This is a genomic window from Sphingosinicella terrae (genome assembly GCF_003347635.1).
GTDB lineage: Bacteria > Pseudomonadota > Alphaproteobacteria > Sphingomonadales > Sphingomonadaceae > Allosphingosinicella > Allosphingosinicella terrae.
In genome coordinates this window covers 1-56,186 of record NZ_QDFY01000016.1, presented here as the reverse complement: position 1 = coordinate 56,186, position 56,186 = coordinate 1, and the positions used below count along the sequence as shown (strand labels likewise).

The following is a 56,186-nucleotide window of genomic DNA, read 5'->3' as shown; positions in this document are numbered from 1 at the left end:
CGATCGGTCGCGACCGAGGCCTGCCGACGCGCGGTCAACGGCCGCCAGTTCGTCGAGCGCGTCCGGCGCGAGACCGGCATCTGCCTCGACATCATCTCGCCCGAGGAGGAGGCCAGGCTGGCCATGCTCGGCTGCCATCGGCTGCTCGAGCCGGGCGACGGGCCCGCTCTGATCTTCGACATTGGCGGCGGATCGACCGAGCTGGTGCTGATCGACACGGACGGCGGCGAGCCCAGGATCAAATGCTGGTGGAGCGCGCCCTGGGGAGTCTATTCGCTGACCGAGAGCGAGGGCCGCGACTTTCCCAACCGCGAGGAGCGGCTCGCCGCCTATGTGCGCATGCGCGAGCGCGTCCGCCACGCCTTCCGCCGCTTTTCCGAGCTGCTCCCGGCGAGCAAGGAGGACATCAGGCTGATGGGGACGAGCGGCACCGTCACCACGCTTGCCAGCGTCTATCTCGCTCTGCCCAGCTACGACCGGCGCGCCGTCGACGGCCTGAGAATGCCCGCCGCCGCCATGCGCGAGATCAGCGAGATGCTCTCGGGCATGAGCCACGAGGAGCGCTCGCGCTTTCCCTGCATCGGTCACGAGCGCGCCGACCTGGTCGTCGCCGGCTGCGCCATCCTCGAGGCGATAATGGACATCTGGCCGGCGGAGATGCTCGGCGTCGCCGACCGCGGCATTCGCGAGGGGATATTGCGCTCGCTCATGGCGCGCGACGGCCATCCGATCTGAAGCGATGACTCGATCGGGATCAGGGCCGCGGACTCGGGTGCGCACGGCGAAGGGACGGCGGCTGAGCTCGACGCGCTGGCTCGAGCGGCAGCTCAACGACCCCTATGTGCGCCGGGCCAAGGCGGAGGGCTATCGATCGCGCGCCGCCTACAAGCTGATCGAGCTGGACGAGAGATTCGGCTTCCTCAAGGGGGTGAGGAAGGTGGTCGACCTCGGCATCGCGCCCGGCGGCTGGACCCAGGTGGTGCGCCACCAGGCGCCGCAGGCGTCGGTGGTGGGCATCGACCTGCTGCCGACCGATCCGATCGACGGCGCCGAGATCATGCAGTTGGACTTCATGGACGAGGCCGCGCCCGAGCGGCTCAAGGCCGCGCTCGGCGGGCCGGTCGACCTCGTCCTCTCGGACATGGCCGCCAACACCGTCGGCCATCCGCAGACCGATCATCTGCGGACGATGGGCCTGGTCGAGGCCGCGCTCGAATTCGCCGGCGAGGTGCTCCGGCCGGGCGGCGCCTTCGTCGCCAAGGTGCTCGCCGGCGGCGCGGATTCGACCCTGGTGGCCGAATTGAAGCGCCGCTTCGCCACGGTGAAGCATGCCAAGCCGCCGGCGAGCCGCAAGGGATCGTCGGAATGGTATGTGGTGGCGCAGGGATTCAAGGGGTGATTGGGGACTGGGGGCTGGGGGCTGGGGACTGGTAGAACAGGAACCTATCCCAGTCCCCAGTCCCCAGTCCCCAGTCCCCAGTCCCCAGTCCCCAGTCCCCAGTCCCTAGCTCTCCCGCGCGGCCTCCACCGCTTCCTTGAGCGCCTCGTAGCCGACCGCTCCCTGCAGCACCCGATCGCCGATGACGAAGGTGGGCGTGCCGCTGGCACCGATGGCCCGGCCGATCTCGAAATTGCGCTGGAGCTCGGCCCGCGCCTCGTCGGTGAGCTCGGCGCCGGCCACGCCCACGGCCTGGATGGCGGCGGCGATCGCCGGCTCGGTCGGGCGGCCGGCGGCGAAGAGTCGGTCGTGGAAGGGCTTGAACCGCCCGGCGCGGGCGGCGGCGAGGCTGGCAATGGCCGCCTGCTCGCTGGCCGGCCCGAGCACCGGATATTCCCGCCAGACCACCTTGAGCCGCGGATCCTCGCGCAGCAGCCGCTCGACGTCCGCATTGGAGGCGCGGCAGAAGCCGCAGGCATAATCGAAGAACTCGACGAGGACGACGTCGCCATCGGCCGCGCCGGCCCAGGCGCCGTGATAGGGCCGCTCGATCAGGGCACGGTTGCGGCCCACCGCCTCTGCGGCCTCGCGCGCCCGCAACCGCTCCATCGCCTCCGGCAGGATCTCCGGATTCTCGAGCAGGTAGCTGCGCACGAAATAGCCGTTGGCGAGCAGCATCGCGCCGGCGCCGATCAGGATCCCGACGAGGGCGCCGACGAGCGCGAGCTTCCACCCGCCCCGGGGCGGTGCCTGGTCATTGGCCATCAGCGGTTCCGACGCCTCTGCTCCTGGACCTGGCTGCGCGAAACCATCGCGATGTCCTGGGCGCGGATCCAGTCGGGACTATGGACCGGCAGGCCCATCAGAGCCTGCTCCGCGCTGGTGAGCGCGAGCTGGGGCTGGCCGGTGAGGTTGTAGCGCTCGGCGGTGGCGAGCGCGGCGCGGGCATGGTCGCCCTCGCGATCGTAGACGATGCCGAGCTGGTACCAGGCGAAGGGATTGTCGTTGTCGCGCTGGACGGCGACCCGGAGCACCCGCTTCGCCTCCTCGAAATTCTCCGGATCCTCGGTCGAGATCAAGGCATGGCCGAACAAGGCGGAGATCAGGGGCTGGTCCGGGACCCGGGTCGCCGCCTCGCGGAGCGATTGCAGCGCCTCCTCGGGATGGCCCGATTCGAGCAGGATCTGGCCCTTCAATTCGAGGAAATAGGGGTCTTGCGGGTGCGCCTGGAGCAGCGAATCCGCCTCGGCCAGGGCGCGGTCGGGATGGGCGGACCGGTGCCAGGCATAAGCCCGGGCATAGCGGGCCGGCACCGAGCGGTCGCTTTCCGGATAGAGCGTCATCACCCGGCGCGGATCCTCGACATAGCCGAGCAGCTTCGCCTTCACCCGCTGGAAGCGCTCCTCGAGCGACGGCGGCGTCGGCCGCTCCCAGGCCGGGTCGTTCTGATAGACGTTCGACAGGACGGCGATGCGCTCGCGGTTCAGCGGGTGGGTGCGCGCATAGCCATTGTCCTGCGGGATGTTCATGCGGAATTCGAGATTCTGCAGCCGCTCGAAGAAAGCGAGGCTGCCGCGTCCGCTGATCCCGGCGCGGCTTAGGTAGCTGGCGCCGGCGGCGTCGGCGGAGGATTCCTGGGTACGGCTGAAGGCGAGGAAGCGGCCCATCGCCGCCTGCTGGCCGGCGGCGAGCACGCCCATGCCCGCCTCGCCGGCGCCGGCGGCCATTGCGGCGGCGCCGAGGATCAGCGACAGGATCATGATCCCGGTCGCCTGCTGCACCCCCTCCTGCAGCCGGATGATATGGCCGCCGGTGACGTGGCCGAGCTCGTGGGCGATGACGCCCTGCACCTCGTTGGCATTGTCGGCCGAGGTGAACAGGCCGGAATGGATGTAGACGATCTGGCCGCCGGCGACGAAGGCGTTGATCTCCTGGTCGTGGATCAGGACGATGCGGACGTTGCCGGGCTCGAGCCCCGCCGCTTCGATCAGCGGCCGCGACATGTCGTTCAGCAAAGTCTCCGTCTCGGCATCGCGCAGGATCGACTGGGCGAGCGCGGGCCGGACGGCGGCGGTGAAGGACAGCGCCAGCAGCATCAGCAGCCGCGCCACGAGCCAGAGTGGCCGGCGCGGATTCCTGAAAGCTTCAGCCATGTCCGGCGCTATCCTTCCCGCCGCCTGAACCCGACCTGAAGTGGCCGGGCCCGGGCGGCCGCCCGTTCAGGCCCCAAAGGTCCGCTGCCACCAGCCGCGGCGCGGCGGACCGGCATCGCCCTCGGACTCGCCTTCGGCCGGCACCTGATCCGCCGATTCAGGCTCGGCGGCGGGCTCCGGCGCGGCCGGAGGCGCTTCGGGCTCGGCGGCAGCCGCGGCTGCCGTCTTGCGCGGACGACGCGTGCGCCGCGCCGGCGGCGCGGCATCGTTGGCCGCCTCCGGCGCGCGCGCCGGCTCGTCGGCAGCGGCTTCGGGCTCGGCCGGAGCGGGTGCGGCCGGCTCGGCCGGCGCGGGTTCCGCCGCCTCGGGCTCAGGCTCGGCCTTGCGGCGGCGGCTGCGCTTCGGCTTGGCCGGCGCGTCCGCAACGGGCTCGCTCGCCGCCGCTTCGGCGGGCATCGGCTCGGCCTCGGCGGGCGCGGCCACCGTCTCGGCAGGCTCGGTCACGGCCTCGGCGGCGTCGACCGCCGGCTCGCCGCGCTTGCGCGCGCGGGGACGGCGGCGGCCCTTGCGCGCCGGCTCGGCATCCTCGCCGCTAGCGGGCGGCTCGGCCTCGGCCTCGGTCTCCGGCTGCGCCTCGGGCTCGGCGGTCTCGACCTGGACGTCCTCGCCTTCGCTCTCGCGCTCGGCTTCGCCCTCGGGCTCGCCTTCCCGCTCGCGGCGGCGGCCGCCCCGGCGGCCGCGGCGGCGGCGGCGGCGGCGCCCTTCACGCTCCTCGCGGGCCTCGCGGCTTTCGCGGCTTTCGGGGCCGCGGGCGCGGGGCTCGGCCTCGTCCTCCTCCGCTTCCTCTTCCTCCTCGATCTCTTCTTCCTCGGGGAGATCCTCTTCCTCATCCTCTTCGGCGAGGGCTGCGACCGGCGCCGGACGCGGCCGCTCGGCCGGCGGCGGGCCGAGCGATTCGACGGCCATGCGGGCGCCTTCGAAGCTCTCCTCGATCAGCACCTCGATGGCGACGCCATAACGGTGCTCGACGTCGATGATCTCGTCGCGCTTGCGGTTGAGCAGGTAGATGGCGGCCTCCCGGCCGGCGCGCAGGACGATGCGGGAGCCGCGGCCGCGGGCGGCCTCGTCCTCGAGCATGCGCAGCGCCGACAGGCCCGCCGAGGAGGCGGTGCGCATGAGGCCGGTGCCCTCGCAATGGACGCACGGCCGGGTCGACGCCTCGAGCACGCCGGTGCGCAGCCGCTGCCGGCTCATCTCGAGCAGGCCGAAGGAGGAGATGCGGCCGACCTGGATGCGGGCGCGATCGTTCTTCAGCGCCTCCTTCATCGCTTTCTCGACCTTGCGGATGTGGCCGCTCGATTCCATGTCGATGAAGTCGATGACGACGAGCCCGGCCATGTCGCGCAAGCGCAGCTGACGGGCGATCTCGTGCGCCGCCTCGAGATTGGTCTGGAAGGCGGTCTGCTCGATATTGTGCTCGCGCGTCGAGCGGCCGGAATTGATGTCGATCGAGACGAGCGCCTCGGTCGGGTTGATGACGACGTAGCCGCCGGACTTCAGCTGGACGACCGGCTGGTACATGGCCGAGAGCTGGTCCTCGGCGCCGTAGCGCTGGAACAAAGGCACCGGATCGACATATTGCTTCACCCGCCGGACGTGGCTGGGCATGAGCAGCTTCATGAAGGAGCGGGCGTGGCGATAGCCCTCGTCGCCCTCGACGATGACCTCGTCGATGTCGCGATTGTAGAGATCGCGGATGGCGCGCTTGATGAGGTCGCTATCCTGGTAGATGAGCGCCGGCGCCGACGATCCGAGCGTCTTCTCCCGGATCTCGTCCCAGAGGCGGGCGAGATAGTCGAAGTCGCGCTTGATCTCGGGCTTGGTCCGCGAAAGCCCGGCAGTGCGCACGATCAGCCCCATCGTCGACGGGAGCTTGAGATCGGCCATGATCTGCTTCAGCCGCTTGCGATCCGATCCGTTCGAGATCTTCCGGCTGATGCCGCCGCCATGGCTGGTGTTCGGCATCAGCACGCAATAGCGGCCGGCCAGGCTGAGATAGGTGGTCAGCGCCGCGCCCTTGTTGCCGCGCTCCTCCTTGACGACCTGGACGAGCAGCACCTGGCGGCGGCGGATGACGTCCTGGATCTTGTAGCGGCGGCGCAGCGCCTGGCGCTTGCGGCGCAGCGTCTCGGCAGCGCTTTCCTCGGAGCCGGTCTCGGCCTCTTCCGCAGAGGCGCGCGGCGTATCCGAATCCTCCTCATCCTCCTCGGCGGACATCGGCTCGTCGTCGACCTCGACGACGCCGCCTTCGCCCTCCTCGTCGCGATCATATTCGGCCGCGCGCAGGCGCGCTTCCTCGGCCGCATGCTCCGCTTCCTCGCGCAGCAGCGCCTCGCGATCCTCCTTCGGGATCTGATAATAATCGGGATGGATTTCGGAGAAGGCCAGGAAGCCGTGGCGATTGCCGCCATAGTCGACGAAGGCCGCCTGCAAAGACGGCTCGACCCGCGTCACCTTGGCTAGATAGATATTCCCCTTGAGCTGCTTGTGCTCGGCGGATTCGAAGTCAAACTCCTCGATCCGGCTTCCCTTCAGCACGGCCACCCTGGTCTCTTCCGGGTGGCGCGCGTCGATCAACATGCGCATGGTCATCAATGTCACTCCACGCGCCGGCCGCTCGCCTTGGCCTGCGGCGACCCGCGCGTTCGAAAATGGACGGCCGCGCGGCGAAATCCGGCCGCGCGCCATGTGTCCGGGTTGAAAGATAAAGCGTCGCCTCTGCTGCCTGCGGCAGGCCGGTCGCCTGCGTCGCTCGCTGTGCCGGCCGCACGTCGAACGCGCTTCCACCAGGATGGTGGCGCGTCGTCGTGACGGAGGGATACCACATGCAGCGTCAACCTAATTGGCCGGGTCGGTAGCCGGCGAATTCGCATCGCGGCAGACAGGATTCCGGCGCGATAGAGTGCTGCTAGCACCGAGCGTGTCAGGCGGCAACCGCCGCGCCGCGGAAAAGGGCGCATTTTGCTGGACCCGGCGCGCGCCGCCACGGCAGGAAGGCGCATGACCTGGCTGCTCGTCATCCTCGCATCGCTGCTGCGCCTGCCGCTGCCCGTCATCGCGGACGGCGGGCCGGCCGGCGAGGCCGGTCCCGGCGGCGGCATCGTCATCCCGCTCTCTCCTTCCGCGGGCGGCGCCGAGGACGGGCCGCTGCCGTCGGTCACGCCCGCGCGCGGCGCCGATCCGCCGCTGGTCGTGATCGACCCCGGCCATGGCGGGCGCGACCCCGGAGCTTCGTCGCCCGTCGCCGATATCCGCGAGAAGGACGTCACCCTCGCGCTGGCCCGGGCGATGCGCGACGCGCTCGCCCGTTCGGGCCGGGTGCGGGTGGCGCTCACCCGCGACGAGGACGTCTATCTCGGGCTCCCCGATCGCTACGCGGTTGCGCGCCGGCTCGGCGCCGACCTGTTCATCTCGGTCCATGCCGACGCCGCGCCGGCCAACGACCAGGCCCGCGGCGCCACCATCTACACGCTGTCCGAGGTCGCTTCGGACCGCGAGGCGGCGGCGCTCGCCGCCCGCGAGAACGAGGCGGACCTGATCGGCGGCGCCCGCCTCAGTCCCGATCCGGACGTCAATCTCATCCTCATCGACCTGGCCCAGCGCGAGAGCATGGACGTGTCGGCGGAGTTCGCACGGCTGCTCCATCGCGAGGCATCGCCGGTCTTTCCGTTCCGGCCCGACTGGCACCGCTTCGCCGCCTTCATCGTCCTCAAGGCGCCGGACATCCCGTCGATCCTGTTCGAATCGGGCTATCTCACCAACGCCGTCGACGCCGAATATGTGCGCTCCGAGACGGGCCGGGAGCAGATCGCCGAGGGCATGCGCCGTGCGATCGAGGCGCATTTCGCCCGGCGCTTCCTGCCGGGGCGCTGACGCCGGCAGCCACGCCCCGCGCCACGATCCGCCGCACGGCGCTTCACGCGTGGCGCCCGTTCCGCTAGAGCCCCGCCAGATGACTGCGGAACAAGGTTCGGAGCGTATCACCCTGAGGCGCGACGCCGGCGGCTTCGGCGGCGCGCTCTCGTCGTTCCGCGACTTCGCGCGACGCGCCTGGCGGCGGCGCTGGGTAAAGGTGCTGGCGGTGCTGCTGGCGCTGCCGATCCTCGCTTATCTCATCCTCTGGCTGATCTTCGCGCGCGACCTGCCCTCGGCCGAATCGCTGCTCACCTACGAGCCGGTGCTGCCGACCTACGTCCGCGACATCGAAGGCGCGCCGGTGCAGAGCTTCGCGCGCGAGCGGCGCGTCCAGCTCGCCTATGAGGAATTTCCGACGCTGCTGATCAACGCCTTCCTGGCCGCCGAGGACCGGACGTTCTTCGAACATGAGGGTATCGACTATCCCGGCGTCGCCGGCGCGGTGATCGACTATGTCGCCAAGTCGGGCAGCGGCGAGCGCGCCCGCGGCGGATCGACGATCACCCAGCAGGTCGCGAAGATCTTCTTCACCGGCGACGAATATTCGGTCACGCGCAAGATCCGCGAGGCCTTCCTCGCCCGGCGGATCGAATCGGTTCTGTCGAAGGAGCAGATCCTCGAGCTCTATCTCAACCAGATCTTCCTCGGCCGGAACGCCTATGGCGTGCAGGCGGCGGCCCGCGCCTATTTCGGCAAGGATGTCCGCGACCTTACTTTGGCGGAAGCCGCCTATCTCGCCGTGCTTCCCAAGGCTCCGTCCAACTACGATCCGGTCCGTCGGCACGATCGCGCGCTCGAGCGGCGCAACTGGGTCCTGGGCGAGATGCTCCGCAACAATTTCGTCGAGCGGCCCCAATATGAGGAGGCGGTCCGCCAGCCGCTCGTCACCGTCCGCGGCGGCAGCGCAGACACCGTCAGCAATGTCGGCGGCTATTTCATGGAAGAGGTGCGCCGCAACCTGATCGAGCGCTACGGAGACACCGCCGACGACGGCCCCAACAGCATCTATGCCGGCGGACTGTGGGTGCGCACCTCCTACGACCCCGTCATGCAGCAGGCGGCGGAGACGGCGCTGCGCGACGGCCTCACCCGGTACGAGCGCGGCCGCGGCTGGCGCGATCCCGGTATTTCGATCGACATGTCGCGCGACTGGCGCTCGCAGCTGGCGATCGCCCAGTTCGGCGCCGGCTACGACGATTGGCGCGAAGCCGTGGTCATCTCCAAGGAAGGGAGCCAGGCGACGATCGGCTTCGCCGACGGCAGCACCGGCACCCTTCCGGCCTCGCTCGCCTCGATGCCGCGGCGCGGCACCGGCGAGCCCGCGTTCAGCGCGCTGCGGCCGGGCGCGATCATCGCCGTCGAGCGGGAGGGCAGCGACTGGGCGCTGCGGTCGATCCCGGAAGTGTCCGGCGGCATCGTCGTCGAGGAAGTGGCCTCCGGCCGGATACGGGCGATGCAGGGCGGCTTCGACCTTCGCCTGTCCGACTTCAACCGCGCGACCCAGGCGCAGCGCCAGCCGGGATCGACCTTCAAGCCGATCGTCTACGCCGCCGCGCTCGACAACGGCATGACCCCGGCAACCCTGATCCCGGATGCGCCCTTCTGCACCAACCAGGGCACGCCGACCGCGAAGTGCTTCCGCAACTTCTCGGGCGGCTATGCCGGGCCGCAGACGATGCGCTGGGGTCTCGAGCAGTCGCGCAACCTGATGACCGTCCGCACCGCCAACCAGATCGGCATGGACCAGGTCGTGCGCCAGGCGCGGGCGCTCGGCGTCGGCGACTATTCCCGAATCCCCTATCTGCCGGTCTCGCTCGGCGCCGGCGAGACCACCGTGATGGCGATGACCAACGCCTTCGCCACCTTCGCCAATCAGGGCCGGGCGCTGACTCCGACGCTGATCGATTATGTGCAGGACCGGCGGGGCCGGGTGATCTGGCGCGCGGACACCCGCCCCTGCGACGGCTGCAACGCGCCGGACTGGAACGGACGGCCGATGCCTCGCCCGCCGCTGCGCACCCGGCAGGTCGTCGATCCGCTCACCGCCTATCAGGTCGTCCACATGCTCGAGGGCGTCGTCCAGCGCGGCACGGCGACGAGCCTGAGGGAGCTCGAGCGGCCGCTGTTCGGCAAGACCGGAACGACCAGCGGCCCGACCGACGTCTGGTTCGTCGGCGGATCCCAGCAGATCGTCGCCGGCGTCTATATGGGCTTCGACCAGCCGCGTCCGATGGGCGGCTATGCGCAAGGGGGCACGCTCGCCGCGCCGATCTTCCGCCAGTTCGCCCGAATCGCCTTCGAAGGCATGCCGGTCATTCCGTTCCGCGCGCCGCAGGGGATCCGGATGGTCCGCATCGACCGCCGCTCCGGCCGGCGCGTCTATGGCGAATGGCCGGGCACCGACCCGCGCGCCGCGGTGATCTGGGAGGCGTTCAAGCCCGAGAGCGAGCCGCGGCGGACGGTCACCCGCGACGAGATCGACTATGCCGCCCAGGCCCGGGCGCGGCCGGCCGCGCGCCGGACGGAGCAGGCGCGCGACAGCGAATTCTTGCAAAGAGAGGGCGGGATTTACTAGCTTTGCCGCAGGCACGGCGTGTCCCGGCGAAAGCCGGGATCCAGCTCGACAGACAATCCCTGGGCCCCGGCCGTCGCCGGGGTGCAGGCTCTTGGAGACCCATTTTATGCGCGCCGAAGCGCAATCCTCGATCGACCAGATCAGGTCGGCCCTCGACCTGCTGCGCCGGTTCCTCGACTGGGACCGCGCGCTGCGCCGTCTCGACGAGCTCAACGCCCGGGTCGAGGATCCGACCCTGTGGGACGATCCCAAGGCCGCGCAGGAAGTGATGCGCGAGCGCCGCCGGCTGGACGAGGCCATCGGCAACACCCGCGCGATCGAGAAGGAGCTAGGCGACACGGTCGAGCTCATGGAGATGGCCGAGGCCGAGGGCGACGAGTCCCTGGTCGACGACGCCGTGGCGGCGCTGGCGGCGCTCGCCGAGCGCGCCGAGCGCGACAAGGTCGCGGCCCTGCTCGCCGGCGAGGCCGACGCCAACGACACCTATATCGAGGTCAATGCCGGCGCCGGGGGCACCGAGAGCCAGGATTGGGCCGAGATGCTCCAGCGCATGTACACGCGCTGGGCGGAGCGGCACGGCATGAAGGTCGAGCTGGTCGACTATCATGCCGGCGAGCAGGCCGGCATCAAGTCCGCCACGCTGCTGGTCAAGGGCGAGAATGCCTATGGCTATGCCAAGACCGAGAGCGGCGTCCATCGGCTGGTGCGGATCAGCCCCTACGATTCCAACGCCCGCCGCCACACCAGCTTCTCGAGCGTCTGGGTCTATCCGGTGATCGACGACGATATCGACATCGAGGTCAACGAGACCGACCTCAAGATCGACACCTACCGCTCGTCCGGCGCCGGCGGACAGCATGTCAACACGACCGACAGCGCCGTCCGCATCACCCACCTGCCGTCGGGGATCATCGTCGCCTGCCAGAACCAGCGCTCGCAGCACAAGAACCGGGCCGAGGCGATGAAGATGCTGAAGGCGCGGCTCTACGAGGCCGAGTTGCAGCGGCGCGAGGCCGAGGCGAGCGCTCAGCATGCCGCCAAGAGCGACATCGGCTGGGGCCACCAGATCCGCTCCTACGTGCTGCAGCCCTATCAGTTGGTGAAGGACCTCCGCACCGGAATCACCTCGACGGCACCGGCGGACGTGCTCGACGGCGATCTCGACCGCTTCATGGCCGCCGCCTTGTCGCAGCGCGTGACCGGCGAGAAGGTCGACGTGGAAGATGTCGACTGAGCCCGAAGCACCTTCGCCGGTGAGGACGCTTTCCCGCCGGAAGGCTTACGCGCCCCTGCGCCGCTTCCTCCTCCCCTGCCTGGTGCCGGTGCTCCTGCTCGGCGCCTGCCGGGAGCAGCCGGAGGCGCAGACGACCTTTCCGGATCCGCGCCGGCCGGTCGCGCCGATCGTCTCCTCGCGCTATCTCAACGAGGATGCGCGCGACAGCGTCGGCGAGTTCGAGACGGTGGTCCGTCTTGCCGACATCCGCCCCGGAATGTCGGTCGCCGACATCGGTGCGGGCGAAGGCTATTACACCGTCCGGCTGTCGCCGATGGTGGGCGAGGACGGCCGCGTGCTGGCCGAGGACATCGTCCCCGAGACGATCCAGGAGCTGGCGCGGCGAGTCCAGAACGAGCGGCTCGACAATGTCGCGCTGAAGCTCGGCTTGCCCAACGATCCGCAACTGCCCGATGCCTCGTTCGACCGGGTGCTGCTCATCCACATGTATCACGAGATCGCGCGGCCGAGCGAGTTCCTCTGGCACCTCCACGACGACCTCAAGCCCGGCGGATCGATCGTCGTCGTCGATGCCGACCGCCCGACCGACCGCCATGGCACGCCGCCGCGCCTGCTGGTTTGCGAGTTCAACGCCGTCGGCTACGAGCTCGAGCGTTTCGAGCGGCTGCCCGATTCCGAATCCTATTTCGCCTCGTTCAAGCCGATCGGGCCCAAGCCCGAGCCCGAGACGATTCCCCAATGCGGCGCCTGAGCCCGATAAGGGTGGAACGGCCTGCGCCGCCGGGCCATAAGCTCGCCTCATGCGCGCCTATCTCGACCTCCTCCGGCTGATCCTCGACGACGGCGTCCGCCAGCAGGACAGGACCGGTGTCGGCACGCTCAGCGTCTTCGGCCATCAGCTGCGATTCGACCTGGCGAAGGGCTTCCCGCTGCTCACCACCAAGAAGCTGCATATCCGCTCGATCATCGTCGAATTGCTCTGGTTCCTGCGCGGCGACACCAATGTGCGCTGGCTGCGGGACCGCAAGGTGAGCATCTGGGACGAATGGGCCGACGAGAATGGCGATCTCGGCCCCGTCTACGGCAAGCAGTGGCGCCGCTGGCAGGCGGCCGACGGGCGGGAGATCGACCAGATCGCCGAGCTGGTCGACCTGATCAAGCGGGATCCGGGATCGCGCCGCCAGATCGTCACCGCCTGGAACCCGGCCGAGATCGGCCAGATGGCACTCGCCCCCTGCCACTGCCTGTTCCAGACCCAGGTCGCCGGCGGGCGGCTCAACCTCCAGCTCTACCAGCGCAGCGCCGACGTCTTCCTGGGCGTGCCGTTCAACATCGCGAGCTATGCCCTGCTCACCCACATGCTGGCGCAGCAATGCGGGCTCGAGCCCGGCATCTTCGTCTGGACCGGGGGCGACTGCCACCTCTATCTCAACCATCTCGACCAGGCGCGCGAGCAACTGACCCGCGATCCGCGGCCGCTGCCGAAGCTCACCCTCCTTCGCCGACCCGGCGCGATCGACCAGTACGAGCCGGAGGATTTCGAGATCGGCGGCTACGAGCCCCATCCCCATATCAAGGCGCAAGTCGCCGTCTGACGCGACAGCGGCGTCAACCGACGGGAGACCGCGTCACGAAGCGCGCCAGGCCTCGCTCGAATATTCCATATAAGTCGCCGTCGCCGCCGCCGCGGCGACCCCGAAATAGCGGCTCACCACATGAAGCGCGAGGTCGATGCCGGAGGTCAGCCCGCCTGCGGTGGCGATACGGCCGCTGTCGATGAAGCGCGGTCCCCGGCGCAGGTCGAGACCGGGAAACTCCCGCGCAAAGCTGTCCCAGAAATCGTGGTGCGTGGTGACGGGATAGCCCTCGAGCAGTCCTGCCCTGGCGAGCTGGAAGGCACCGGTGCAGACCGACAAGGTGATGTCGGCGCCACGGCTCGCCTCCCGAAGCCAGGCGAGCGAGGCCTCCGATCCGCGATGCGCGGGAACGACGATGACATGGGGCTGCGGCGCCGCGGCGAAGCTGAAATGCGCCCGGGTATGGAATCCGCCCGTCATCCGCCGCTCCTCCAGGTCCGGCGCCACGGTGAACAGCTCGAACGGCATCCGCATCTCCGAACCCGAGCCGGCATGACTGTCCTGGAACACCTCCCAGGGCCCGGCCGTGTCGATCATGTTGGTGCCCTCGCCGAGCAGGAAGGCGACCCGCACCGTCTCCCGCGCCGGCAACGCGAACCGGTCCTGCACCAGTGCCAGAGCGCGCGAACCGGCCAGCGCCAGCGCGGCACCGCCCAGACTGCCCTTGATCAGATCCCGTCGGTTCATGATCCCTCTCCTTCCGAGCGAAGCTACGGCGGAGTTGGAATGTCCGGAATGACAAGGTGGAGGCAGATTCTGCCATCCTCCTTGACCGTCGCGAAAGGCGCGCCACTATCCCGGCGTGAGGCCCGAAGCGCAGAGCGACCGTCCCGGTTCCCCGCGGCACGTGGCGATGCTCGTCTATCGCGACGCGCAGATGCTCGACGTCGCCGGACCGCTCGAGATCTTCTCGCGCGCGTCGCGATTCGTCCACGAGCGCGGCGGCGGCACGCCTCCCTACCGTGTGGAGATCGTCGCCAAGCAGGCCGGGCCGGTGGCGATGTCCAGCGGGCTCGAGATGGTCGCCGCCCGCGCCATTGACGAGATCGACCGCGTCGACACCCTGCTGATCGCCGGTGGGATCGGGTTCGCCGAAGCGATGGCCGATGGCGAGCTGGTCCCGTGGGTGGCGCGGCAGGCGAAGATTGCGCGCCGCACTGCCGCCGTCTGCACGGGCAGCTTCCTGCTCGCCGCCGCCGGACTCCTCGAAAATCGCAAGGTGACGACGCACTGGGCCTATTGCGACCGGCTGGCGCGGGCCGAGCCGCGATGCGAGGTCGCGGCCGATGCCATCTTCGTCCGCGACGGCGCCCTCTATTCCTCGGCCGGGGTCACTGCCGGCATGGATCTCGCTTTGGCCCTCGTCGAGGAGGATCTCGGGCCGGCGCTCGCGCTGATGGTCGCCCAGGCGCTGGTCATGTATGTCCGCCGCCCAGGCGGCCAGACCCAGTTCAGCCGCCAGCTCGAGGCGCAGCAAAGGGACGATCGCTTCGGCCGCCTTCACTTGTGGATGATGGAGAATCTCGCCGCGACCCTGAGGGTCGAGGACCTCGCGCGCCAAGCCGGCATGAGCCCGCGCCACTTCGCCCGGTGCTTCAGCGACCGCATGGGCCGGACGCCGGCCGACTACCTGGCCCGGCTCCGCCTCGACCATGCCCGCCGTCGGATCGAAGATGGCGGCGGCAATCTCAAGGAGGTGGCCAGATCGAGCGGATTCGGGACGGAGCAGACGATGCGGCGGGCCTTCCTGCGCGAGCTGGGGATCGCCCCCGCCGACTATCGGGAGCGCTTCGTTAGATGACGGGCTTGCGTCGACCCGCGCGAGCGCCGATGGCGCCGGCATGAGCCGGTCCCCGGAAATCGTCTTCTATCTCGCCCGCGCGACCAATGGCGTCATCGGCAAGGACGGCCGGCTTCCCTGGCACCTGTCCGCGGACCTCAAGCGGTACAAGACGTTGACGATGGGCAAGCCGATGGTGATGGGCCGCCGCACCTTCGAGAGCTTCGGCGGCCCCCTGCCCGGCCGCCGCCATATCGTGCTGACGCGATCGCCGGACTGGCGGGCCGAGGGCGCCGAAACGGTCCATGACAGGGATGCCGCCATCGCTCTGGCGGGAGACGTCCCGGAAATCGCGATCGTCGGCGGAACCGAGATATTCCGCCTCTTCCTCGACGAAGCCGACCGCATCGAGCTGACCGAGGTTCATCTCGACGCCGAAGGCGACACATTCATGCCGGCTTTCGACCCGAAAGGATGGCGGGAAAGCTGGCGGGAGGACCATCCCGCCGAGGACGGGCGCCCGGCCTTCAGCTTTGTCCGGCTGGTGCGGCGAGACCCCCGGAGCGACGCTCCGCGATAGCCTGGGATTGGAGCACGCGCCCGTCCGAGCCAAGCCGGTGCAGATAGGCCTGACGCTCGGCGGTCCCCGGCGCGAACCCGCGCAGGACGCGCATCTGCGCCCGCGTCAGCCGGAAACGCTGATAGCCCCTCGCGGATAGGCAGGAATCGACCACTTCCTGCAGCTGCTCGACGACATCGACGCGCGCGGCGTGGCGGTACCCTTCCACATAGGTGGTCGAATAGATCGGGACGCGGCCCGGGGTCAGGCTGGTCCAGACGGCGGCCGGAATCACCGCGACGCCGGCGCCGACGCTTGCGGCCGCCGGCCCATAAGGCCGCATCGCCACTTCGACGCCATAAGCGCGGTTGCCGCACTCCAGCGCATCGGCGCGATATTGATCGAAGGATACCCCTTCGCGTCCCCAGCTTTCGTCGCTGCGCTTGCCGGCGGCAAGTGCCGGGTTCGCGACGAGGGAAAATAGAGCAAAGCCGACCACTGCGAGACGAGGATTCATGGCGCGTCCTCCGGTGATGCTCCTCTGGACATAGTCCAAAGCGCCCTTCCGCTCAATCTCGCGAGCCGCCGCCCCGGGCGTCCATTGTCGGCCGGACCGTCCTTTCCTATAGCCGGTGGCCATGGAGCGCCTGAACGGGGGCTCGGCGGTTCCGGCCCCGTATCGCGGCGGCATCGTCGCGCTCGGCAATTTCGACGGATTCCATCGCGGCCATCAAGCGGTGGTGGGCCGCGCCGTCAGCCGCGCCCGGCTCGAGGGCAAACCCGCTCTCGTCGCCACCTTCGATCCTCATCCGATGCGATTCTTCCGGCCGGACAGCCCGTGGTTCCGGCTGACGACGCTCGAGCAGCGCGAGCGGCTGCTGCTCGCCGCCGGCGTCGACGCGATGCTCGTTTTCCAGTTCGACGCCGATTTCGCCCAGGTGACGGCGCCGGATTTCGTCACCGAATGGCTGGCGCGCCGGCTCGGCGCCTCCGGGGTCGTCACCGGCGAGGACTTCACCTTCGGCCGGGCGCGGGGCGGCGACGTCACCTTGCTCAAGATGCTCGGCCAGGGACATCGCCTGTCGGTCGAGGCGGTGGCGCCGGTGCTCGACGAGGAGGAGCCCATCTCCTCGACCCGGATACGAGACGCGCTTCGCGACGGCGACTGCGAGACGGCGACGCGGCTGCTCACCCGCCCCTTCACCATCGAGGGCGTCGTCGAGCCCGGCGACCGGCGAGGCCGCGCGCTCGGCTATCCGACCGCGAACCTGTCGCTCGGCAATTACCTGCGGCCGCGATTCGGCATCTATGCGGTGCGCGGCCGGCTGATCGGGTCCGGGAAGGTGCTGGACGGGGTCGCCAATCTCGGCGTGCGACCGATGTTCGATCCGCCGCGCGAGCTGCTCGAGCCGCATTTCTTCGACTTTGACGGCGATCTCTATGGCCAGGAGATCGCGGTGGAGCTGATCTCCTTCATCCGCGACGAGCGCGTCTTCGACGGGACGGAGGCCCTGGTCGCCCAGATGGACCTGGACAGCCAGGAGGCGCGGCGGCGGCTGGCCGGGTGAGGGTCCGGTCGGTCGCGCTGGCGCTGGTGGCGGCCGCGGCCGTCGGCCTGTCGCTGGTCAACGCGTCCTGGATCGCACCGGCGCCGGAAGGACGGCTCACCCTCGTCGCCCATCGCGGCATCGCCCAGCCGCTCGAGCGGCCGCACGCGCCGGGATGCTCCGCGCGCCGCGTCGCCGATTTCGGGCACAATTATATCGAGAACACGCTCTTCTCGATGCAGGGCGCGATCGCCCATGGCGCGCGCGGCTTCCTGCTCGATGTCCGGACCAGCGCCGACGGTCATGCCGTCATCTTCCGCGATGAGACGCTCGAATGCCGCACCGACGGCGTCGGCCGTGTCCGCGACCGGATCCTCCCTTATCTGAAGACGCTGGACGTCGGCTTCGGCTACAGCAGCGACGGCCGCACCTTCCCGCTCCGCGGCCGCGGCGTCGGCGCGATGCCGGCCGCGGCCGAGCTGATCCGCGCATTTCCCCGCGAAACGCTCATCTTCACTCTCGGCGAGCCCGCGGATGCCGCCTCGATCGTGGCGGCGTTCCGAGCCGCGGGCGTCGCCATCGGTGCGCAGCACGGATTTGCCGGCCATCCGGCCGCCCTCGAGCGGCTGCGCCAGCTCACGCCCGGGGGATGGGTGCTCGACCGCGCCGCCAGCCAGGCATGCCTGTCCGACTATCGCCGCTCCGGCTGGACCAGCCTGGTGCCGGAAAGCTGCCGGGGCGCGACGCTGCTGCTGCCGCGCCGCGGCGGCCTCACCTTGTGGGGCTGGCCCTATCGCTTCCTCGATCGGATGGCCGGCGTCGACGCGCGGCTGCTCATCGCCGGCGACAGCCGTCGGGCCCTGGTCGGGCTCGACCGGCCGGAGCAGCTCGGCGAGGTGCCGCGCGACTATCGCGGGCTGCTGCTGGTCGAGGACATGTGGAATGTCGGCCGCGCGCTCGACTGACTCGGGTGTTTCCTTGCACCCCCTTCCCGGCTAAGTCCGCCGCCGATGTCCGACAAGCAAGACTATAGGGACACGGTCTTCCTGCCGAAGACCGACTTTCCCATGAAGGCCGGCCTCGCCCAAAAGGAGCCGGCGATCCTCGAGCGATGGGCCGAAACCGGGCTCTACGAGCAGCTGCGCCGGCTTCGCGCCGGCCGCGAGCGCTTCATCCTCCACGACGGCCCGCCTTACGCCAATGGCGACATCCACATGGGCCACGCGATGAACAAGATCCTCAAGGATCTCGTCGTCCGCTCCCAGTCCCTGCTCGGCAAGGACGCGCCCTACGTCCCCGGCTGGGACTGTCATGGCCTGCCGATCGAATGGAAGGTCGAGGAGCAATATCGCAAGAAGAAGCTCGATAAGGACGACGTGCCCAAGCCCCAGTTCCGCGCCGAATGCCGGGCCTATGCCGACCAGTGGGTGAAGGTGCAGTCGGAGCAGTTCCAGCGGCTCGGCGTGATGGGCGAGTGGGACGATCCCTATCTCACCATGAAGTACGAGGCCGAGGCGAAGATCGTCGAGGAGCTGCTGAAGTTCGCCGAGAGCGGCCAGCTCTACCGCGGCGCCAAGCCGGTCATGTGGAGCCCGGTCGAGAAGACGGCGCTCGCCGAGGCCGAGGTCGAATATGAGGAGATCGTCTCGACCCAGATCGACGTCGGGTTCGAGATAATCGAGAGCCCGATCCCCGAGCTGGTCGGCGCCCATGCGGTGGTGTGGACGACGACGCCGTGGACGATCCCGGTGAACCAGGCGATCGCGTATGGGCCGGAGATCACCTACACGATCGTGAACTTCAACGGCATGAAGCTGTTGGTTGCCTATGACCTCTATAAGGCCACACTGGCTCGTCTGGAGCCATTCAACGAATCGCCTTTTCAGGGGCCACCCGAAGGTCGTCAATCGACGCTATTCCTCGGATCGGCGCTGGCCGGCACCGTCGCCCGCCACCCGATGCACCACCTCGGCGGCTTCTTCGCGAAGCCGCGGCCGTTCCTGCCCGGCGACTTCGTCACCACCGACGCGGGCACCGGCCTCGTCCACATGGCGCCCGACCATGGCGAGGATGATTTCATCCTGTGCAAGGCGCACGGCATCGATCCGGTCTTCGCCGTCACCGACGACGGCCGCTATCGCGAGGACTGGCTCTGGCTCGGCGGCCAGGGCAGCGTCATCAACGCCAAGTTCAACGCGCCGGACGGCCCGATCAACAGCGACCTGCGCGAAGCCGGCGCCCTGCTCGCGGCGAGCGGCGACTTCCGTCATAGCTACCCGCACAGCTGGCGCTCGAAGGCCAAGATCATCTTCCGCTGCACGCCGCAATGGTTCATCCCGATGGACCGGAACCCTCTCTCCTTCAGGGGAGAGGGAGAGCCGCGCAGCGGCGAGGGAGAGGGGGAGGCTGCGGAGGCTTCCGAACTCCCCCTCTCCCAACCCTCTCCCCTGAAGGAGAGAGGGCTTACGCTGCGCCAGCGGGCGCTGAACGCCATCGACGACACGCGCTGGGTGCCGGAGAAGTCGAAGAACCGCATCCGCGCCATGGTCGAGGACCGTCCCGACTGGGTGATCAGCCGCCAGCGCGCCTGGGGCGTGCCGATCGCGCTCTACGTCCACCGCGCGACCGGCGACTATCTCAAGGATCCGGCGGTCAACAGCCGGATCATCCGCGCCTTCCACGAAGGCGGCGCCGACGCCTGGTTCCAGGCCGACCACCAGGCCCTGCTCGGAAACGGCTACAAGCTCGACGAGTATGAGCCGGTCATGGACATTCTCGACGTCTGGTTCGACAGCGGCTCGACCCACGCCTACGTCGTCGAGGCACGCTACGGCGAGGGCGTCCGCGCCGACCTCTATGTCGAGGGATCGGACCAGCATCGCGGCTGGTTCCAGTCGTCGCTGCTCGAGAGCTGCGGCACCCGCGGGCGCGCGCCTTATGAGGGCGTGCTGACCCACGGCTTCGCCCTCGACCAGCAGGGCCGCAAGATGTCGAAGAGCGTCGGCAACGTCATCGACCCGCTCGCCATCATGCGCGACAACGGCGCCGATATCCTCCGGCTGTGGGTCGCCTCGACCGACTATTTCGAGGACGTGCGGATCGGCAAGGAGGTGCTCGCCACCACCACCGACGCCTATCGCAAGCTCAGGAATACCTTCCGCTACCTGCTGGGCGCGCTCGAAGGCTATGGCGCCGACGAGGCGGTGGCGCCGGACCAGATGCCCGAGCTCGAGCGGTGGGTGCTGCATCGGCTGGCGATGCTCGACGCCGAGCTGCGCGAGGCGATCCACGGCTTCGAGTTCAACCCCTACATCCGCGCGATCATGGCCTTCGCCAATGACGATCTGTCGGCCTTCTTCTTCGACATCCGCAAGGACGCGCTCTATTGCGAGATCGGGCCGAAGCTGCCGCTCGGCAGCCTCAAGCGGCGCGCCTATCGCACGGTGCTCGATCATGTCTTCCAGGCGCTGGTGCGCTGGGCGAGCCCGGTGCTCTGCTTCACCGCCGAGGAAGTCTGGTCGACGCGCTACCCCGAGGGCGGATCGGTCCACCTGCTCGAATGGCCGACCGTCGATGCCAGCTGGCGCGACGATGCACTGGGGCGCAAATGGGAGCGCATTCTCGATTATCGGCGAGTGGTCACAAATGCGATAGAGCCCCTTCGGCGCGAGAAGAAGTTGGGATCCAGCCTCGAAGCATTCATATGGCTGGACGTCGATGGGGCCGATCAGGAGGAACTGCTTCGGTCCGTCGATTTCGCCGAAGTAGCGATCGTATCCGAGGTCACCATCACTTCGAACCAGCCACCTACGCCGACGTTCGAGGCCGACCCCCTCACGAAAGCGCATATCGAAGTTCGGCGAACTCAACATGCAAAGTGCGGTCGGTGTTGGCGACCCCTGCCCGAGGTCCCAGAGGATGGCGGCCTTTGCGGCCGCTGCGATGAGGTACTGAATGGCTGAGGGACCGAGTTCGGCCGCGACCGACCTGCGCCTCAGGCGCAACCGATCGGTCGCCTTCGTCATCGCCTTCCTGATCTTCGTCTTCGACCAGGCGACGAAGTGGGTGGTGACCTATCCGCTCAGCCTGATGGCGCAGCCGGACCGGGCGATCAAGATCACCTCCTTCTTCGATCTGCGCTGGGTCGAGAATCGCGGGGTCTCGCTCGGCCTGCTCAGCGCCGGCAGCGAGATGGGCCGCTGGCTGCTCGTCGGCATGACGGCGCTCATCGCCTCGCTGGTCGCCTTCTGGCTCTGGCGCGAGAAGAGCCGGGACGATTCGACGGCGCTCGCGCTCATCCTCGGCGGCGCGATCGGCAACATCGTCGATCGCGTGCGCTACGGCTATGTGGTCGACTTCGCCGACCTCCATATCGGCGAATGGCGGCCCTTTTTGGTCTTCAATGTCGCCGATGCTGCCATTACCATCGGCGTGCTGCTTTTGCTTGTCCGGGCGCTGCTGATGCGCGATGGCAAGGCAAAGAAGAAGGAAGTCTGAGAATGCGTCTGTCCCATCTCGTCCTGGCCGGCTCCGCGGCCCTGCTCCTCGCCGGTTGCGGGGGCGGCGGTCCGTTCGGCCGCGATCGTCCCGACGAGTTTGCGGTCGGCCGCAATGCCCCCCTGGTGGTTCCGCCCGATTTCGCTCTGATCCCGCCCCGTCCGGGCGAGGCCGATGCCGGCCCGGATCCGCGCGCGCAGGCCCTGCAGGCCCTGTTCGGCGGCCCCCAGCCGCGCAGCGCCGTCGAGCGCGACATGCTCCAGCAGGCCGGCGTCGACCGCGCCGTGATGGGTGCCCGCTCGGTGGCCGGCGACCCGGGGACGACGGTGGTCAATCGCGGCGCGCTCGTCCAGACGATCGTGCAGCTTCCCGAGGGCGACGGCCAGGAAGCCTCGGTCCAGATCCCCAACTGACGCGTTGCTCGCCGCCGGCGAGCGTCAGAAGCTCAATCCGAGCGTGGCGACGATCCCGGCATCCTGGCCGGGGCGGGACCGCAGATCGGTGTCGACGTAGCTGAGCCCGATCCTCGTGCCCGGGAGGCCCGCGACCTGGAGCTGATGCTCGACGCCGATCGACCAGGTCCAATAATCGCCGAAGCGGCCCCAATCCTGATGGCCGAGGGTGGCTGAGAAGCTCCAGGGGCGGAAGGGGATGCTGACGTCGACCTGGCCGAACAGATAGAGGCTGTCCTCGTCGCCGATCGCCTGCTGCGACGGCGCATATTTGGCGCCCGCGGTCGCCATGACCGGACCGATCAGATAGGAAAGCGACGCATAGGGCTCGACATAGTCGGTGGCCCCCTCGCCATCCACGAACGCATAATAGAGGAGACCGGCATCGGCCTCGAAGCCGCCGCCGAGACGGGCATTGTAGCCGGCATAGAGATCGAGCTGGACGTCTCCGAGATCGCCCAGGCCGGGGTCGCGGAGCCGGAAGGAATCGCGTCCCTTCAGCGTCGTCGCCCGCGCGCCGGCATAGAGCCCGCTGTCGTGGAACAGGTTGACGGTCGCCTGCACCGCCGGATCCTCGTCCGAGCGCGAGACCCCGCGAAAGCGATAGTCGCTCATCAGCTCGATCCCGGCGCTGACGTCGATGCCGGCGGAACCGGCGCCGAGGGGGGGCTCCTGGAACTCCGCGGCGATTTCCGGATCGTCCTGCGCGTGAGCGGAACCTGCGGCCAAGGACATGGCTGCGGCGACAGCGAATCGAACCATCCTCATCGCCGCCCCCTGCGCCACGCACCGGGCGGGTGCAACCCTGCAGCCGACTAGGCGCACGGCGCCGTGTTAGCGCTTCCTTAGAGTCCGCTCGCTAGCTTGCCGGCATGAGCCACCAGGCGCCCCTCTCGCCCGCCGCTTCCGGCGCGGATCCGGGCCGGCAGATTGCCCAGCTGCGCGAGGCGCTGCGCCTGGTCGAGCGGATCGCCGGCCGGCCGCCTGCGCCGCCGGAGGATTCCTTGCTCGACGAAGCGGCGCGCATCGGCGACGCTTATGATCGCGCGCTTCCCATCGTCCAGCGCCGGTTCGACGCGCTGGCCGGCGAGACGGCCGCCTGGGCCGCCGCCGGGGTGGAGGCGCTGCTCGCCGCCGCCGAGACGGCGGAGCCGCGGGCCGCGGCGGCCCGGCTCGCCGCCCAGCTCGAGCGGGCGCTCAGCGAGCTGATGAGCCTCCTTCGTCCGTGGACCGATCCGGCCATTCCTTGACGCGTACGTCTCGCTGCGGGAACGGCACCTGGATGCCGTTCTCGCGGAACAATTCCCAGAGCCGCCCCAGTATCTGGGAGCGCACGCTGCCGAGCCCGGCTTCGGGATCGCGGATCCAGACCCGGATCTCGTGCCCAAGCGCATTGTCGCCGAACGCGGTCATCCAGACGACCGGCTGCGGCGTGTCGAGCACGCGCGGCGACGCGCGCGCCGCCTCGATCATCAGCTGCTGGGCGAGCTTAACGTCGCAATCATAGCCGATGCCGACCGGAATGCTGACGCGCACGTCACGAGTCGAATAGGACCAGTTGACCACCTCCTGGGTCATCAGGATCTCGTTCGGGATCAGATATTCCTTGCCGTCGCGGGTGACGATCGAGACGGCCCGCACGCCGATCTTGCTCACCGAGCCGAAGCTCTCGCCGACCGAGATGACGTCGCCCGGCTTGATCGACCGGTCCATGAGCAGGATGATTCCGGCGATCAGGTTTCCGAAGGTCTTCTGCAGCCCGAAGCCCACCGCGAGGCCGAGCGCGCCCGAGAAGACCGCCAGCGCGGTGAGGTCGATACCGGCAAGATCGATGCCGACGAAGAAGCCGATCGCGATGATGGCGATCGCCGCCAGCTTCTGGGCGAGCAATTGCTGGGTGGGATCGAAGCCGCTCGTGTGCCGGATCAGATTGGCGACGACGTGGATGGCGACCTTGACGACGGCATAGAGCGCCAGCAGCGCCACGCCGATCTGGACGAGGATGAGCAGCGAAAGCCGACGGGTACCGATGGTGAAGGCGACGCGGTCCAGCGCCTCGGTGATCGGGGTGAGGCCGCCGACGGAGTCGGTCAGGACGGCGAGGAACACGAATCCGGCGAGCGGCCAGGCGCCCCACCGCATCAGGCCGAGCCCGCGAACGATATGGAGTACCGTCAGCCCGGCGCCGACGGCGGATCCGAGCCCGAGCAGAAGGTCGGCGAGCGGCGGCCACGCGCCGGCGCGGAGCACGACCGCCAGCACGAGCCACAGGATGAAGTAGCGCAGGATCGCGCACAGGCGCGGTGCCAGCGCGCCCGCCTGTAGCGCCGCCTTGCGCTGCCAGAATTCGGCCAGGCGCGGGCCGGCGAAGCGGCCGATGGCCCATGCCGCCAGCGCCGTCAGGCCGATGATGACGATCGCGGCGGCGACCGCGGGGAAATCCGGCGACGCCGGCAGCTGCAGCCCGAGATCGGCCGCCGCCCGCCTCATTCGCCGGCCCGGTACCGGTCGAGCCCGGCGGCCAGATCGGCGATCAGATCGTCGGGATCCTCGAGGCCGATGTGGAGCCGAACCAATGGCCCCTCCCAATCGGTGGTGGTCGCAGTGCGGGTCGGGTCGGCCGGAACGGCGAGGCTTTCAAAGCCTCCCCAGCTGTAGCCGATCCCGAAGTGACGAAGGCCGTCGATCATCCGTGCGCGATCGGCCTTGTCGCCGCCTTTCATGACGATGGCGAAGAGGCCGCTGGCGCCCTTGAAGTCGCGAACCCAATATTCGTGGCCCGGGCAGGATTCGAGCGCGGGATAGAGCACGCGCGCAACCTGAGGCTGCTCGTCCAGCCAGCGCGCGACGCGCAGCGCATTCTCCTCGTGACGCTGCAAACGGATGCCGAGCGTGCGCAAGCCGCGCAAAGCCAGCCAGGCATCGTCCGCGCCCGCCGTCTGGCCGAGCATGCGGCGGGCCTGATCGAGACGCGGCGCGAATTCGGCGGTGGCGGTGACCGTTCCCAGCATCACGTCGGCATGCCCGCCGATATATTTGGTGCAGGCGAGGATCGACATGTCGACGCCCGCCGCGATCGCCGGAAACAGCCAGGGCGTCGCCCAAGTATTGTCGATCAGCGTCGCGATCCCGCGATCCCGCGCGACGGCGCAGATGGCCGGCACGTCCTGCACCTCGAACGTGTGGGTGCCCGGGCTTTCGAGGAAGATGGCGCGCGTGCGCTCGCCGATCAGGTCGGCGATGCCGGCGCCGACCATCGGATCGTAGTAGCGCGTGGCGATGCCCATCCGCTTGAGCAAGGTGTTGCACAGCGCGCGGGTCGGCCCGTAGGCGCTGTCGACCATCAGCAGCTCGTCACCGGCCGAAAGCAAAGCGAGCAGCGCCCCCGCGACCGCCGCCGCCCCGGAGGGGTAAAGCCGGGTCATGGCGGCACCGGGCTCGAGCCCGGTCAGCGCCTCGCACAGGGCCCAGGTCGTGGGCGTGCCGTTGCGGCCATATTGAAGGCGGCCGTCGGTCGGCGGCTCCGCCGCTTCCATGTCGGCGATGCTGTCGAAGAGGATAGTCGAGGCGCGATAGAGGGGCGGGTTGACCACCCCGCTCGTCCATTCCTTGCGTCGGCCCAGCTCGACCAGCCGTGTGTCGGGCTTGTCGGCGCTCATGCCATCCCCTTCGCTTTCGGCGTGTCGGGATCCGCACCCCATTCCGACCAGCTGCCGTCATAGAGGCGGACATCCTCCTTGCCGAGCAGGTGGGCCCCGAACAGCAGGACCGCCGCGGTCACTCCCGAGCCGCAGGTCGTGATCATCGGCTTGGCGAGGTCGATCCCGGCCCCGTCGTAGGCGGCCCGCAGCGCGTCGCCTCGCTTCCAGCTATTGTCCGGGTTGAACAGATTCCCCTGCGGCAGGCTCCTCGCGCCGGGGATGTGACCGGATTCCAGGCCGGGACGGGGCTCGGGATCCTCGCCCGCGAAACGGCTGGCGCCGCGCGCGTCGACGATCTCGTGCGTGCCGGCGCCCACCAGCGGCATCAGGCCCTGCTTGTCGATCGCCGCGGCCGGATCGGGCATGGCGGTGAAATGGCCGTGGCGGTGGGACTTGCGTCCCTGCTCGACCGGGCGTCCTTCCTCGCTCCATTTCTGGAAGCCCCCGTCGAGGAGGGCGACATAATGGGCACCAAAGGTGCGCAGCATCCACCACAGACGCGCGCCGCTGTGCAGCGGACTATTGTCGTAGACGATGAGACGGGCACCGTCGCGCACGCCGAGCGACTGCATGCGGCTCGAGAACTTGTGGGGCGGCGGCATCATGTGCGGCAGGGGGCTGTCGCCGTCGCTTATCTCTTCCAGGTCGACGAAGACGGCGCCCGGAATGTGGGCGGCCTCGAATTCGGCGCGGGCGTCGCGACCGGTGCCGGGCAGGAAGGCGGTGCAATCGAGGATGCGCAGGTCCTCGGCGCCGAGCGCCTTCTCCAGCCATTCCGTCGAAACCAGGGACTCCATCATCTCTCCTTCGATGTCCGGCGCGGCGGAAACCGGAACCGCGTCACAATATTCCCGGAAAGGCGCCGCCGTCGATCAGCAGGCTCTGGCCGGTGATGTAGCCGGCCTGCGCCGAGCAGAGGAAGGCGCAGGCGGCGCCGAATTCCGCCGGGTCGCCGAAGCGCCGGGCCGGGATCGACTGCTCGCGCTGGCGGCGAAGCTCCTCTGGCGGACGACCCGAATCCTTCGACTGGCGCTCGATCAGGGCGTGGATGCGATCGGTATCGAAGGCGCCGGGCAGCAGGTGGTTGATGGTCACGTTCGACGCGGCCAGCGCGCGGGCGACGCCGCCGAGAAAGCCGGTGAGGCCGGCGCGCGCGCCACTGGAGAGATCGAGACCCGCCAGGGGCATCTTCACCGAACCGGAGGTGATGTTGACGATGCGGCCGAAGCGGCGCTCGACCATGCCGTCGACGACCGCCTGGATCATCGCGATCGGCGCGATCATGTTCGCCTCGAGCCCGGCGATCATCGCATCGCGATCGACCGCGCGGAAGTCGCGGGGCGGCGGGCCGCCATTGTTGTTGACGAGGATGTCGACCTGGGGAAGCGCCTCGACCAGGGCGGCGCGGCCTTCGGCCGTCGACACGTCCGCGGCCACGGCGATGATGTCGGCCCCGCTGCCCGCGGCGATGTCGTCGCGGACGCGGGCGAGCCGATCCGCCTCGCGCCCGTTGATGACGACGCGGGCGCCGGCGCGGGCGAGCGCCTCGGCGCAGGCGCGGCCGAGGCCGCGGCTGGAAGCGCAGACGATGGCGTTGCGCCCGGACAGTCCGAGATCCATGCTATCTCCCGCGAATGAAGGCGCGCACGTCGCGGCTGAGCTTGGACCGGTCCTCGTCGCGCACGTACATCATGTGCCCGGACCCGTAATATTCGTAATGGATCCGCTCCTGCGGGATGCCGGTGCGGCTCAGCGAATATTCCGCCGCGAAGAACGGGGTCGCGAAATCGTAATAGCCCTGGCCGACGAAGACGCGAAGGCCGCTATTCTCGCGCAGCGCCCGGCCGACATAAGGCGCGACATTGAGGTAGACGTCTTCGTCGCGCCCGCCGCCGAGCCGCCAGTCCCACGGACCGACCCGGCCGATGGTGACGTAGCTGCGGTCGGTGCGGAAGCCCAGCGTCTCGCGGACATGCTGGTTGATCGCCGCGCTGTAGCCGCCGTCGATGCCGTAGAAGCTGGGATCGTTGTCGGGGGTCTCGCCGGCATTGTCATAGTCGCGTCCGGTATAGCGCGCGTCGAGGCGGCCGATGGTGAGCCCGCGGTCGCGCAGCAGTTCCTTGTAGAAGCGGTTCGGGAGCACCCTCAGATCGGCCTGATCGAGATAGGCCTCGGACAGGCCGGTGAAGCGGGCGAGCTCGCGGCGCACCGAGGCGCGCTCCTCGGCCGGGAGCGCGCTGCCCTGGAACAAGGCGTGGGCATAAGGCCCGATCGCGAAGCGGCGTGCCTCCTCGACGAAGGACTCGACCGAAGCCGCCTGCGCCTTGCCGTGATAGAGCGCGGTCGCCGCCATCGAGGGCAGGTTGAGGATGTAGCTCATCTCGTTGCCCGGCGTGTCGGCGCCGGCGCCGAAATCGAGAATGGTCGAGATGAGGATGATCCCGTTCAGCGAGACGTCGTTATAGCCGCCTTCGAGCTGGTTGAGGACAGCAGCGGTGCGGGTCGTGCCGTAGCTTTCGCCGCCCAGATATTTGGGCGAGTTCCAACGTCCATTCTCATTGAGCCACAGGCGGATGAACTGGGCGACCGACTGGGCGTCCTTGGTGACCCCGTAATAATCGGACGGGTCGGTGTCGCCGAGGGCATGGCTGAAGCCGGTGCTGACCGGGTCGATGAAGACCAGGTCGGTGACGTCGAGCAGGCTGTCGGGATTGTCGACGATCGGGAAGGGCGGCGCGCCGTCGTCGCTGCCGTCGGAGGGGATGGCGACGCGGCGGGGGCCGAAGGCGCCCATGTGCAGCCAGACCGACCCCGACCCGGGACCGCCATTGAACAGGAAGGTGACGGGCCGGTCCGGATCGCGCGGCTCCCGCACATAGGATACCGAGAAGATCGACGCGCGGGCGGTGCCGTCCTCGGCGCGCAGGAAGGTCTCGCCGGCGGTGGCGGTGTAGGCGACCCGCTCGCCGCCGAAGCTGCCGCTGTGGCGGGTCACCGAAACCTGCGGCGCGCGATCGGCCGGCGGTCCCTTCGCCTTCTCGGCGCCCGGCCGGTCCTGCGCCTGGACCCCGGCCGCCGCCCCGGCCAGCGCCACGGCGGCCGCTGCGGCGATGGTGGCGAGACGTCGCTTGATCAACTTCACCCTCCCTGACTGGTGCGGAGGCTATGGCACGACCGGCTTGCCCCCGCCAAGCGATCAGCTGCGCAGGCGTGGCACGCGGCGGACCGGCCGCTTCAGATAGAATTCGCCATAATAAGCCGCGGCGAAGGCGGCGGCCGGCGTCGCCACGATCGCGCCGAGCACGCCGAAGGCCAGAGCGAAGGCGAGGGTGAAGAAGATGAGCAGCACCGGATGGAGCCGCATCCTCGCGCCGCGGATCTTCGGCGCGACGACGCTGCCCAGTATCTCGTTGCTGATCAGGTAGAAGAGGCCGACCCACAAGGCGGTCATCGGATCGATGGTGAGAGAGAGCACCACCGGCGGGAAGGCCATCACATAGCCGCCGATGCGCGGGATGAAATCGGCGAAGAAGGCGAGCGCCGCCCAGACCAGCGCGCCGGGCACGTGCATGAGCGACAGGAAGACGAATACGGCGACCGCCTGGATCGCGCCGACGACGAAGCTCGCCTCCGTCCAGCCGATGACGGCGGCGCTGGCGCGGCGATAGGCGCGCATGCCGGCCCGTCGATGCGCCACCGGCAGGCTGCCATAATAAGCCCGGATGATCGGCCGAGGATCGATGACGACATAGACGACTATGGTGAAGAAGATCAGCGTCAAGGCGAGAAAGCCGAGCAGCGACAGCGACGCCCCGCTCAGCCCCCTGAATATCTCGAGCGTGCCGGGGACGCTCTCGGCCGCCTGGCCATTGCCGCCGGCAAAGGCCTGAAGATCGGGATAGCGGGTCAGCAGGGCGTTGATCTGCGCCTGGAGGCGGCTGACGACCTCGGGCAGCTCGCGCAGCAGCTCCACGAGCTGCGAGGCCACGCGCGGCACGACGAGCGCGCCGAGCAGGCCGATGACGGCGAAGAAGAGCAGCAACGTGACCAGGGCCGCCAGCCGGCGGGACAGGCCGCGGCGTCGGAACCAGCCCACCGGCGCGGACAGCGCGATCGCCACGACCACCGCGAAGAAGAGCATCAGGATCGCGGTGACGACCTTCTGCATGAACCAGAGCAGGACGACCGCCGCACCGGCCGCCAGGGCCAGGCCGAGCCAGGAGGAAAAGACGGCGCCCCGGCGGGTGAAGATCGGCGGCTGGTCCATGATGCGGATATCTAGACGAGGTCGCGTGGGCCGCCAATCGGGTTGGATGGGGACGCGGGACTGGGGACTGGGGACTGGGGACTGGATTGGACTGGCAGAGGCGACCGAACTCTCGGAGCCGCACCAACCTTCCACATCCCAGTCCCCAGTCCCCAGCCCCTAGCCCCCAAACCCTAGTCCCCAGCCCCCCTTTCCCTTAAGGAGCCGCCATGGACCTCACCCATCTCGGCCGGACCAGCAGCCTGCCCGCCTCGCCCGAGGAGGCGAAGCTCGATTATGTGCCGAACCCGCGGCCCGGCCGTCCTTATCTCGTCCGCTTCGCCGTGCCGGAATTCACCTCGCTCTGTCCGGTCACCGGCCAGCCCGATTTCGCGCACCTCGTGATCGACTATGCGCCGGGAGAGCTCATCGTCGAATCCAAGTCGCTGAAGCTGTTCCTCGGCGCCTTCCGCAACCATTGCGGGTTCCACGAGGCGGTGACGGTGGGCATTGCCGAGCGGCTGGTCGACGAGATGAAACCGCTATGGCTGCGCATCGGCGGCTACTGGTATCCGCGCGGCGGCATGCCGATCGACGTCTTCTGGCAGTCGGGCGATCCGCCGGCCGGCCTCTGGGTCCCCGACCAGGGGGTCGCCGCCTATCGCGGACGGGGCTGATCCGGCTTGGCCGCGCCGCTCCAGGATCCCAGGATCGCGATCTTCGGCGCCGGCTCGGTCGGCTGCTACATCGGCGCGGTGTGGGCGATCGCCGGCCTCCACGTCACCTTCATCGGCCGCTCGACGGTGCGCGACGAGATCCAGGCGAACGGCCTCACGGTCACGGACAGCGAAGGCCGCCGGATCGAGGCGCGGCCGGACGAAGTGCGATTCTCCACCTTTCCCAAGGCGATGGCGCAGGCCGATATCGTCGCCTTGTGCGTCAAGAGCCAGGACACGCCCGAAGCGGCGGCGCAGATCGGGCGCCATGCCCGCAAGGACGCGACGATCATCAGCTTCCAGAACGGCGTCGGCAATGTCGACACGCTGAACGAGGCGCTGCCCGGGTTCACGGTCCTTCGCGGCATGGTGCCGTTCAACGTCGCCCGCCTGCCCAACGGGCGCTGGCACAAGGGCGTGGCGGGAACGCTGTGGGTGGAAGACCATGAGGTCACCCGCGCGCTGGCGGCGCGGCTCGGCAAGGGTCCGGGCGCGCTGCGCCTGTCGGACGACATGGCAGGAGTCGCCTGGGGCAAGCTGCTCATCAACCTCAACAATGCCGTCAACGCGCTGTCCGGGAGGACCCTGCTCGACCAGCTGGGCGAGCGCGACTATCGCCGCGTCGTCGCCGCTTCCCAGGTCGAGGCGCTCGAGCTGCTCGACAAGTCCGGAATCCGGCCGGCCCAGATCGGCCCCTTCCCGCCCAAGCTCGTCCCCCACATCGTCGCCGCCCCGGATTTCCTGTTCCGGCGGACGGTGCTCAAGGTGCAGAAGATCGACGCCGATGCGCGTTCTTCCATGGCCGACGACCTCGCCGCCGGCCGGCCGACGGAGATCGACTATCTCAACGGCGAAGTGGTGAAGCTGGCTCGCTCGCTCGGCCGCCGCGCCCCGGTCAACGAGCGGATCGTCGAGCTCATCCGCCAGGCCGAGGCCGGCGTCGAGCGGCACTGGGGGCCGCGCGAGCTGCGCGATCATGTCCTGGAGGGCCGAGCCCTTCCAGGCTTCGGCTATTGACCCTTCCCCTCAGAGCCTGACGCGGGCGGTGGAACGGTAGAGCAGGGCCAGCAACGTCACGAAGACCAGGGTGCCCGCGACCAGCGCGATCGGCGCGAATTCGGGACCGACCAGCGCCAAAGGTGCGCCTTCATCCGCATAATAGACGATGCCGGCAAAGGCGACGTTGAGCAGGCTGTCGCCGACGATGAGGCCGGTGGCGAGCAGCACCCCCATCCGCTTGGCGAATTCCGGGTTGGCGGAGCGCTCGGCACGCCGGTCGTAGAGCTTGCCCAGCACGGCGCCGATCACCACCGGCAAGGTCACCGACATCGGCAGGTAGACGCCGATGCCGATGCCGAGCGGAGGCAGGCGGAGCTTGCCGGCCCGGCCCAGCGCCGCGTCGAGGATGACCGCGCCGATGCCGGCCAGCACGCCGAAACCGATCATCCGCCAGTTGAGGTCGCCGCCGAGGACTCCGGTCGCCAGTGCCGAGATCAATCCGGCCTGCGGCGCCGCCAGCGCATCGTCGCCGGCGCCGGGCGCCCCGGCGAAGCCATAGGCAGCGTTGAGCATCTCGAGCACCGGCGGGATGACGATCGAGCCGAAGATGACGCCGTAGACCAGAGCGAGCTGCTGGCGCCACGGCGTCGCGCCGACCAGCTGGCCGGTCTTGAGGTCCTGGAGATTGTCGTTCGAGATGGTGGCGATGCCGAACACGATCGCGGTCGCGAACAGGGCATAGGCGATCAGCGCGCGGATCTCGCCCTCGGCGGCGCCGTCGAAGCCGGCGGCGAGCAGCAGGGCGGCCGCCAGGATCGCCAGGATGCCGATGCCGGATATCGGGCTGTTCGATGCGCCCATGAGCCCGGCCATGTAGCCACAGACCGAGGCAATGATCAGGCCGGCGACGAGGATGAAGAGAAGCGTGCCGAGGATGAGTGGCACCGCCGCCCCTTCGAGCGGACCGCCGGCGATGAACAGCCAGAGCAGGACGGCGATCGGCACCATCGATCCGAGAATGACGGCGCCAACGACCCGGATCGGCATGTCGCGCTCGACCAGCGGCAGCGCCTCGGCGGCACCGGACGCGCGCAGCCGCGAGGCCGCCATCGCACCCGCAATGCCTTTCAATATGGGCCCGATGATCCTGAGCAGGGTCCAGATCGCGGCGACGCCGATCACGCCGGCGCCGAAGAAACGCACTTCCGACGCGAAGACCGCGCCGGCGACTTCCTCGGCCGGTCCGGGCAAGCCGCTGGTCAGGATCGGCAGCAGGACCCACCAGCCGAGGATCAGGCCGACGAGCAGCGCCATGCCGACCGAAAGGCCGACGAGATGCCCGGCGCCGACGAGCGCGTAGGAGAGGCCGGCGGAGATTCCGGTCGCCGCCGGGCCGACATGGAAATAATGGGCCGCTTCCTCGACGAGCAGTCGCGTCTTGGCGATCAGGCTGTAGGCGGCGGCGGTCAGCGCGCCGACGACGATGACCCTGAGTCCCTTCTCGTTCTCGATATCGCCTTCGCGGGACCCGGCACCGACCTTGAGCACCTCGGCGGCGGCGACGCCTTCGGGATAAGGCAGCGGCGTGTCGACGACGAGCGCGCGCCGCAGGGGTACCGAGAACATGACCCCCAAGATGCCGCCGACGGCGGTCGCGGCGGCGGTCGTCCAATAGGGAAAGCCGCTCCACCAGCCGACGATGACGAGGCCGGGCAGGACGAAGATGATCGCGGCCAGCGTGCCGGCGGCCGACGCGATCGTCTGGACGATATTGTTCTCGAGAATGTTCGAGGAGGCGAACCAGCGCAGCACCGCCATCGAGATGACGGCGGCCGGGATCGAGGTCGCGAAGGTGAGCCCGACCCGAAGGCCGAGATAGACATTGGCCGCGGTGAAGACGAGGGTGATGAGACCGCCGAGGACGACCGCCCGCAGCGTCAGCTCACGCATTGGACGCGCTGTCACGTCCCCTTCGATCGATCGGGCCACGGCCGCTCCCCGCCGCGTCCGGCGCGAGTGCCGGGCCGCATCGGAGGAGGACTAGCCCCGCCCGCGGCCCGGCGGCAAGCGCTGTTCAGTCGCCGCTGAGCGCGACGCCGACATAGACCGGCGGCTGGGAGCCGCGGCGAATGAGCAGCAGCACCGAATCCCGGCCGGCGCGGCGCGCCTCGGCGATCGCCGACGCCGCCGCCTCCGGATTGGGCGTCGAGGTCTGGTTGATCGAGAGAATCACGTCGCCGGCGCGGACGCCCTTCTGCCCCGCATCGCTGTTCGGCTCGACCGCCGCGACGACGACCCCGCGGACATTGGCATCGGTGATGCGCAGGCGCCGGGCGATATCCGGCGTCAGCGTCTGGACGCTGAGGCCGAGGCTCCCCTGGGTCGAGCGCTGGCCGGCCGACTGCTCGTCCGCCTTGCTCGGCTCGGGCACGGTCGCCTCGTCGGGCTCGATATTGTTGAGCCGCGCCAACTCCTCCTCGGTGGGGCGCTCGGCGATGGTCACCGTGACCGTGCTGCGGCGGCCGTTGCGGAGTATCTCGAACGGCACGCGCGCGCCGATCTCCTGGCGCGAGACGAGGTAAGCGAGCGTCTGGTCCGGGGTGACCGGCTGGCCGGCGACGCTGACCACGACGTCGCCCTGGCGGATCCCGGCCCGGTCGGCGGGACCGCCGGGGGTCACGGTGCGGATCAGCTCGCCGCGGTTGCGGTCGATGCCGAGCGCGGCGGCGACGCCTTCGTCGATGTCCTGGAGGCCGACGCCGACATAGCCGCGGCGGACCCGCTCGCCGCGACGCAGCGCGTCGACGACGGGGCGCACCTGCTCGGCCGGGATGGCGAACCCGATGCCGACATTGCCGCCGGTGGGCGAGATCAAGGCGGTGTTGATGCCGATGACATTGCCCTGGAGGTCGAACATCGGGCCGCCCGAATTGCCCGAATTGATCGAGGCGTCGGTCTGGATGTAGCGGTCGTAGAGGCCGGCATTGATGTTGCGGTGGACGGCCGAGATGATACCGGCGGTGACGGTACCGCCGAGCCCGAACGGATTGCCGATCGCGACCACCCATTCGCCGACGCGGACCTGGCTCGAATCGCCGAAGCGGACGAACGGCAGGGCGCGGTTCGGCGTCACCTTGAGCACGGCGATGTCGGCGAGCTGGTCGCGGCCGACCACCTCCGCCTCATATTCGGTGCGGTCGGACAAGGTGACGGTGATCTGCTCGATCACCGCATCCGGCCGCGCCGGAGCGACGACGTGGTTGTTGGTGACGATGTAGCCGTCGGCGGAGATGATGAAGCCGGAGCCCAACGAGCCGCCGCGCTGGGTGACGGTGTCGCCGCCGTCCCCCTCGGGAACCGGGGCGCCGAAGCGGCGGAAGAATTCCTCGAAGCCGGGCGGCAGCGCGCGCTGGCGCATCTGAACGCTCTGGCGGGTGGAGATATTGACCACCGCCGGCTGGAGCCGCTCGACCAGGTCCGCGAAGCTCGGCGGCGCGCCGGTCCGCGGGACGGTGATGGCGCCGGGTTCGTTCTGCGCGGTCTGCGCGCCGACCGGCTGCAGGGTCAGCGTGGCGGCGGCGCCGCCGAGCAGCAGGGCAGCAGTGACTCCATAAACGTAACGCACGTGTCCGATCCTCCTCTTCCGGTCCGGAAGGCCGCGCCGGAGCCCGCGGCGCCGACCTTTCCGCCGATATGGCTCGTCAAGTAGATGGGGCGGCTGAACGGCGATTGAATGGCGTTGCGCGCCCCATCAGCTAGCGCGGCTCCGTGAACTGACGCAGATATTCATTGTCCGGCGACAGGATGACGTTGGTCCGTCCGCGCTGCCCGTCGCCATTGGCCTGGCTGATGAAGCTCGCCTCGTAGGACTGCATCGCCCGGTAGAAATCGTAGAAGGATGGATCCTGGTTGAAGGCCTGGGCGTAGGTCGCCGCCGCCTCGGCATCCGCCTCGGCGCGAATGATCTGGGCCTGCTTGAGGCCCTGCGCCTGAATCGAGCGGGCCTCCTGCTGGCGGGCGGTACGCATCCGTTCATAGGCGGATTCGAGCGGCGTGCCGTCGGGGAGATCGGCACGCTTGATGCGGACGTCGACGATCTGCGCGCCATATTGGATGGCGACGCGATTGAGGGCGTTCTGGATATTGTCCATCATCTGCCCGCGCTCCGGACTCAACAGCGCAGCAAACGGACGGCGGCCGAGTTCGTTGCGGAGCGCCGAGCCGAGGATCGGCCGGAGCTGATCGCTGACATTCTGCTCGGAGCGCGCGGCGATGTACATGCGCAGCGGATCGACGATCCGGTAGCGCGCATAAGCGTCGACCTGCAGGCGGAGCTGGTCGGTCGACAGGACCTGCTGGTTCTCCATGTCGATCGACTGGATGCGCTTGTCGATCCAGACGATTTCATCGACGAACGGAAAACGGGCCGCAAGCCCGGCACCGCTCTGACCGAACGTCTCGCCGGCCCGGTAGCGGTTGAGGATCCGCTCCGGCTCGCCGAACCGGGTGATCACCGCCTGCTTGGTCTCGGGCACGGTGGTGAAGGTGCTGCCGACCAGGAAGAGCAGCAGGATCGCCACGATGATCAGGGCGATCGGGTTGCGAAGGACGCTGCTCATTGGGCCGGGGCTCCCTGCTGCGGCTGCGGCTGGGCCTGGCGCCTCTGGATCTCCGGCAGCGGCAGATAGGGGGTCACCCCCGGCGCCTCGATGATCGTCGTGTCGACGCGTGACAGGATCCGCTCCATCGTTTCATAATACATGCGTCGCCGCGTCACTTCGGGTGCGGCGCGATATTCCGCATAGACCTTCTCGAACGCGGCGGCGTCGCCCTGGGCCTTTGCGGTGATCTGGAGCGCGTAGGCGCGCGCGTCGTTCATGTAGCTCTGCGCCTGCTGCTGCGCGGCCGAGACCTGGAGGAAGGCCTCGTTGACCGCCGCAGGCGGCACCGACTGGTTGATCGCCACGCCCTGGATTCGCACGCCGGCGCCATAATCGTCGAGCAGCTGCTGCATGTTCTGCTCCACGCTCTGCTCGACGTCGGAGCGGCCGGCGCCGATCGCGTCGTCGAGCGACACCCGCGCGACGACCGCGCGCATCGCGCTTTCGGCGACTTCCTGGATGGTCTGCTCGGGCTCGGCGATCTGGAACAGGAAGCGCTGCGGATCCTTGATGTTCCAGCGCACGGAATAAGCAAGATCGATCACATTCTGATCGCCGGTCAGGATGAGATTCTCCGTGCCCGCGCTGCCCGGAATGGTCAGCGTGCGGATATTCTCCACGTCGAGCTTCTCGACCCGTCCGATCGGCGCCGGCCACGAGAAGCCGATGCCCGGCTGCATGGTGCGGGTATATTCGCCGAAAAAGGTGACGACCCCGCGCTCCTGCGGGCTGATGCGGTGGACGCTGGTCAGCAGGATCCACAGGAGGATGAAGGCGATCAGGCCGTAGAGCCAGTAAGGCCGCCCGTCCTGGGAGGACGGAAAGCGGCCGCCGAAGCGGGCTCGGCTCTTCTTCAGGAACTCGTCGAGCGAGGTGATGTCGGCGGTTCGCCCGGGCTTGCGCCGCCGCGGCGGCTGTCCCCAGGGATTGCGCGGCCCGTCGCCGCCCGAGCCTCCGCCACCGCCGTCGCCGCCGCCCGCGCCCCAGGGCCCGCCCCGATTGTCGCTCAAGACCGCGCCGGGGCGTCTTACCCACCAGAAAAATCGTTTCATGCCGGTCTCTATATAAAGCGCCTCGGCGGAAAAACAGTGCCAAGCCGTGCCGCTTTCCTTATCGGCGGTCGAATGAGCGATCCCAATGACCCCCTGAAGGCGGCGCTCGCCGCCGTGAACGGCCTCGGCGCGCGGCTCGTGATGAGCCGGCTCAAGGACGGAATCGCCACCGTCGTCGTCGACGCGACCGGCCTTTCGGCGGACGAGCGGGCCCATCTCGAGCGGCAGTTGAGGGCGGCGACGATCGCCATGCCCGAGATCATCGATACCCGGATCGCGATGACGACAGAGAAACGCGAGCGCACCATCGTCGCGGTCGCCAGTGGCAAGGGCGGCGTCGGCAAGTCGACGGTCGCCGCCAATCTCGCCGTCGCGCTGGCGCGGCTGGGCAAGAAGATCGGGCTGGTCGACGCCGACATTTACGGCCCGTCGCAGCCGCGGATCATGGGGCAGCCGAACCGGCCGGACATGGTCGACGACCAGATCGTGCCGCTGCCCGCGCATGGCGTGCGGATGCTGTCGATCGGCCAGCTCATCGAGCCGGGGATGGCGGTCGCCTGGCGCGGACCGATGACGGCGAGCGCGATGTCGAACCTGATGGAAGGCGACTGGGGCGATTGCGAGTTGCTGGTGATCGATCTTCCGCCCGGCACCGGCGACGTCCAGATGACCCTCATCCAGAAGTGGAAGCCGGCCGGCGCGGTGATCGTCTCGACGCCGCAGGACCTCGCGCTGATCGACGCCACCCGGGCGATCGACATGTTCCGCAAGATGGACGTCGAGGTGACCGGGCTGATCGAGAATATGGCGGGCTACCAATGCCCCCATTGCGGAGAGCTGAGCGACCCGTTCGGCAGCGGCGGCGCCGAAGCGGCCGCCAAGGTCATGGGCATCCCGTTTCTGGGGCGGATCCCGCTGCGGCTGTCGATCCGCAAGGCGTCCGACGCCGGCACCCCGCCGGCGGCCGGCGAGGGAGAGGAAGCGACCCTGTTCCGGGATCTGGCGCGCCGGCTGCTCGAGCGGCTGGCCAAGGGGACACCGTCCTTCACCGTCGCCGGCTGACCAGCCGGTGACCCCTCCGCCCCGGATCGGGATCAGCCGGCGCTGGGGGTGATCGGGTTGTGGGGCTCGGCGCGCTCCATCAGGTCGGTCAGGGTCGCGCTCAGGCGATCGGCGGTGATCGGCTTGGTGATCACCGGCACGCCGGCGAAGCGGCCGTCGGGGTCGACCATCTCATAGCCGGTGCAGGCGACGAACGGGACGCCGCGACGCGTCAGTTCTTCGGCGAGCCCATGGGCCCAGCGGCCCTGCAGATTGACGTCGAGTATCGCCGCGTCGAGCTGGACGCCGCTCGACACCAGCCGCTGCGCTTCCTCGAGCGTGGTCGCCGGGCCGACGACCGACCAGCCCAGCCGCTCGAGCTCGTCGCCCAGCGCCATCGCGACCAGCTCCTCGTCCTCGACCAGGAGGACGTGGCGAACGGGCGCGCCCTCGTCGCCGGGTGAAGAGGGGGATGTCGTGTCGTCCATGTCCGCGCTCCTGTCGGCTCCCGAGGGATTCGCCCCGACCTTAGCAACATAAGTCCGGAGAGGCGCGAGGGTTTCGTGCAATCATGCTAAACCAGGATAAAGGGTCGGCGCCGTCTTCGGGACCCTGCCGCCCGCCCGGGAGTTGCCGCAGCGAAAGGAGCCGATCATGCCGCTGACCCGCGACGAAGAGATATACGAGCTGCTGGCCTCCACCCGGACGATCGCGATGATCGGCGCGTCCGACCGCCCCGACCGGCCGAGCTACGGGGTCATGGCCTATCTCCAGAGCCGCGGCTATCGCGTGCTGCCGGTCAATCCGCAGATCACCGGCGAGCACGTCCACGGCGAATATGTCTGGCGCGACCTTTCGCAGATCGGCGAGCCGATCGACATGGTCGACATCTTCCGCCGGCCCCAGGCGGCCGGCGAGGCGGTGGACGAGGCGATCGCCGCCGGCGCGAAATCGGTGTGGATGCAGATCGGCGTGATCAACGAGGAAGCGGCGGCTCGCGCCGAGGCGGCCGGGCTGAAGGTGGTGATGGACCGTTGCCCCAAGATCGACATTCCGCGCCTGCGGGTGCCGCCGGTGGCGCCGGCAGGCTGAGCCAGCGACCCAATTTTCCGGCTTGCCCCCTGATAATCGCCTCGGCGCCGTGCGCATGAGCCCGCCGCCCGCGCTTTTGCTCGGGCTCCGTCGAGGCTGATCGCAGTCCGCTTCCGCGTGCTGATTTCCAAAAGATCGATCGGCCCTGCGGGTTCGCGCGGGCGGCGCCGTCATGACCTTCGGGGATGCCGAACCGGCCGTTGCCTCGCTCGCGCGGACGAGGAGACGGTCGTTCGTTCGCCACCAGGAATTCGAAATCACGGCCGGCGCCGGGTGCCGCGCCGAACAAGAGGTCTCGTACATGCGCCAACTGCTTGCCGCCACCTGCCTGACTCCGGCCGTCCTCGGCCTCGCCGCGCCGCTCCATGCCGAGACGGTGATCAACGACGCCCGCACCGCGCCGCTGCGCACCTCCACCGTCGCCAATGGCGGCGCCGACGACATCCGCATCGGCACCAACGGCTCGGTCAAGCCGACTTCCGGGACCGCCATCACCATCGACAGCAACGACAATGTGATCAACCAGGGCACGATCCAGATCACCGGCGCGAACAATTCCACCGGAATCCTCGCCAATCCGGGCCGGGCCGGAACGATCACCAACAGCGGCAAGATCATCCTCGACGAGGATTATACCCCGGCCGACGGCGACAAGGACGGCGACAATGACGGTCCCTTCGCGCAGGGCAGCGGCCGCAACGGCATCCTCGTCGGTGCCGGCGGCACCTTCACCGGCCCCATCAGCAACAGCGGCACGATCACCATCGAAGGCAACCAGTCGGCAGGGATCCGGCTCGGCAGCCGACTGGCGGGGTCGCTCTCGAACGGCGGCACCATCGACGTGCTCGGCAACGATTCCTACGGCGTGCGCGCCGGCGCGGTCGACGGCAACGTCACGCTGAACGGTACGGTGCAGGCACGCGGCGCCAATTCCGTGGGCGCCGCCCTCGACGGCAATATAGGCGGTCGGCTGACCGTCCAGGGCAACATCAACGCGACCGGCTACCGCTCGACCACCGCCCCCGCCGATCCCTCCAAGCTCGACGCCGACGACCTGCTCCAGGGCGGGCCGGCGCTGCGCATCGCCGGCAACGTCGCCGGCGGCATCCTGTTCGACGTGGCGCCGCCCAACAACAGCACCACCGACGACGATGAGGACGATGACGGGATCAAGGACAGCGAGGAGGGCAATGCCGTCATCCGCTCCTACGGTGCGGCGCCCGCGGTGCAGATCGGATCGGCCACGCAGGATGTCGCGATCGGCGCCGTCGCCGGCCAGGCCTCCGGCCACGGCATCGTCATCAAGGGCATCATCGGCGGCAGCGGCGTCTATAGCGGAGTCGCCGGCAACGGCCTGGTGATCGGCGGGCTCGGCCGCAATGTCACGATCGCCGGCGGCATCACCGTCGCCGGCACGGTCGCGGCCAATGCCAACAATGCCGGCGCGACCGCGTTGCGCCTCGGCAGCGGCACCAGCGTCCCCAATCTTGTCAACAGCGGCGCGATCTCGGCCAGCGGCGGCGGCGGCACCGCCGCGACATCCACGCGGGCGCTGGTGATCGAATCGGGCGCCAGCCTGTCGACCATCCGCAACAGCGGCAGCATCACCGCCTCGGCGGGGGGCGCGAACGGATCGGCCGGCGCGATCATCGATCTCGCCGGCACGGTCGGGCTGGTCGAGAATAGCGGCACGATCGGGGCGGTCGCCGGCGCCGGCCCCGACAGCGCCATCGCCATCGATCTTCGCGCCAACAATGGCGGCGCCATCGTCCGGCAGACCGCGGCCGCGCAGAACGCGCCGGCCAGCGAGATCGTCGGCAACGTCCTTTTCGGATCCGGCGACGACCTGTTCGAGGTGGGCAGCGGCACCGTCGAGGGCACCACCCGCTTCGGCGCGGGCGCCGACCGGCTCAGCCTGAGCGGCAACGCCGCCTATATCGGCCAGGTCGATTTCGGCGCCGGCGCCAACACGCTTGCGCTGGCCGGCACCTCCCGCCTGACCGGCACGCTGGCCAATAGCGGCAGCCTGGCGGTCACGGTCAATGGCGGCGCGCTCGACCTCACCAATACCGGCACCGTGTCGCTGAACTCGCTGGCCGTCTCGGGCGGCGGATCGATCCGCGTCAACATCAACCCGGCCGGCGGCAACGGCACCTTGTACCAGGTCGCCGGGGAGGCGAGCTTCGCCACCGGATCGAAGCTGGTCGTGAATATCACCAACACGGCGGCGAGCGTCGGCAATTATGTCGTCGTCCGGGCCGGCACGCTGACCGGCGGATCGAACCTCTCGCTCGGCGAGGCGGTCCTTCCCTTCCTCTATGCGGGCTCGGTCAGCGCCAACCAGAATTCGGGCGAGGTGTCGCTGTCGATCCGGCGCAAGAACGCCACCGAGCTCGGCCTCAACCGGTCCGAGACGAGCGCGTTCGACGCCGTCTATGCGGCACTCGGCGAGGATGACGATATCGAGGGCGTCTTCCTCGGCGTCGCCGACGGCAACCAGTTCCGCGCCACGCTGCGCCAGATGCTGCCCGATCATGCCGGCGGCGCGTTCGAGACGGTGACGCAAGGTTCGCGCGCCACCACCCGCTTCCTGGCGGATCCGCGTGCGCCCGTCCTCGACATGGGCGGCTGGGGCTTCTTTCTCCAGCAGGTCGCCTGGGGATCGAGCACCGATCTCACCGACACCGCCGCCTATGAGGTGAGCGGCTGGGGCGCATCCGGCGGCGCCGAGATCAGGGCCGGGAACATGGGCGCCTTCGGTGTCGCCTTGTCCTACCTGCTCGGCGACGACGTCGACCGCAGCACCGACAACGAGGTGAGCACCGAGCAGTTCGAGCTCACCGGCTACTGGCGCGGGAGCTGGGGCAATCTGAGCGCCTTCGCCCGAGCCTCCGCGGCCCGGGTCGGCTTCGACTCGCTGCGCACCTTCATCGGCACGGTCGACGGCGAGACGGTGACCCGCGAGGCACGCGGCGACTGGAACGGCACATTGCTGTCGGCCGGGGCCGGCCTCTCCTACGAGGTGCGGACCGGACGGCTCAGCATCCGCCCGGCAGCGACCCTCGAATATTATACGCTGGACGAGAGCGGCTATACCGAGACCGGCGGGGGCGACGGATTCAACCTCGTCGTCGGCGGGCGTGACAGCGACGAGCTGGCGGCGAGCGGAACCCTCACCTTGGGCTACGATCTCGCCAGCCTCGACCCGGAAGAGACCTTCTTCCGCGTCGAGATCGAAGGCGGCCGCCGTCAGATCGTCGGAGGATCGCTCGGCAGCACGACCGCGCGCTTCGCCGACGGCGAGGAATTCACCCTGGTGCCGGACGAGCGGGAGAGCGGCTGGACCGGTCGGCTGCGGCTGCTCGGCGGCAGCCGCCATCTTCGCGTCGGCGGCGAGGTCGGCGCCGAGGAGCAGTTCGGCGAGGCCGCCATCTCGGCGCGCCTGACCCTGCACTCGACCTTCTGAGCAACCCAGGCCTCTCCCCTCGCGGGGCGGGAATTCGGGAGCGGTCGATCCGATGATATCGGGTCGGCCGCTTTCGTTATCCGGGTCTCCGCCGGGTCCGAGCCGCGGCAAGCCTGCCGCCGGCCGACGACAGCTCTAGCTGCCCCACCTCATGCCCATGGCGTTGGTGCTCGCCATCCGCACGTCGGTCGTTCGCATCGACGTATCGGGGGCGAGGAACCGGACGCGCCGATTGGCGAAGTCGAACGACACCCGCTCGAACAGCTGCAGCGCGTCCATGCCGAGCAGGATCGCCGGCTGCTCGGTCAGTTGCAGCTTCCGGAAGGGCTGCACGTCGGCGAAGGCGACGGGCAGGTTGCGGATGCCGGCGCCGCCGATCCTGATTTCGCGGGCAATACCATATTCGGCCTCGAGGATTCCGCCAGTGACGCTCATCATCCGGATCGGATGGAGGGCGCTCAGCCGGCGCCGTGCCTCGAGTCGACGGCGAAGGGCGCTGTTGGCGACCGTCACCTGCGATCCGGTATCGACGATGACGTAGATGCGCTGGCCGTCGAACGTTGCGTCGACGAGGAGCAGATGGCCGTAGCGGTTGCGCGCGCTGACCACGATCGTGTCGCTCGGCCACCGTTGCTCACGACGCCGCGACGGCGTCACCGTCATCACCTGGTTGATGAAATCGAGCTCGACGCGCTGCGATTGCAGGCTGTCGATGCCGAGCAGCCCTTCGGCGCCGAGATGGTGACGGGCGAGAGCGGGCGCATGGATATCGCTGACCGTCCGCCGGCCGATCTCGAGCTCGGGGATGACGAAGGTGTCGATCCGGCTGACCTCGGTCATGCTGTGCACGACGGCCGTGCGGCCGGGGTTGAGTTCGAGCCGGTTGGCGAGCTCGCGCGAGATCGCGGTCCGCTCGGCACCGGTGTCGACGATGAAGCTGTAGGGGCCCTGACCGTCGATGGTGACCGGCACGGTCATGCGCTGGGTCCGGTCCTCCTCGAAGCCGAGCGTCTCGGCGAAAGCCGTTTCGGGGGAGGCGGTGGTCGGATTGGGCGGAGCCAGATCGACCGGTTGGGGCTGCTGCTGGGCGGGCAGCGGCGCCGCCGTCGTCAGCAGCGCGAGGGCAAGAGCCTTGAGGGTAGATTGCATCACTGTTCTCCCGCCCACCGAGGACAGTGTAGCCCCAACCCGCGTGAATTACACTACCGCCATTGCCCGCTCGCGAAGCCGCTCGACGGCGGCGCCGTGGATGCCGGCCGCGGCGACGAGCACGCCGAACGCCTCGCCGGACGCGGTGTTGAAGGCGAGGGGCTGGCCGAGCGCGCCGGTGACGGTGGCGCCCGCCTCGTCCGCGATCAGAGCGGCGGCGGCGATGTCCCATTCATAGCCCCAGCGCAAGGTCGCGACGAGATCGGCCTCGCCGGCCGCGACCATGGCGATGCGCAGCGCGATCGAGTTGGGCCGCGACACGGCGACCAGATCGCCGTCCGCATCGGGAAGATGCTCCGCCGGGACCCGCGCGCCGCCGAGTTCCAGTCGCTTGCTGGCCTGGAGCGGCTCACCGTTGCGCCAGCTGCCCTGCCCGCGCGCCGACGTCCACAATTCGCCCCGCATCGGCGCCGACAGCACGCCGAGCACCGGCACGCGGTCCTCGACCAGCGCCACCGACACGCACCAGCCCGGCCGTTGCCGCAGATAGTCGCGGGTGCCGTCGATCGGATCGACCACCCACAGACGGCGCCGTTCGATCCGGTCGGACAGGTCCAGGCTCTCCTCGGACAGCCAGCCCGCTTCGGGGTCGAGCGCCCTCAGCTGCTCGTGGAGAAAGGCGTCGACCTCGAGGTCGATGTCGCAGACGGGATTTCCGGGACTCTTTTCCCAGCGCCCGAAATCGCTGCCGCAGGCGGCGGCGGCGATGCGGCCGGCCTCGGCGGCGATCCGCGCGACGACGTCGAGGTCCGCACCCAAGGACTCAGGCTCCCGCGACGGTCAGGCCTTCGACCCGCAGCGTCGGCACGTTGATCGCGCGGCGATGGTCGAGATCGTCGGCGGCGCTCAGCGTGCGGAACATCTCGATCAGATTGCCGGCGATGGTGATCTCGGCGACGGCGGTGGTCAGCTCGCCATTCTCGATGACGAAGCCGGAAGCGCCGCGGCTATAGTCGCCGGTGACCGTGTTGACGCCCTGCCCGATCAGCTCGGTCACGTAGAGACCGCGAGCGATGTCGGCGCGAAGCGCTTCGGGCGACTGCGCCCCCGGCTCGATATGGACGTTGGTGGCGCCGACGCCGGGCGCGCCGCCCGTGCCGCGACTGGCATGACCGCTGGTCTCGAGACCGAGCTGCCGCGCGGCGGCGCTGTTGAGCAGCCAGCCGGTGACGCGCCCGCCGTCGATCAGCCGGGAGGGCCGCGTCGCCACGCCCTCGCCGTCGAAAGGTTTGGAGCGGAGCCCGCGCCGCCGATGCGGATCGTCGACCACTTTGATTGCGTCCGGGAAGATGGCCTCCTCCTCCCGGCCAAGCAGGAAGCTGGTCTTGCGGGCGATGGCGGCGCCGCTCATCGCACCGAGAAGATGGCCGACGAGGCTGCCGCCGACCCGAGGGTCGAACAATACCGGCATGGTGCCGCTCGGCAGCTTGCCCGGATCGAGGCGCCCCAGCGCGCGGGTGGCGGCGAGGCTGCCGAGCGGAGCGGGTCCCTCCAGATCGGCATAATGGCGAACCTGGTGGCTCGCCGAATCGCGCTGCATTCCGGCGCCGGTGCCGGCGATGACGCTGACGCCCGCGCTGTAGCCGCTGGACGTATAGCCGCGGACGAAGCCGTGGCTGGTGGCGAGCGCGACGACGCTTCGCCCCGCACTGATCCCGGCCCCTTCGCTGTTGGTGATGCCGGGGACGGAGCGGGCGGCCTCCTCCATCTCGAGCGCCCGCGCCTTGAGCTCGCCCGGCGAAGGATCGGCCTCGTCGTCGCCGTCGATGTCGACCGGCTCGCCGCGATAGAGGCGGCCTTCCGGCGCCAGGCCGGAATAGGGATCCTCGGGCGCCTCGCGCGCCATCGCGGCGGCACGGTCGACCAAGGCGGCGAGCGCGTCGGGCGAGAGATCGGACGAGGAGACGCTCGCCGAACGGCGCCCGACGAAGAATCGCAGGCCGATCTCCTCGCCTTCCGACCGGCCGACATCCTCCAGCGCGCCGAGGCGGACCTGGACGCCGGTCGAAGCCTCGCCGACATAGAGGACATCGGCGGCATCGGCGCCCGCTTTGCGGGCGGCGTGGATGAGGGCGGCGGCGCGCCCTTCGGCTTCCTGGACGTCAAGCATGGGGGGCAGTTAGGGTCCGGACGCGTGATCGGCAATGGTCGTGATCGCGGGTCCCGGCCCGGGCGCGCTCCCGTCAGGAGCGATGGATCAGGCCGTGCCGACGACCAGGCAGGCGAGGAACATGAGCAGGCCGGCGAAGCGATTGGAGCGGAACTTGGCGAGGGCATCGTCGCCTTCCTCCGTCTTCAGCGTCGCCACCTGCCACAGGAAGTGGAGCGCCACCGGCAGCAAGGCGAGCAAGGCGTAGCCTTCCTGGCGCAGCCCGGAAATGGCGAGCGCCCAGAGGACGAGCGCGGCGGCGTAGCAGAAGGCGACTCCCAGCCGCGCATGACGGCCCAGCGCCCGCGCCGACGAGCGCACGCCGACCAGCGCGTCGTCCTCGCGATCCTGCAGCGCATAGATGGTGTCGTAGCCGATCACCCAGAAGATCGAGCCGGCATAGAGGAGCAGGCCCGGTGCCGTCAGCGAGCCGGCGATCTGCATCCACCCGACCAGGGCCGCCCACGAAAAGACGAGGCCGAGCCAGGCCTGCGGCCACCAGGTGATCCGCTTCATGAACGGATAGAGGGCGACCGGCGCCAGGCTGGCGAGCGCCACGATCTGCGCCGGCCGGTCGAGCTGGAGCAGGACGACGAGGCCGACCAGGCTCATCGCCGTCAGCACCGCCCAGGCGCCGCGAAGCGAGGCCCGGCCGCTCGCCAGGGGCCTCAGGCGAGTGCGCTCGACCCGGCGATCGAGATCGCGGTCGACGATGTCGTTATAGACGCAGCCGGCGCTTCGCATCGCCCAGGCGCCGAGCGCAAGCCAGGCGACGAGCGCCCAACCGTCGACGCCGCCGCCTTCCTTCCACAGGCCGGCCAGGGCGGCCGCCCAGGCGCCCGGCCAGAAGAGCAGCCAGGCGCCGATCGGCCGATCCAGCCGGATCAGCGAGGCATAGGGCCGGGCGGCGCGGGGAAGCGCACCGATGAGGCCACGCCTCTCGCTGTCGGGAACCACGTCTTCGGCGGCGATGTTCATCGCGCCGCCATAGCGCCTGCGCACCGCATTTCGAAGCTTGCCCGATCGCTCGGCAGCGGCAACATCGCAGCGGGAGTCGAACTGACCAAGGAGCCTCCGATCTCATGCCCGCGACTCCCGCCTGGCCGCCGTCGAGCCTGCCGCGACTGTACATCGACCAGGCGCTGGCCGCGGATACGCTTCTGACCCTGGACGGGCCGGCGGCCAATTATCTCGGCAACGTCCTTCGGCTGCAGCCGGGGGCCGAGGTGAAGCTGTTCGACGACCGCACCGGCGAATGGCTGGCACAGATCAAGGCGGCGGGCCGCAAGCGGGTTTCGCTCGAAATCCGGCGACGGCTTCGGGAGCGCGAGCCCGCGCCGGACCTGTGGCTGCTCTTCGCGCCGATCAAGCGGGGCAGGATCGACTGGCTGGTGGAGAAGGCCACCGAGCTCGGCGCGGCGCGGCTGCTTCCGGTGCTGACCCAGCGCACCATCGTCGACCGGCTCAACCTGGATCGGCTGCGCGCCCATGCGGTCGAGGCGGCGGAGCAATGCGACCGGACCGCGCTCCCCGAGCTGGCCGAGCCGGTGCGGCTCGACGCGCTGCTGCGCAGCTGGTCTGCGGGGCGATCCTTGCTGTTCGCCGACGAGGAAGGCGGCGTTCCTTTGGCCGAGGCCGCCGGTCCGGCCCCGGCGGCGATCCTGATCGGGCCGGAAGGCGGGTTCACCGCGGCCGAGCGCGACGCGATCCGCTCGCTGGAGGCGGCGCGGCCGGTCTCGCTGGGGCCGCGGATCCTGCGCGCCGAGACCGCCGCCGTGGCCGCGATCGCCTTGTGGATGAGCGCCGCCGGCGACTGGAGCCGGCCGCCGCGCTCCGCGCCGCCCGAGCAATAAGGCAGGCTGATGGGTAGCCCGTTGAAACCCGCTGGCGGGGCGCCCGCGGCCCCGCTAGAGCGGCGGCGATGACGACCCGCACCGGCCCGCTCAAGGGCGACCATCCCATCGAAGGCCGCGAGGATCTGCTCGCCGTCTTCGCCGGCGGCGAGAAGCCGCGCGAAGCTTGGCGGATCGGCACCGAGCATGAGAAATTCGTCTATCGGCGCAGCGATCATAGCGCTCCCGCTTATGACGCGCCGGGCGGCATTCGCGACCTGCTCACGGAGATGGTCTCCTTCGGCTGGACCCCTGTCGAGGAGAATGGCAACATCATCGCGCTGACTGGCCCGGACGGGGCGGTGAGCCTGGAGCCCGCCGGCCAGCTCGAGCTTTCCGGCGCGCCCCGCGAGCATCTCCACGAGACCTGCTGCGAGGCCGGGCGGCACCTCGCCCAGGTCAAGGCGGTGGGCGACGAGCTCGGAATCGGCTTCCTCGGCCTCGGCATGTGGCCGGACAAGAGCCGGGCTGACCTGCCGGTGATGCCCAAGGGCCGCTACGCGATCATGCTCTCCTACATGCCCAAGGTCGGCAGCCTCGGCCTCGACATGATGCTTCGCACCTGCACCATCCAGACCAACCTCGACTATGAGTCCGAGGCGGACATGGCGATGAAGTTCCGGGTCGGCCTGGCGCTTCAGCCGCTCGCCACCGCCCTGTTCGCCAACTCGCCTTTCACCGAGGGCAGACCGAACGGCTTCCTTTCCTATCGCAGCCACATCTGGTCGGACACCGACGCGGACCGGACCGGCATGCTGCCTTTCGTCTTCGAGGACGGCTTCGGCTACGAGCGCTATCTCGATTTCGCGCTCGACGTGCCGATGTACTTCGTCTTCCGGGACGGACGCTATATCGACACCTCCGGCCAGTCCTTCCGCGATTTCCTCGACGGTCGGCTGCCGGCGCTTCCCGGCGAGCGGCCGCTCGTCTCCGACTTCACCGATCACCTCTCCACCATCTTCCCGGAAGTGCGCCTGAAGAGCTTCCTCGAGATGCGGGGCGCGGACGGAGGCCCGTGGAACCGGATCTGCGCCCTTCCCGCTTTCTGGGTCGGGCTGCTCTACCAGCCGGACGCCCTCGCCGCCGCCTGGGACGAGGTGAAGAACTGGCCGATCGAAGCGCACCAGGCGCTCAGGGACGCCGTCCCGAAGCTTGGCCTGCGCGCCCCGACCGCGACCGGCGAGACCCTGCTCGAGCTCGGCCGCCGCGTCCTCGCGATCGCCGAAGCGGGGCTCAACGCGCGCGGCAAGCTGAACGCCTCGGGCGACAACGAATCCGGCTTCCTCGATCCGCTGCGCGAGGTGCTGGCGTCGGGCAAGACCCCGGCCGAGCGGCTGCTCGAAAGCTATCATGGCGAATGGGCGGGCGACTTGTCCCGCATCTACGAGGAAGAGAGCTTCTGATGACCGACGCGCGAGCCGCAGAGCGACGCACGCTCTATCCTCCGATCGAGCCGTTCGCGACCGGCCGGCTGGACGTCGGCGACGGTCACAGCCTCTATTGGGAAAGGTGCGGCACCAAGGGCGCGAAGCCGGTCGTCTTCCTCCATGGCGGACCGGGCGCCGGGTGCAGCCCCGATCATCGGCGCCAGTTCGATCCCGCGCGCTACGACATATTGCTGTTCGACCAGCGGGGATGCGGACGCTCGACCCCGCATGCCAGCCTCGAGGCGAACACGACCTGGCATCTCGTCGATGACATCGAGCGGCTGCGTGCGCTGATCGGCCATGACAAATGGATGGTGTTCGGCGGGTCTTGGGGCTCGACGCTGGCCCTCGCCTACGCGCAGGCGCATCCCGGACGGGTCACCGAGCTGGTGCTTCGCGGCATCTTCACCTTTCGCCAGTCGGAGCTGGACTGGCTCTACCGCCATGGCGCGTCGGAGATCTTTCCCGACAAGTGGGAGGCGTTCCTGGCCCCGATCCCGGAGGCCGAGCGCGACGATCTCGTCGCCGCTTATCATCGCCGCCTGACCGGTCGCGATCCGGCGGCGCAGCTCGCCGCCGCCAAGGCCTGGAGCCAATGGGAAGCGGAGACGGTGACCCTGCTCCCCAATCCCCACGTCATCGAGGAGCATACCGAGGACGATTTCGCGATCGCCATCGCCCGGATCGAGAATCACTACATGGTCAACAAGGGCTGGATCGAGGAGGGGAGCCTGATCCGGAACGCCGCCCGGCTGAAGGACATTCCGGCGGTGATCGTCCAGGGGCGCTACGATTGCTGCACGCCGCCGGTGACGGCCTGGGACCTGCACAAGGCGTGGCCGGAAGCGAAGCTCGAGATCGTTCCCGACGGCGGCCATCTGTTCAACGAGCCCGGAATCCTCGACGGCCTCGTCCGCGCCAGCGACGCCTTCGCCGCGCGCTGAATTCGATACCGGCCCACGGGCCGCGCCGCTACCATCGGCCGGCTCGGCGATTCGCCGGCCGGCATCCATTCGGGGGGAATCATGAATCATCGTCTCAAAGCCGCGGCCTTCCTGCTGGGCGCGTCGCTCGTCGCGCTGCCCGCCCTCGCCCAGCCCGCCGCGACGCCGAGCTGGTCGGCCGACGGCCGCCTCGAGGACAGCGACAGCCAGGACGGCGACCGGCGCTACGACGATCACCGGCTGACCCTGGAGGCCGGGCGCCGCTACCAGATTTCGGCCAGCTCCGACGATTTCGACACCGTGATCCGGCTCTACCGGGCGGGCGCCGACGAACCGGTGGCGACCAACGACGATTATGGCGGCAGCTTCAACTCGCGGCTGGTCTTCACGCCGGAGGCCGCGGGCGAATATCGCCTCCGGGTCCTTGCTTATTCGGGCGACGGCCGGGGCGCCTATCGGGCCGAGGCGGGGATCCTGCCGCCGCTGCCGCCGGCCGCGCAGGTTCCGCAGGGCCGCGGCTTCGAGGGCCAGGGCCGGCTGGAGTCCGCGCCGACGCAGCCGGAAGGCGCGGACCAGGCCTATGTCGAGCCGCCTTATGCCGAGCACCGGCTCCAGCTCGAGGCGGGGCGCCGCTATCGCTTCTCCGCCACTTCCGAGGATTTCGACACCCAGATCCAGCTGGTTCGCGAATCCGACGAGAGTGTCGCGGCCGAGAATGACGATTATGGCGAGGGCCTCAATTCGCGGGTGAGCTTCGCCTCGGAGGAGAGCGGCATCTACTCGCTGCGGGTGCGCTCGGTCGGCGGCAATGGCGGCGCCTATCGGGTGGGTGCCGAATTGCTGCCGCCGCTGCCGGCGCCGAACGCCGCGCCGGCCGGTGAGCGCGCGCAGACGGTCTGGCACATCTGGCAGGGCGAGCTGTCGAGCAGCGATCCCGACAATGAAGGGCAGTTTTTCGACGACTATCTGGTGCGGATGCGCGCCGGCGAGACCAGGCTGGTGATCGCCGATGCCGACGGCTTCGACACGACCGTGGCGGTGCTGCCGATGAGCGGGCGCAACGGCCAGCCGCTCTACATGGACGACGATTCCGGACCGGGCGTCAATTCCTTGCTCGCCTTCCAGGCCAGCGAGGACGGTGATTATGTCGTGCGGGTGAGCTCGTTCAGCGCCGGCGCCGCGGGCGCCTACCGCCTGCGGATCAGCGAGCCGGTCACTCCGCCGCTGCCGGCCGAGGCGGGCCCGGCCGATCTCGGGATGGACGACCACTCAGGGCATTGATCAGGCGGGGGATGGGGCCGTTGCGCTCCATCCACTCGGCATATTCGCGATAGGCGGGGTCGGCCATCAGGTGCCGCTCCTCGGTACGCGCGCGCCAGTAATAGACGCCGCCGATCAGGGCGAGCACCACCGTGTTGCGGACCATGTCGACCGGGTTTCCGGTGCTCGCAAGGAAGGGCAGCGCCGCGAACCACCAGAACAGGTTCTTCGACAGATAGGCCGGATGCTTGCTCCAGGCATAGGGCCCGTTGGTCAGGATGCCGCGATGGGTGAGGTTGGAGAAGCGGATGCCGAACGCCACCGTCGCCCAGGCATAGACGCCGGTCAGGAAGACCAGCCAGACCGCGTTCAAGGTCATCAGCCACGGATGATCGGCCAGCCACCAGGTCCAGTCTTCGGCGCCGATATGATAATCGAGCGGCCCGCCGGGATTCATCAGGATGAAGGGCGGATAGCAGATCAGGGCGGCGACCCATCCGGCCGTATAGGGGTTGGCGGATCGGATATGCGCGTCGAGCGGCTTCAGGGTGAGGGCGTAGCCGACGGTCGCGAACACGACGTCGATCATGAACATGACCGCGATCAGCCAGCGCGCCAGATTGGCGGGATTGTCGGCGATCCAGGCCCATTCCAGCCGGATCGTCTCCGCCCAATTGCCGGGCACGATCGAGATCATGAAGGCGAGGAAGAACCCCTTCACGGCCCAGGCGCGCAGGAAATCGTATAGGATCTCGCGGTCGGCGGCCTCGGGACGGCCGATCAGCCACTGCCCGAAATGCCAGGCGCCGTCGCGCGGCTCGGCCAGCCGGCGGTCGAGCCACAGGAGATAGGGGAAGGACAGCAGGACCATCGGGATCGCGGCGACGCCGATCACCTGCATGGCGAACAGATAGGCGCCGTCCCAATACCAGCGGGCGATGCAATAGAGCGCGCCGATCACGCCCCAGATGCCCCACAGCCCGGCAAGCTTGACCAGGCTGATATCGATCGTCTCGCGCAGGGGTCGCGGCGCGGCATCCCAGTCGATCCCGGTGGTCGGCCGGCGGTGGACCTTGTCGACCAGGATCGACCAGAGCAGCATCGGCACGGCGCACGCGACCAAGGCGGTCAGCGCGGCGAGTGGCCCGATCATGCCGAAATGGCGGGCCACCAAGGTCCACAAAACGAGACCGCCGAGCCCGACCAGGCCGGTCGCGGCGCTGACCGCCGACGCCGGACGCGGATCGGTGTGGGGCGCGTCGCCCGGCTTCGCTTCGACGGTCATGGCGGCCCTCCATAAGGGCCAGAGGTAAGCAAGCGGTGAAAGCGGCGTCCGGTGCCGGTTCGGTACGGCGAAAGAACGATCCCGCCGGTAAGCACTTCTTAAAGCAGTTTTCCGGCAGAAGGGGAAAAGACGAGACTGGGCGCTTGCTGCGAGGACGAAAGATGCTGACTGAAAACCGCATCGAGGAGACCCGCTTCTCCTTCTCCGATCGGGTCCCCGATCCGCCCGAACGGCGGCAGCAGGACCGGGTCGTCACCATCCTCAGGGTCGGAACCTTGATCATCGACGGCCGCCGCGAGCTGTGCCTGATCCGCAACATCTCTGCAGGCGGACTGCTCGCCCACGTCTACAGCCCGGTCGAGCCGGAGCAGAAGGTGCTCGTCGAGCTGAAGTCGAACCAGCAGATCGAGGGCCGGATCGCCTGGGTGAAGGACGAGAATGCCGGGATCGCCTTCGACGTCCCGGTCGACATCACCGCTTTGCTCGCCAATCCACCGGTGCTGCCCAATGGCTGGCGGCCGCGCATGCCCCGCGTCGAGGTCGACCGGCTGGCCACCCTGCGCGACGGGGCCGTGACCCACTGGGTCCATATCCGCGACATCTCGCAGGGCGGGGTGAAGCTGGAATTCGAGCAGCCGCTCGAGATCGGCGCCGAGATCGTCATCACCCCCGAACATTTCGGGCCGGTGGCCGGGACGGTGCGCTGGCAGAAGGACCGCTTCTGCGGCGTCTCGTTCAATCAGGCCGTCCCGTTCGATCAGCTCATCGCCTGGCTGAAGCGCGGAAGCTGATCCTCCCGCCGATTGCGCTTCGCCGTCCGATTTGCGATGGAGCATAGCGTTCGCGGACGGAGGCAGCAGCGTGACAGCGGAAATCATCGACGGGCGCGCTCTGGCCGCCCGCGTCGTCGAGGACGTCAGGCGGGAGATGGCTGGGTTGCCGCGGCCGCCCGGCCTCACCGTGCTCCTCGTCGGCGACGATCCCGCCAGCCACCTCTATGTCCGCGGCAAGATCAAGCTGGCCCGCGACCTCGGCTTCGCCGCCGATGTCACGCTGCTGCCGGGGGACGCCACCGAGGCGCAGGTGCTGGCCGAGATCGCCCGCTTCAACCAGGACGACACGATCGACGGCATCCTCGTCCAGCTGCCGCTGCCCAAGCAGATCAACACGCTGCGCGTGATGGCGGCGGTGGATCCGGCCAAGGATGTGGACGGCCTCCATGCGCTCAATGCCGGCCTGCTCTCGCAGGGCGCCGAAGGGCTCATCCCCTGCACGCCTTTGGGCTGCCTCAAGATCATCCGGTCGGTGGTGCCCGACCTCACCGGCATGCACGCGGTCGTCATCGGCAGCTCCAACATCGTCGGCAAGCCGATGGCGGCCTTGCTGCTCGAGGCGCGCGCGACGGTGACGGTCGCGCACGTCCATACCCGCGACACGCCCTTCATCTGCCGGGGCGCCGACATCCTGGTGAGCGCGGTCGGCAAACCTGGCCTCGTCCGCGGCAACTGGATCAAGCCGCGGGCGATCGTCGTCGACGTCGGAACCACCCGCATCGCCAAGCCCGGGGGCGGCTACCGGGTCGCCGGCGACGTCGACTTCGAGGAGGCGCGCGAAGTGGCCGGGGCGATCACGCCGGTGCCGGGCGGCGTCGGGCCGATGACCATCGCCTGCCTTATGGAGAATACGCTCCGCGCCGCGAAGGCACGTCTGCGGCGGGCGGAGGCGAAATCGGCGGTTGCGGGCTGACCGGCTGGAGCGGGTAGCGGGAATCGAACCCGCATCACAAGCTTGGAAGGCTAGTGCTCTACCATTGAGCTATACCCGCCCGCGCCGAGGGCATGACCTAATCCGGCCGGTACATTTTGCAAGAGGGGACGTGACGCCCGCCCCTCCCCGCCGTCGCGGTCAATCCTCGGCATCCGCTTCCCGCGGCGACTCGATCCAGCTGGCGATCCAGGTGGGCAGGAGCAGGCTGACGGCCTGAACCCCGAAGCCGAGATTGATCCAGTCGAGCGGCCCCTGCGGATGCCAAAGAAAGGGTGCGCCGGCGGCGGCCATGTAGAAGCAGCCGAGCATCATCACGACGCCGAGCACGATTCCGGCGATGGCGTGCGCCTGCGACTTCACCATCAGTTCCCGCTCGTCGAGCGGCCCGGTCGCGGTCGCGGTGAAGCGCGGCCCCAGGGCGCGTAGAAAGCCCGCGGCGAGGAAAGCGCCGTAGAAGAAGAACCACCCGACGAAATAATCGGGGATCGCGCGTCCGGCGTTCGCCATGATCCCATAGCCCGCGACCAGAGCCGCGATCACCAGCAGCGGCGTCCAGCGGTAGCTGCGCGGCTCCGATTTCATGAAGATCAGGCGGTCGATCCGCGTCGCGTAGACGAGGCGGTCCATTCTCTCGAGCAGGCTCATGGATTTCGCTCTCCCGCCGCGGCGGCGCGGCGCATGGTGTCGGCGACGGATTCGAAGGGACGGAAGGAAAAGAGCAGCTCGATCGGAACGCCGAAGAAGGCGGCGATCTTCATCGCCAGCTCGAGGCTGGGCTTGTAGTCGCCCCGCTCGAGATAGCCGATCGTCTGATTGTTCACGCCCACCGCTTCCGCAAGCTCGCGGCGGGTGACGCCGCGCTCGGCGCGGAAGACGGCAATGCGGTTATAGAGAATCCCCACGACACCATCATCTCTCAGCAACGAGATGTTGTGTATACACAACGAACCATTAGGCCGTCAAGACGATGCGACTGCAGCTCAGCTCAGCGGTCCTCCGTGGCGATCATCTCACTCCGGGATTCGGCCGCAGCCTCTGCCCGGCGGCGAGCTGTTCTTGGGCCGGTTCGGGAACGTAAGAAGGGCGCGGCGGCCGAAGCCACCGCGCCCCTGCTTCGTTCGACCATGCCCGGCGAGGGCCGAGCTCAGAAGTCCTTCCAGTCGTCGGCATCGGCGACATGGGCGAGGACGCCGTTGCCGTTGGCCTTGGCGCCGGCGAGCGGCTTGACCGGGGAGACGTAGCCGCCCTTCTTCGGCGCGGCCGACGCGGCCGGGGCCGCCTTGCGCGCCTTCGCCGGAGCGCGGCGGCTTTGGCCCTCGTCGCCGATCTCGAACTGGCCGGCCTGCTCGGCCAGCGCCTCGACCTCGCCCGACAGGTTGCGGGCGGCCGCCGAGGTCTCCTCGACCATCGCCGCATTCTGCTGGGTCGACTG

The 56,186-nt window shown here is 69.1% G+C and carries 50 protein-coding genes, 1 tRNA gene and 1 pseudogene (1 of these 52 running past the window's edge); 26 read left to right on the top strand and 26 right to left on the bottom strand.

Annotation, left to right across the window (positions count from 1 at the left end):
• Both DDE10_RS20940 and DDE10_RS20935 read left to right on the top strand, forming a co-directional pair.
• Positions 1–735 carry the 3' portion of a Ppx/GppA phosphatase family protein gene (locus DDE10_RS20940; RefSeq protein WP_432653747.1) on the top strand. The gene continues 294 nt to the left of window position 1, outside the view, so 735 of the gene's 1,029 nt are visible here — the last part of the coding sequence; its start codon lies beyond the left edge, outside the window; its stop codon occupies positions 733–735.
• Positions 736–739: 4 nt separating this feature from the next.
• Complete coding sequence (locus tag DDE10_RS20935; RefSeq protein WP_114954750.1) at positions 740–1,399, top strand: RlmE family RNA methyltransferase; 660 nt, start codon at positions 740–742, stop codon at positions 1,397–1,399.
• Between the two features lie 105 nt (positions 1,400–1,504).
• Here DDE10_RS20935 and DDE10_RS20930 read toward each other — a convergent pair whose 3' ends face one another.
• The 3 genes from DDE10_RS20930 to DDE10_RS20920 form a co-directional block, all read right to left on the bottom strand.
• Positions 1,505–2,203, bottom strand: coding sequence for a DsbA family protein (locus tag DDE10_RS20930; RefSeq protein ID WP_114954749.1), 699 nt, complete (start codon positions 2,201–2,203; stop codon positions 1,505–1,507).
• Complete coding sequence (locus DDE10_RS20925; protein WP_114954748.1) at positions 2,203–3,591, bottom strand: M48 family metalloprotease; 1,389 nt, start codon at positions 3,589–3,591, stop codon at positions 2,203–2,205. Before DDE10_RS20925 ends, DDE10_RS20930 begins: the two co-directional genes overlap by 1 nt.
• A 66-nt stretch (positions 3,592–3,657) precedes the next feature.
• Positions 3,658–6,243: an Rne/Rng family ribonuclease gene (locus tag DDE10_RS20920; RefSeq protein WP_284734802.1), complete on the bottom strand. Its 2,586-nt coding sequence runs from the start codon at positions 6,241–6,243 to the stop codon at positions 3,658–3,660.
• A gap of 408 nt (positions 6,244–6,651) precedes the next feature.
• Between DDE10_RS20920 and DDE10_RS20915 the strand changes: the two genes are divergently transcribed.
• The 5 genes from DDE10_RS20915 to DDE10_RS20895 all read left to right on the top strand — a co-directional run bounded on the left by DDE10_RS20915 (position 6,652) and on the right by DDE10_RS20895 (position 12,970).
• On the top strand, positions 6,652–7,524 hold the full coding sequence (locus tag DDE10_RS20915) for an N-acetylmuramoyl-L-alanine amidase (RefSeq protein ID WP_114954747.1): 873 nt from the start codon (positions 6,652–6,654) through the stop codon (positions 7,522–7,524).
• A gap of 79 nt (positions 7,525–7,603) precedes the next feature.
• A complete protein-coding gene (locus DDE10_RS20910; RefSeq protein WP_114954746.1) occupies positions 7,604–10,141 on the top strand; it encodes a penicillin-binding protein 1A in 2,538 nt (845 codons plus the stop codon).
• Between the two features lie 106 nt (positions 10,142–10,247).
• A complete protein-coding gene (gene prfB / locus DDE10_RS20905; RefSeq protein ID WP_114954745.1) occupies positions 10,248–11,375 on the top strand; it encodes a peptide chain release factor 2 in 1,128 nt (375 codons plus the stop codon).
• Positions 11,376–11,394: 19 nt separating this feature from the next.
• Positions 11,395–12,126, top strand: coding sequence for a class I SAM-dependent methyltransferase (locus tag DDE10_RS20900; RefSeq protein WP_349356551.1), 732 nt, complete (start codon positions 11,395–11,397; stop codon positions 12,124–12,126).
• Positions 12,127–12,175: 49 nt separating this feature from the next.
• Entirely contained in the window at positions 12,176–12,970 is a 795-nt protein-coding gene (locus tag DDE10_RS20895; protein ID WP_114954743.1) for a thymidylate synthase, read from the top strand.
• A gap of 33 nt (positions 12,971–13,003) precedes the next feature.
• Here the strand turns inward: DDE10_RS20895 and DDE10_RS20890 are convergent, their stop codons facing one another.
• The gene (locus DDE10_RS20890; RefSeq protein WP_114954742.1) at positions 13,004–13,699 is read right to left on the bottom strand and encodes a DJ-1/PfpI family protein; all 696 of its coding nucleotides are present in this window, start codon (positions 13,697–13,699) and stop codon (positions 13,004–13,006) included.
• A gap of 115 nt (positions 13,700–13,814) precedes the next feature.
• Here DDE10_RS20890 and DDE10_RS20885 point away from each other — a divergent pair, with 115 nt between their 5' ends.
• The gene (locus tag DDE10_RS20885; protein WP_284734801.1) at positions 13,815–14,813 is read left to right on the top strand and encodes a GlxA family transcriptional regulator; all 999 of its coding nucleotides are present in this window, start codon (positions 13,815–13,817) and stop codon (positions 14,811–14,813) included.
• A 40-nt stretch (positions 14,814–14,853) separates the two neighbouring features.
• On the top strand, positions 14,854–15,372 hold the full coding sequence (locus tag DDE10_RS20880) for a dihydrofolate reductase (protein WP_114954740.1): 519 nt from the start codon (positions 14,854–14,856) through the stop codon (positions 15,370–15,372).
• On the opposite strand, the gene DDE10_RS20875 is transcribed toward DDE10_RS20880, so the two are convergent.
• A complete protein-coding gene (locus DDE10_RS20875; protein WP_162806769.1) occupies positions 15,320–15,868 on the bottom strand; it encodes a hypothetical protein in 549 nt (182 codons plus the stop codon). The two genes, DDE10_RS20880 and DDE10_RS20875, sit on opposite strands and share 53 nt — an antisense overlap.
• Before the next feature lie 121 nt (positions 15,869–15,989).
• Here DDE10_RS20875 and DDE10_RS20870 point away from each other — a divergent pair, with 121 nt between their 5' ends.
• Genes DDE10_RS20870 through DDE10_RS20850 form a run of 5 tightly spaced genes read left to right on the top strand, consistent with a single transcriptional unit; the run spans position 15,990 to position 21,808 of the window.
• Positions 15,990–16,919 (top strand): bifunctional riboflavin kinase/FAD synthetase, encoded by a 930-nt coding sequence (locus tag DDE10_RS20870; RefSeq protein WP_114954738.1) that lies wholly within the window; start codon positions 15,990–15,992, stop codon positions 16,917–16,919.
• Positions 16,916–17,863 carry a glycerophosphodiester phosphodiesterase family protein gene (locus DDE10_RS20865; RefSeq protein WP_114954737.1) on the top strand — a complete coding sequence of 316 codons (948 nt, stop codon included), beginning with the start codon at positions 16,916–16,918 and terminating at the stop codon, positions 17,861–17,863. The genes DDE10_RS20870 and DDE10_RS20865 overlap by 4 nt, the downstream gene beginning before the upstream one ends.
• Before the next feature lie 45 nt (positions 17,864–17,908).
• Positions 17,909–20,860 (top strand): isoleucine--tRNA ligase, encoded by a 2,952-nt coding sequence (gene ileS / locus DDE10_RS20860; RefSeq protein ID WP_114954736.1) that lies wholly within the window; start codon positions 17,909–17,911, stop codon positions 20,858–20,860.
• A complete protein-coding gene (gene lspA, locus DDE10_RS20855; protein WP_114954735.1) occupies positions 20,853–21,395 on the top strand; it encodes a signal peptidase II in 543 nt (180 codons plus the stop codon). The genes ileS and lspA overlap by 8 nt, the downstream gene beginning before the upstream one ends.
• A 2-nt stretch (positions 21,396–21,397) precedes the next feature.
• Complete coding sequence (locus tag DDE10_RS20850) at positions 21,398–21,808, top strand: DUF3035 domain-containing protein (protein ID WP_114954734.1); 411 nt, start codon at positions 21,398–21,400, stop codon at positions 21,806–21,808.
• A gap of 24 nt (positions 21,809–21,832) precedes the next feature.
• Here DDE10_RS20850 and DDE10_RS20845 read toward each other — a convergent pair whose 3' ends face one another.
• Positions 21,833–22,609, bottom strand: a complete 777-nt coding sequence (locus DDE10_RS20845) for a TorF family putative porin (protein ID WP_162806768.1) — start codon at positions 22,607–22,609, stop codon at positions 21,833–21,835.
• Between the two features lie 110 nt (positions 22,610–22,719).
• Between DDE10_RS20845 and DDE10_RS20840 the strand changes: the two genes are divergently transcribed.
• A complete protein-coding gene (locus tag DDE10_RS20840; RefSeq protein ID WP_114954732.1) occupies positions 22,720–23,097 on the top strand; it encodes a hypothetical protein in 378 nt (125 codons plus the stop codon).
• On the opposite strand, the gene DDE10_RS20835 is transcribed toward DDE10_RS20840, so the two are convergent.
• The 6 genes from DDE10_RS20835 to DDE10_RS20810 all read right to left on the bottom strand — a co-directional run bounded on the left by DDE10_RS20835 (position 23,045) and on the right by DDE10_RS20810 (position 29,815).
• Positions 23,045–24,337, bottom strand: coding sequence for a mechanosensitive ion channel family protein (locus DDE10_RS20835; protein WP_114954731.1), 1,293 nt, complete (start codon positions 24,335–24,337; stop codon positions 23,045–23,047). The two genes, DDE10_RS20840 and DDE10_RS20835, sit on opposite strands and share 53 nt — an antisense overlap.
• On the bottom strand, positions 24,334–25,506 hold the full coding sequence (metC, locus tag DDE10_RS20830; protein WP_284734800.1) for a cystathionine beta-lyase: 1,173 nt from the start codon (positions 25,504–25,506) through the stop codon (positions 24,334–24,336). Before metC ends, DDE10_RS20835 begins: the two co-directional genes overlap by 4 nt.
• Positions 25,503–26,345 (bottom strand): 3-mercaptopyruvate sulfurtransferase, encoded by an 843-nt coding sequence (gene sseA / locus DDE10_RS20825; RefSeq protein WP_114954770.1) that lies wholly within the window; start codon positions 26,343–26,345, stop codon positions 25,503–25,505. Before sseA ends, metC begins: the two co-directional genes overlap by 4 nt.
• Before the next feature lie 43 nt (positions 26,346–26,388).
• Positions 26,389–27,168, bottom strand: coding sequence for an SDR family oxidoreductase (locus DDE10_RS20820; RefSeq protein WP_114954729.1), 780 nt, complete (start codon positions 27,166–27,168; stop codon positions 26,389–26,391).
• A gap of 1 nt (position 27,169) precedes the next feature.
• The gene (locus DDE10_RS20815) at positions 27,170–28,681 is read right to left on the bottom strand and encodes a S10 family peptidase (protein ID WP_114954769.1); all 1,512 of its coding nucleotides are present in this window, start codon (positions 28,679–28,681) and stop codon (positions 27,170–27,172) included.
• A gap of 63 nt (positions 28,682–28,744) precedes the next feature.
• Positions 28,745–29,815, bottom strand: a complete 1,071-nt coding sequence (locus DDE10_RS20810; RefSeq protein ID WP_114954728.1) for an AI-2E family transporter — start codon at positions 29,813–29,815, stop codon at positions 28,745–28,747.
• Between the two features lie 209 nt (positions 29,816–30,024).
• On the opposite strand from DDE10_RS20810, the gene queF reads away from it, so the two are divergent.
• Both queF and DDE10_RS20800 read left to right on the top strand, forming a co-directional pair.
• Complete coding sequence (queF, locus tag DDE10_RS20805) at positions 30,025–30,471, top strand: preQ(1) synthase (RefSeq protein ID WP_114954727.1); 447 nt, start codon at positions 30,025–30,027, stop codon at positions 30,469–30,471.
• Positions 30,472–30,477: 6 nt separating this feature from the next.
• A complete protein-coding gene (locus tag DDE10_RS20800) occupies positions 30,478–31,527 on the top strand; it encodes a 2-dehydropantoate 2-reductase (RefSeq protein ID WP_114954726.1) in 1,050 nt (349 codons plus the stop codon).
• Positions 31,528–31,536: 9 nt separating this feature from the next.
• On the opposite strand, the gene DDE10_RS20795 is transcribed toward DDE10_RS20800, so the two are convergent.
• The 4 genes from DDE10_RS20795 to hflK all read right to left on the bottom strand — a co-directional run bounded on the left by DDE10_RS20795 (position 31,537) and on the right by hflK (position 37,222).
• Positions 31,537–33,459 (bottom strand): OPT family oligopeptide transporter, encoded by a 1,923-nt coding sequence (locus tag DDE10_RS20795; RefSeq protein WP_114954725.1) that lies wholly within the window; start codon positions 33,457–33,459, stop codon positions 31,537–31,539.
• A gap of 124 nt (positions 33,460–33,583) precedes the next feature.
• Complete coding sequence (locus DDE10_RS20790) at positions 33,584–35,134, bottom strand: Do family serine endopeptidase (RefSeq protein ID WP_114954724.1); 1,551 nt, start codon at positions 35,132–35,134, stop codon at positions 33,584–33,586.
• A gap of 130 nt (positions 35,135–35,264) precedes the next feature.
• A complete protein-coding gene (hflC, locus tag DDE10_RS20785) occupies positions 35,265–36,128 on the bottom strand; it encodes a protease modulator HflC (protein ID WP_114954723.1) in 864 nt (287 codons plus the stop codon).
• Entirely contained in the window at positions 36,125–37,222 is a 1,098-nt protein-coding gene (gene hflK, locus DDE10_RS20780) for an FtsH protease activity modulator HflK (protein ID WP_114954768.1), read from the bottom strand. The genes hflC and hflK overlap by 4 nt, the downstream gene beginning before the upstream one ends.
• A gap of 72 nt (positions 37,223–37,294) precedes the next feature.
• On the opposite strand from hflK, the gene DDE10_RS20775 reads away from it, so the two are divergent.
• Positions 37,295–38,284, top strand: coding sequence for an Mrp/NBP35 family ATP-binding protein (locus DDE10_RS20775; RefSeq protein ID WP_114954722.1), 990 nt, complete (start codon positions 37,295–37,297; stop codon positions 38,282–38,284).
• Between the two features lie 32 nt (positions 38,285–38,316).
• On the opposite strand, the gene DDE10_RS20770 is transcribed toward DDE10_RS20775, so the two are convergent.
• Complete coding sequence (locus tag DDE10_RS20770; RefSeq protein ID WP_114954721.1) at positions 38,317–38,751, bottom strand: response regulator; 435 nt, start codon at positions 38,749–38,751, stop codon at positions 38,317–38,319.
• A gap of 166 nt (positions 38,752–38,917) precedes the next feature.
• On the opposite strand from DDE10_RS20770, the gene DDE10_RS20765 reads away from it, so the two are divergent.
• Together DDE10_RS20765 and DDE10_RS20760 are read left to right on the top strand one after the other, a co-directional pair.
• Positions 38,918–39,355, top strand: a complete 438-nt coding sequence (locus DDE10_RS20765; protein ID WP_114954720.1) for a CoA-binding protein — start codon at positions 38,918–38,920, stop codon at positions 39,353–39,355.
• Between the two features lie 301 nt (positions 39,356–39,656).
• The gene (locus tag DDE10_RS20760) at positions 39,657–42,821 is read left to right on the top strand and encodes an autotransporter outer membrane beta-barrel domain-containing protein (protein WP_114954767.1); all 3,165 of its coding nucleotides are present in this window, start codon (positions 39,657–39,659) and stop codon (positions 42,819–42,821) included.
• A 135-nt stretch (positions 42,822–42,956) separates the two neighbouring features.
• On the opposite strand, the gene DDE10_RS20755 is transcribed toward DDE10_RS20760, so the two are convergent.
• The 4 genes from DDE10_RS20755 to ubiA form a co-directional block, all read right to left on the bottom strand.
• Complete coding sequence (locus tag DDE10_RS20755; RefSeq protein ID WP_114954719.1) at positions 42,957–43,970, bottom strand: retroviral-like aspartic protease family protein; 1,014 nt, start codon at positions 43,968–43,970, stop codon at positions 42,957–42,959.
• A 48-nt stretch (positions 43,971–44,018) separates the two neighbouring features.
• Complete coding sequence (locus tag DDE10_RS20750) at positions 44,019–44,789, bottom strand: 3'(2'),5'-bisphosphate nucleotidase CysQ (RefSeq protein ID WP_114954718.1); 771 nt, start codon at positions 44,787–44,789, stop codon at positions 44,019–44,021.
• A 4-nt stretch (positions 44,790–44,793) separates the two neighbouring features.
• The gene (locus tag DDE10_RS20745) at positions 44,794–46,140 is read right to left on the bottom strand and encodes a TldD/PmbA family protein (RefSeq protein WP_114954717.1); all 1,347 of its coding nucleotides are present in this window, start codon (positions 46,138–46,140) and stop codon (positions 44,794–44,796) included.
• Positions 46,141–46,227: 87 nt separating this feature from the next.
• Complete coding sequence (gene ubiA / locus DDE10_RS20740; RefSeq protein ID WP_114954766.1) at positions 46,228–47,157, bottom strand: 4-hydroxybenzoate octaprenyltransferase; 930 nt, start codon at positions 47,155–47,157, stop codon at positions 46,228–46,230.
• A 104-nt stretch (positions 47,158–47,261) separates the two neighbouring features.
• On the opposite strand from ubiA, the gene DDE10_RS20735 reads away from it, so the two are divergent.
• The 4 genes from DDE10_RS20735 to DDE10_RS20720 all read left to right on the top strand — a co-directional run bounded on the left by DDE10_RS20735 (position 47,262) and on the right by DDE10_RS20720 (position 51,723).
• Complete coding sequence (locus tag DDE10_RS20735; protein WP_114954716.1) at positions 47,262–48,032, top strand: 16S rRNA (uracil(1498)-N(3))-methyltransferase; 771 nt, start codon at positions 47,262–47,264, stop codon at positions 48,030–48,032.
• A 68-nt stretch (positions 48,033–48,100) separates the two neighbouring features.
• A complete protein-coding gene (locus DDE10_RS20730) occupies positions 48,101–49,474 on the top strand; it encodes a glutamate--cysteine ligase (RefSeq protein ID WP_114954715.1) in 1,374 nt (457 codons plus the stop codon).
• Complete coding sequence (gene pip, locus DDE10_RS20725; RefSeq protein WP_114954714.1) at positions 49,474–50,442, top strand: prolyl aminopeptidase; 969 nt, start codon at positions 49,474–49,476, stop codon at positions 50,440–50,442. The genes DDE10_RS20730 and pip overlap by 1 nt, the downstream gene beginning before the upstream one ends.
• 81 nt (positions 50,443–50,523) lie before the next feature.
• A complete protein-coding gene (locus tag DDE10_RS20720) occupies positions 50,524–51,723 on the top strand; it encodes a PPC domain-containing protein (protein ID WP_114954713.1) in 1,200 nt (399 codons plus the stop codon).
• On the opposite strand, the gene DDE10_RS20715 is transcribed toward DDE10_RS20720, so the two are convergent.
• On the bottom strand, positions 51,656–52,987 hold the full coding sequence (locus DDE10_RS20715; protein WP_114954712.1) for a methyltransferase family protein: 1,332 nt from the start codon (positions 52,985–52,987) through the stop codon (positions 51,656–51,658). The genes DDE10_RS20720 and DDE10_RS20715 overlap by 68 nt on opposite strands.
• Positions 52,988–53,148: 161 nt before the next feature.
• On the opposite strand from DDE10_RS20715, the gene DDE10_RS20710 reads away from it, so the two are divergent.
• A complete protein-coding gene (locus tag DDE10_RS20710) occupies positions 53,149–53,778 on the top strand; it encodes a PilZ domain-containing protein (protein ID WP_114954711.1) in 630 nt (209 codons plus the stop codon).
• A 70-nt stretch (positions 53,779–53,848) separates the two neighbouring features.
• Positions 53,849–54,733, top strand: coding sequence for a bifunctional 5,10-methylenetetrahydrofolate dehydrogenase/5,10-methenyltetrahydrofolate cyclohydrolase (locus DDE10_RS20705; protein ID WP_114954710.1), 885 nt, complete (start codon positions 53,849–53,851; stop codon positions 54,731–54,733).
• Between the two features lie 5 nt (positions 54,734–54,738).
• Here DDE10_RS20705 and DDE10_RS20700 read toward each other — a convergent pair.
• The 4 genes and pseudogenes from DDE10_RS20700 to DDE10_RS20685 all read right to left on the bottom strand — a co-directional run.
• A tRNA-Gly gene (locus tag DDE10_RS20700) sits at positions 54,739–54,812 on the bottom strand.
• 80 nt (positions 54,813–54,892) lie between these two features.
• Complete coding sequence (locus DDE10_RS20695; protein ID WP_114954709.1) at positions 54,893–55,399, bottom strand: hypothetical protein; 507 nt, start codon at positions 55,397–55,399, stop codon at positions 54,893–54,895.
• A complete protein-coding gene (locus tag DDE10_RS20690) occupies positions 55,396–55,656 on the bottom strand; it encodes a helix-turn-helix transcriptional regulator (protein ID WP_284734799.1) in 261 nt (86 codons plus the stop codon). Before DDE10_RS20690 ends, DDE10_RS20695 begins: the two co-directional genes overlap by 4 nt.
• A 242-nt stretch (positions 55,657–55,898) precedes the next feature.
• A pseudogene (locus tag DDE10_RS20685) lies at positions 55,899–56,186 on the bottom strand (methyl-accepting chemotaxis protein); the annotation flags it as partial.

Excerpts from the sequence above, each read along its gene's own strand:
- DDE10_RS20935 (WP_114954750.1), top strand. The coding sequence starts at position 740 with ATGACTCGATCGGGATCAGGGCCGCGGACTCGGGTGCGCACGGCGAAG.
- DDE10_RS20930 (WP_114954749.1), bottom strand. The coding sequence starts at position 2,203 with ATGGCCAATGACCAGGCACCGCCCCGGGGCGGGTGGAAGCTCGCGCTC.
- DDE10_RS20925 (WP_114954748.1), bottom strand. The coding sequence starts at position 3,591 with ATGGCTGAAGCTTTCAGGAATCCGCGCCGGCCACTCTGGCTCGTGGCG.
- DDE10_RS20920 (WP_284734802.1), bottom strand. The coding sequence starts at position 6,243 with ATGACCATGCGCATGTTGATCGACGCGCGCCACCCGGAAGAGACCAGG.
- DDE10_RS20915 (WP_114954747.1), top strand. The coding sequence starts at position 6,652 with ATGACCTGGCTGCTCGTCATCCTCGCATCGCTGCTGCGCCTGCCGCTG.
- DDE10_RS20910 (WP_114954746.1), top strand. The coding sequence starts at position 7,604 with ATGACTGCGGAACAAGGTTCGGAGCGTATCACCCTGAGGCGCGACGCC.
- prfB (WP_114954745.1), top strand. The coding sequence starts at position 10,248 with ATGCGCGCCGAAGCGCAATCCTCGATCGACCAGATCAGGTCGGCCCTC.
- DDE10_RS20895 (WP_114954743.1), top strand. The coding sequence starts at position 12,176 with ATGCGCGCCTATCTCGACCTCCTCCGGCTGATCCTCGACGACGGCGTC.
- DDE10_RS20890 (WP_114954742.1), bottom strand. The coding sequence starts at position 13,699 with ATGAACCGACGGGATCTGATCAAGGGCAGTCTGGGCGGTGCCGCGCTG.
- DDE10_RS20880 (WP_114954740.1), top strand. The coding sequence starts at position 14,854 with ATGAGCCGGTCCCCGGAAATCGTCTTCTATCTCGCCCGCGCGACCAAT.
- DDE10_RS20875 (WP_162806769.1), bottom strand. The coding sequence starts at position 15,868 with ATGAATCCTCGTCTCGCAGTGGTCGGCTTTGCTCTATTTTCCCTCGTC.
- DDE10_RS20870 (WP_114954738.1), top strand. The coding sequence starts at position 15,990 with ATGGAGCGCCTGAACGGGGGCTCGGCGGTTCCGGCCCCGTATCGCGGC.
- ileS (WP_114954736.1), top strand. The coding sequence starts at position 17,909 with ATGTCCGACAAGCAAGACTATAGGGACACGGTCTTCCTGCCGAAGACC.
- lspA (WP_114954735.1), top strand. The coding sequence starts at position 20,853 with ATGGCTGAGGGACCGAGTTCGGCCGCGACCGACCTGCGCCTCAGGCGC.
- DDE10_RS20850 (WP_114954734.1), top strand. The coding sequence starts at position 21,398 with ATGCGTCTGTCCCATCTCGTCCTGGCCGGCTCCGCGGCCCTGCTCCTC.
- DDE10_RS20845 (WP_162806768.1), bottom strand. The coding sequence starts at position 22,609 with ATGGTTCGATTCGCTGTCGCCGCAGCCATGTCCTTGGCCGCAGGTTCC.
- DDE10_RS20840 (WP_114954732.1), top strand. The coding sequence starts at position 22,720 with ATGAGCCACCAGGCGCCCCTCTCGCCCGCCGCTTCCGGCGCGGATCCG.
- DDE10_RS20835 (WP_114954731.1), bottom strand. The coding sequence starts at position 24,337 with ATGAGGCGGGCGGCGGCCGATCTCGGGCTGCAGCTGCCGGCGTCGCCG.
- metC (WP_284734800.1), bottom strand. The coding sequence starts at position 25,506 with ATGAGCGCCGACAAGCCCGACACACGGCTGGTCGAGCTGGGCCGACGC.
- sseA (WP_114954770.1), bottom strand. The coding sequence starts at position 26,345 with ATGGAGTCCCTGGTTTCGACGGAATGGCTGGAGAAGGCGCTCGGCGCC.
- DDE10_RS20820 (WP_114954729.1), bottom strand. The coding sequence starts at position 27,168 with ATGGATCTCGGACTGTCCGGGCGCAACGCCATCGTCTGCGCTTCCAGC.
- DDE10_RS20810 (WP_114954728.1), bottom strand. The coding sequence starts at position 29,815 with ATGGACCAGCCGCCGATCTTCACCCGCCGGGGCGCCGTCTTTTCCTCC.
- queF (WP_114954727.1), top strand. The coding sequence starts at position 30,025 with ATGGACCTCACCCATCTCGGCCGGACCAGCAGCCTGCCCGCCTCGCCC.
- DDE10_RS20795 (WP_114954725.1), bottom strand. The coding sequence starts at position 33,459 with ATGCGTGAGCTGACGCTGCGGGCGGTCGTCCTCGGCGGTCTCATCACC.
- hflC (WP_114954723.1), bottom strand. The coding sequence starts at position 36,128 with ATGAGCAGCGTCCTTCGCAACCCGATCGCCCTGATCATCGTGGCGATC.
- hflK (WP_114954768.1), bottom strand. The coding sequence starts at position 37,222 with ATGAAACGATTTTTCTGGTGGGTAAGACGCCCCGGCGCGGTCTTGAGC.
- DDE10_RS20775 (WP_114954722.1), top strand. The coding sequence starts at position 37,295 with ATGAGCGATCCCAATGACCCCCTGAAGGCGGCGCTCGCCGCCGTGAAC.
- DDE10_RS20770 (WP_114954721.1), bottom strand. The coding sequence starts at position 38,751 with ATGGACGACACGACATCCCCCTCTTCACCCGGCGACGAGGGCGCGCCC.
- DDE10_RS20765 (WP_114954720.1), top strand. The coding sequence starts at position 38,918 with ATGCCGCTGACCCGCGACGAAGAGATATACGAGCTGCTGGCCTCCACC.
- DDE10_RS20760 (WP_114954767.1), top strand. The coding sequence starts at position 39,657 with ATGCGCCAACTGCTTGCCGCCACCTGCCTGACTCCGGCCGTCCTCGGC.
- DDE10_RS20755 (WP_114954719.1), bottom strand. The coding sequence starts at position 43,970 with ATGCAATCTACCCTCAAGGCTCTTGCCCTCGCGCTGCTGACGACGGCG.
- DDE10_RS20745 (WP_114954717.1), bottom strand. The coding sequence starts at position 46,140 with ATGCTTGACGTCCAGGAAGCCGAAGGGCGCGCCGCCGCCCTCATCCAC.
- ubiA (WP_114954766.1), bottom strand. The coding sequence starts at position 47,157 with ATGAACATCGCCGCCGAAGACGTGGTTCCCGACAGCGAGAGGCGTGGC.
- DDE10_RS20735 (WP_114954716.1), top strand. The coding sequence starts at position 47,262 with ATGCCCGCGACTCCCGCCTGGCCGCCGTCGAGCCTGCCGCGACTGTAC.
- DDE10_RS20730 (WP_114954715.1), top strand. The coding sequence starts at position 48,101 with ATGACGACCCGCACCGGCCCGCTCAAGGGCGACCATCCCATCGAAGGC.
- pip (WP_114954714.1), top strand. The coding sequence starts at position 49,474 with ATGACCGACGCGCGAGCCGCAGAGCGACGCACGCTCTATCCTCCGATC.
- DDE10_RS20720 (WP_114954713.1), top strand. The coding sequence starts at position 50,524 with ATGAATCATCGTCTCAAAGCCGCGGCCTTCCTGCTGGGCGCGTCGCTC.
- DDE10_RS20715 (WP_114954712.1), bottom strand. The coding sequence starts at position 52,987 with ATGACCGTCGAAGCGAAGCCGGGCGACGCGCCCCACACCGATCCGCGT.
- DDE10_RS20710 (WP_114954711.1), top strand. The coding sequence starts at position 53,149 with ATGCTGACTGAAAACCGCATCGAGGAGACCCGCTTCTCCTTCTCCGAT.
- DDE10_RS20695 (WP_114954709.1), bottom strand. The coding sequence starts at position 55,399 with ATGAGCCTGCTCGAGAGAATGGACCGCCTCGTCTACGCGACGCGGATC.